Origin of the sequence: Paraburkholderia sp. SIMBA_030, assembly GCF_046535245.1 — a bacterium.
GTDB lineage: Bacteria > Pseudomonadota > Gammaproteobacteria > Burkholderiales > Burkholderiaceae > Paraburkholderia.
Genome location: NZ_JAWRXB010000002.1, coordinates 399,435 through 456,596, shown reverse-complemented (window position 1 = coordinate 456,596; position 57,162 = coordinate 399,435). Strand labels below are relative to the sequence as shown.

The 57,162-nt window shown below is 63.1% G+C and carries 52 protein-coding genes (2 of these 52 running past the window's edge); 21 read left to right on the top strand and 31 right to left on the bottom strand.

Annotated features, from left to right (window positions below; genetic code table 11):
- The 5 genes from SB772_RS05260 to SB772_RS05240 all read right to left on the bottom strand — a co-directional run.
- Positions 1–417, bottom strand: partial view of an ABC transporter permease gene (locus SB772_RS05260; RefSeq protein WP_410832215.1) — the start only. The gene continues 1,188 nt to the left of window position 1, outside the view; only the first 417 of its 1,605 coding nucleotides appear in the window; its start codon is at positions 415–417; its stop codon lies beyond the left edge, outside the window.
- A complete protein-coding gene (locus tag SB772_RS05255; protein ID WP_410832214.1) occupies positions 418–1,449 on the bottom strand; it encodes an iron ABC transporter substrate-binding protein in 1,032 nt (343 codons plus the stop codon).
- A gap of 72 nt (positions 1,450–1,521) precedes the next feature.
- Complete coding sequence (gene efeB / locus SB772_RS05250; protein ID WP_410832213.1) at positions 1,522–2,826, bottom strand: iron uptake transporter deferrochelatase/peroxidase subunit; 1,305 nt, start codon at positions 2,824–2,826, stop codon at positions 1,522–1,524.
- Positions 2,827–2,888: 62 nt separating this feature from the next.
- Positions 2,889–4,040 (bottom strand): hypothetical protein, encoded by a 1,152-nt coding sequence (locus SB772_RS05245; protein WP_410832212.1) that lies wholly within the window; start codon positions 4,038–4,040, stop codon positions 2,889–2,891.
- A 93-nt stretch (positions 4,041–4,133) separates the two neighbouring features.
- Positions 4,134–5,657 carry a carbohydrate porin gene (locus SB772_RS05240; RefSeq protein ID WP_410832211.1) on the bottom strand — a complete coding sequence of 508 codons (1,524 nt, stop codon included), beginning with the start codon at positions 5,655–5,657 and terminating at the stop codon, positions 4,134–4,136.
- Between the two features lie 343 nt (positions 5,658–6,000).
- Here SB772_RS05240 and SB772_RS05235 point away from each other — a divergent pair, with 343 nt between their 5' ends.
- From SB772_RS05235 to hutC (SB772_RS05195), 9 genes are all read left to right on the top strand, one after another.
- The gene (locus SB772_RS05235; protein WP_410832210.1) at positions 6,001–6,681 is read left to right on the top strand and encodes a hypothetical protein; all 681 of its coding nucleotides are present in this window, start codon (positions 6,001–6,003) and stop codon (positions 6,679–6,681) included.
- Positions 6,682–6,830: 149 nt separating this feature from the next.
- A complete protein-coding gene (locus tag SB772_RS05230) occupies positions 6,831–7,688 on the top strand; it encodes an arylamine N-acetyltransferase family protein (RefSeq protein ID WP_410832209.1) in 858 nt (285 codons plus the stop codon).
- 28 nt (positions 7,689–7,716) lie between these two features.
- Positions 7,717–8,397: a methyltransferase family protein gene (locus SB772_RS05225; protein ID WP_410832208.1), complete on the top strand. Its 681-nt coding sequence runs from the start codon at positions 7,717–7,719 to the stop codon at positions 8,395–8,397.
- A gap of 325 nt (positions 8,398–8,722) precedes the next feature.
- Entirely contained in the window at positions 8,723–9,547 is an 825-nt protein-coding gene (locus SB772_RS05220) for a transporter substrate-binding domain-containing protein (RefSeq protein WP_410832258.1), read from the top strand.
- A gap of 100 nt (positions 9,548–9,647) precedes the next feature.
- Entirely contained in the window at positions 9,648–10,370 is a 723-nt protein-coding gene (locus SB772_RS05215; RefSeq protein ID WP_410832207.1) for an ABC transporter permease, read from the top strand.
- A gap of 15 nt (positions 10,371–10,385) precedes the next feature.
- Entirely contained in the window at positions 10,386–11,141 is a 756-nt protein-coding gene (locus SB772_RS05210; RefSeq protein WP_410832206.1) for an ABC transporter permease, read from the top strand.
- 27 nt (positions 11,142–11,168) lie between these two features.
- Entirely contained in the window at positions 11,169–11,960 is a 792-nt protein-coding gene (locus tag SB772_RS05205) for an ABC transporter ATP-binding protein (protein WP_410832205.1), read from the top strand.
- A gap of 23 nt (positions 11,961–11,983) precedes the next feature.
- The gene (gene hutH, locus SB772_RS05200; RefSeq protein ID WP_410832204.1) at positions 11,984–13,624 is read left to right on the top strand and encodes an HAL/PAL/TAL family ammonia-lyase; all 1,641 of its coding nucleotides are present in this window, start codon (positions 11,984–11,986) and stop codon (positions 13,622–13,624) included.
- Positions 13,625–13,773: 149 nt separating this feature from the next.
- Complete coding sequence (gene hutC / locus SB772_RS05195; RefSeq protein WP_410832257.1) at positions 13,774–14,457, top strand: histidine utilization repressor; 684 nt, start codon at positions 13,774–13,776, stop codon at positions 14,455–14,457.
- Positions 14,458–14,481: 24 nt separating this feature from the next.
- Here hutC (SB772_RS05195) and hutC (SB772_RS05190) read toward each other — a convergent pair whose 3' ends face one another.
- The 5 genes from hutC (SB772_RS05190) to SB772_RS05170 all read right to left on the bottom strand — a co-directional run bounded on the left by hutC (SB772_RS05190) (position 14,482) and on the right by SB772_RS05170 (position 18,364).
- Positions 14,482–15,216 (bottom strand): histidine utilization repressor, encoded by a 735-nt coding sequence (hutC, locus tag SB772_RS05190; RefSeq protein WP_410832203.1) that lies wholly within the window; start codon positions 15,214–15,216, stop codon positions 14,482–14,484.
- On the bottom strand, positions 15,213–16,082 hold the full coding sequence (locus SB772_RS05185; RefSeq protein WP_410832202.1) for an amino acid ABC transporter ATP-binding protein: 870 nt from the start codon (positions 16,080–16,082) through the stop codon (positions 15,213–15,215). Before SB772_RS05185 ends, hutC (SB772_RS05190) begins: the two co-directional genes overlap by 4 nt.
- Positions 16,083–16,101: 19 nt before the next feature.
- On the bottom strand, positions 16,102–16,764 hold the full coding sequence (locus SB772_RS05180) for an amino acid ABC transporter permease (RefSeq protein ID WP_410832201.1): 663 nt from the start codon (positions 16,762–16,764) through the stop codon (positions 16,102–16,104).
- Positions 16,765–16,791: 27 nt separating this feature from the next.
- On the bottom strand, positions 16,792–17,442 hold the full coding sequence (locus SB772_RS05175; RefSeq protein ID WP_410832200.1) for an amino acid ABC transporter permease: 651 nt from the start codon (positions 17,440–17,442) through the stop codon (positions 16,792–16,794).
- 94 nt (positions 17,443–17,536) lie between these two features.
- Positions 17,537–18,364: a transporter substrate-binding domain-containing protein gene (locus SB772_RS05170; RefSeq protein WP_410832199.1), complete on the bottom strand. Its 828-nt coding sequence runs from the start codon at positions 18,362–18,364 to the stop codon at positions 17,537–17,539.
- 296 nt (positions 18,365–18,660) lie between these two features.
- Here SB772_RS05170 and SB772_RS05165 point away from each other — a divergent pair, with 296 nt between their 5' ends.
- Together SB772_RS05165 and SB772_RS05160 are read left to right on the top strand one after the other, a co-directional pair.
- Positions 18,661–19,638: an isopenicillin N synthase family dioxygenase gene (locus SB772_RS05165; RefSeq protein WP_410832198.1), complete on the top strand. Its 978-nt coding sequence runs from the start codon at positions 18,661–18,663 to the stop codon at positions 19,636–19,638.
- Positions 19,635–21,035 carry an FAD-binding oxidoreductase gene (locus tag SB772_RS05160; RefSeq protein WP_410832197.1) on the top strand — a complete coding sequence of 467 codons (1,401 nt, stop codon included), beginning with the start codon at positions 19,635–19,637 and terminating at the stop codon, positions 21,033–21,035. The genes SB772_RS05165 and SB772_RS05160 overlap by 4 nt, the downstream gene beginning before the upstream one ends.
- 21 nt (positions 21,036–21,056) lie before the next feature.
- Here SB772_RS05160 and SB772_RS05155 read toward each other — a convergent pair whose 3' ends face one another.
- The 3 genes from SB772_RS05155 to SB772_RS05145 form a co-directional block, all read right to left on the bottom strand.
- On the bottom strand, positions 21,057–21,854 hold the full coding sequence (locus SB772_RS05155; protein WP_410832196.1) for a hypothetical protein: 798 nt from the start codon (positions 21,852–21,854) through the stop codon (positions 21,057–21,059).
- Between the two features lie 143 nt (positions 21,855–21,997).
- On the bottom strand, positions 21,998–25,411 hold the full coding sequence (locus SB772_RS05150) for an alpha/beta fold hydrolase (RefSeq protein ID WP_410832195.1): 3,414 nt from the start codon (positions 25,409–25,411) through the stop codon (positions 21,998–22,000).
- Between the two features lie 203 nt (positions 25,412–25,614).
- A complete protein-coding gene (locus SB772_RS05145; RefSeq protein ID WP_410832194.1) occupies positions 25,615–26,406 on the bottom strand; it encodes a hypothetical protein in 792 nt (263 codons plus the stop codon).
- A gap of 312 nt (positions 26,407–26,718) precedes the next feature.
- Here SB772_RS05145 and SB772_RS05140 point away from each other — a divergent pair, with 312 nt between their 5' ends.
- Complete coding sequence (locus tag SB772_RS05140) at positions 26,719–28,605, top strand: hybrid sensor histidine kinase/response regulator (RefSeq protein WP_410832193.1); 1,887 nt, start codon at positions 26,719–26,721, stop codon at positions 28,603–28,605.
- A gap of 34 nt (positions 28,606–28,639) precedes the next feature.
- Here the strand turns inward: SB772_RS05140 and SB772_RS05135 are convergent, their stop codons facing one another.
- From SB772_RS05135 to SB772_RS05110, 6 genes are all read right to left on the bottom strand, one after another.
- A complete protein-coding gene (locus tag SB772_RS05135) occupies positions 28,640–29,386 on the bottom strand; it encodes a response regulator transcription factor (RefSeq protein WP_410832192.1) in 747 nt (248 codons plus the stop codon).
- A 403-nt stretch (positions 29,387–29,789) separates the two neighbouring features.
- A complete protein-coding gene (locus SB772_RS05130) occupies positions 29,790–29,969 on the bottom strand; it encodes a hypothetical protein (RefSeq protein WP_410832191.1) in 180 nt (59 codons plus the stop codon).
- Positions 29,944–30,948, bottom strand: coding sequence for a cytochrome d ubiquinol oxidase subunit II (gene cydB / locus SB772_RS05125; protein WP_410832190.1), 1,005 nt, complete (start codon positions 30,946–30,948; stop codon positions 29,944–29,946). The genes SB772_RS05130 and cydB overlap by 26 nt, the downstream gene beginning before the upstream one ends.
- Before the next feature lie 48 nt (positions 30,949–30,996).
- Entirely contained in the window at positions 30,997–32,409 is a 1,413-nt protein-coding gene (locus SB772_RS05120) for a cytochrome ubiquinol oxidase subunit I (protein ID WP_410832189.1), read from the bottom strand.
- A 351-nt stretch (positions 32,410–32,760) separates the two neighbouring features.
- Complete coding sequence (locus SB772_RS05115) at positions 32,761–33,048, bottom strand: helix-turn-helix domain-containing protein (protein WP_410832188.1); 288 nt, start codon at positions 33,046–33,048, stop codon at positions 32,761–32,763.
- Positions 33,035–33,367, bottom strand: coding sequence for a type II toxin-antitoxin system RelE/ParE family toxin (locus tag SB772_RS05110; RefSeq protein ID WP_410832187.1), 333 nt, complete (start codon positions 33,365–33,367; stop codon positions 33,035–33,037). Before SB772_RS05110 ends, SB772_RS05115 begins: the two co-directional genes overlap by 14 nt.
- A 404-nt stretch (positions 33,368–33,771) precedes the next feature.
- Here SB772_RS05110 and SB772_RS05105 point away from each other — a divergent pair, with 404 nt between their 5' ends.
- A complete protein-coding gene (locus tag SB772_RS05105) occupies positions 33,772–34,593 on the top strand; it encodes an alpha/beta fold hydrolase (RefSeq protein ID WP_410832186.1) in 822 nt (273 codons plus the stop codon).
- Positions 34,594–34,649: 56 nt separating this feature from the next.
- Here the strand turns inward: SB772_RS05105 and SB772_RS05100 are convergent, their stop codons facing one another.
- Genes SB772_RS05100 through SB772_RS05085 form a run of 4 tightly spaced genes read right to left on the bottom strand, consistent with a single transcriptional unit; the run spans position 34,650 to position 38,616 of the window.
- On the bottom strand, positions 34,650–34,994 hold the full coding sequence (locus tag SB772_RS05100) for a cupin domain-containing protein (protein WP_410832185.1): 345 nt from the start codon (positions 34,992–34,994) through the stop codon (positions 34,650–34,652).
- Positions 34,995–35,028: 34 nt separating this feature from the next.
- On the bottom strand, positions 35,029–36,006 hold the full coding sequence (locus tag SB772_RS05095; protein WP_410832184.1) for a succinylglutamate desuccinylase/aspartoacylase family protein: 978 nt from the start codon (positions 36,004–36,006) through the stop codon (positions 35,029–35,031).
- An 8-nt stretch (positions 36,007–36,014) separates the two neighbouring features.
- A complete protein-coding gene (locus tag SB772_RS05090; protein WP_410832183.1) occupies positions 36,015–37,487 on the bottom strand; it encodes an NAD-dependent succinate-semialdehyde dehydrogenase in 1,473 nt (490 codons plus the stop codon).
- 46 nt (positions 37,488–37,533) lie between these two features.
- Entirely contained in the window at positions 37,534–38,616 is a 1,083-nt protein-coding gene (locus SB772_RS05085; protein WP_410832182.1) for a tartrate dehydrogenase, read from the bottom strand.
- 136 nt (positions 38,617–38,752) lie between these two features.
- Here SB772_RS05085 and SB772_RS05080 point away from each other — a divergent pair, with 136 nt between their 5' ends.
- On the top strand, positions 38,753–39,697 hold the full coding sequence (locus SB772_RS05080) for a LysR substrate-binding domain-containing protein (RefSeq protein WP_410832181.1): 945 nt from the start codon (positions 38,753–38,755) through the stop codon (positions 39,695–39,697).
- A gap of 56 nt (positions 39,698–39,753) precedes the next feature.
- Here the strand turns inward: SB772_RS05080 and SB772_RS05075 are convergent, their stop codons facing one another.
- Both SB772_RS05075 and SB772_RS05070 read right to left on the bottom strand, forming a co-directional pair.
- Positions 39,754–40,452 (bottom strand): response regulator, encoded by a 699-nt coding sequence (locus SB772_RS05075; protein ID WP_410832180.1) that lies wholly within the window; start codon positions 40,450–40,452, stop codon positions 39,754–39,756.
- Between the two features lie 4 nt (positions 40,453–40,456).
- On the bottom strand, positions 40,457–42,100 hold the full coding sequence (locus SB772_RS05070) for an ATP-binding protein (protein WP_410832179.1): 1,644 nt from the start codon (positions 42,098–42,100) through the stop codon (positions 40,457–40,459).
- Between the two features lie 250 nt (positions 42,101–42,350).
- On the opposite strand from SB772_RS05070, the gene SB772_RS05065 reads away from it, so the two are divergent.
- Entirely contained in the window at positions 42,351–42,713 is a 363-nt protein-coding gene (locus SB772_RS05065; RefSeq protein WP_410832178.1) for a DUF2866 domain-containing protein, read from the top strand.
- A gap of 97 nt (positions 42,714–42,810) precedes the next feature.
- Here the strand turns inward: SB772_RS05065 and SB772_RS05060 are convergent, their stop codons facing one another.
- Positions 42,811–43,620 carry a winged helix-turn-helix domain-containing protein gene (locus SB772_RS05060; protein ID WP_410832177.1) on the bottom strand — a complete coding sequence of 270 codons (810 nt, stop codon included), beginning with the start codon at positions 43,618–43,620 and terminating at the stop codon, positions 42,811–42,813.
- 348 nt (positions 43,621–43,968) lie between these two features.
- Positions 43,969–46,278 carry an outer membrane protein assembly factor BamA gene (gene bamA, locus SB772_RS05055; protein ID WP_410832176.1) on the bottom strand — a complete coding sequence of 770 codons (2,310 nt, stop codon included), beginning with the start codon at positions 46,276–46,278 and terminating at the stop codon, positions 43,969–43,971.
- Between the two features lie 337 nt (positions 46,279–46,615).
- Between bamA and SB772_RS05050 the strand changes: the two genes are divergently transcribed.
- The 3 genes from SB772_RS05050 to SB772_RS05040 all read left to right on the top strand — a co-directional run bounded on the left by SB772_RS05050 (position 46,616) and on the right by SB772_RS05040 (position 49,630).
- On the top strand, positions 46,616–46,807 hold the full coding sequence (locus tag SB772_RS05050) for a hypothetical protein (protein ID WP_410832175.1): 192 nt from the start codon (positions 46,616–46,618) through the stop codon (positions 46,805–46,807).
- Positions 46,800–47,198 carry a hypothetical protein gene (locus SB772_RS05045; protein ID WP_410832174.1) on the top strand — a complete coding sequence of 133 codons (399 nt, stop codon included), beginning with the start codon at positions 46,800–46,802 and terminating at the stop codon, positions 47,196–47,198. The genes SB772_RS05050 and SB772_RS05045 overlap by 8 nt, the downstream gene beginning before the upstream one ends.
- Before the next feature lie 146 nt (positions 47,199–47,344).
- Positions 47,345–49,630 carry an LPS-assembly protein LptD gene (locus SB772_RS05040; protein WP_410832173.1) on the top strand — a complete coding sequence of 762 codons (2,286 nt, stop codon included), beginning with the start codon at positions 47,345–47,347 and terminating at the stop codon, positions 49,628–49,630.
- Positions 49,631–49,662: 32 nt separating this feature from the next.
- On the opposite strand, the gene SB772_RS05035 is transcribed toward SB772_RS05040, so the two are convergent.
- The 4 genes from SB772_RS05035 to SB772_RS05020 form a co-directional block, all read right to left on the bottom strand.
- Complete coding sequence (locus SB772_RS05035) at positions 49,663–50,160, bottom strand: Lrp/AsnC family transcriptional regulator (protein WP_410832172.1); 498 nt, start codon at positions 50,158–50,160, stop codon at positions 49,663–49,665.
- 53 nt (positions 50,161–50,213) lie between these two features.
- On the bottom strand, positions 50,214–51,611 hold the full coding sequence (locus tag SB772_RS05030) for an aspartate aminotransferase family protein (protein ID WP_410832171.1): 1,398 nt from the start codon (positions 51,609–51,611) through the stop codon (positions 50,214–50,216).
- Between the two features lie 184 nt (positions 51,612–51,795).
- Entirely contained in the window at positions 51,796–52,722 is a 927-nt protein-coding gene (locus SB772_RS05025; protein WP_410832170.1) for a 2-hydroxyacid dehydrogenase, read from the bottom strand.
- 6 nt (positions 52,723–52,728) lie between these two features.
- Positions 52,729–53,634 (bottom strand): GNAT family N-acetyltransferase, encoded by a 906-nt coding sequence (locus tag SB772_RS05020; RefSeq protein WP_410832169.1) that lies wholly within the window; start codon positions 53,632–53,634, stop codon positions 52,729–52,731.
- Between the two features lie 279 nt (positions 53,635–53,913).
- Between SB772_RS05020 and SB772_RS05015 the strand changes: the two genes are divergently transcribed.
- The 3 genes from SB772_RS05015 to SB772_RS05005 all read left to right on the top strand — a co-directional run.
- Positions 53,914–55,434, top strand: coding sequence for an aldehyde dehydrogenase family protein (locus tag SB772_RS05015; RefSeq protein ID WP_410832168.1), 1,521 nt, complete (start codon positions 53,914–53,916; stop codon positions 55,432–55,434).
- Between the two features lie 227 nt (positions 55,435–55,661).
- Positions 55,662–56,330 (top strand): haloacid dehalogenase type II, encoded by a 669-nt coding sequence (locus SB772_RS05010; RefSeq protein ID WP_410832167.1) that lies wholly within the window; start codon positions 55,662–55,664, stop codon positions 56,328–56,330.
- Positions 56,331–56,383: 53 nt separating this feature from the next.
- Positions 56,384–57,162, top strand: partial view of an NAD(P)/FAD-dependent oxidoreductase gene (locus SB772_RS05005; RefSeq protein WP_410832166.1) — the 5' portion only. The gene runs 508 nt beyond the window's last position; only the first 779 of its 1,287 coding nucleotides appear in the window; the start codon lies at positions 56,384–56,386; its stop codon lies beyond the right edge, outside the window.

The following is a 57,162-nucleotide window of genomic DNA, read 5'->3' as shown; positions in this document are numbered from 1 at the left end:
CAACGCCCCCGCGAAGTCCTGCAAATCGAGGCTCAACGACACCCACGCATAGCTCGAGATGAAGGCCGGCATCGCCAGCGGCGCGGCAGTGAGCACGGCCCACGCGCGGCGTCCCGGCAGATGCGTGCGTTCGACGAACCATGCGGCCGCCGTGCCGATGACAGCGCAGACAAGCGTGGTCGATACGGCGATCAGCAGCGTGTTGACCAGCAGTTCACCCACCAATGGCCGGACGATCAGGTCGACCGCCTCGGCGATCCCGAAGCTCGCCGCCCGCCAGAAGGTAAACGCAATCGGCAGCAACACCAGCAAAGCGCTGAGTGTTGCTGCCGCAAACAAACCACGCGGCGCGCGCGAGTGGGCGCGCGCCGGGGGTGGGGTTACAACCGGTGGTCCGGCTGACACGGCATCGCTCATTTACAGCAAGCCTGCCTGACGCAGCAGCTTGCCGGCCTGGCTGTCGTCGCCGAGTTGCTGGATCGTCAGCGACGGCGGGCTCAGTTCGGCGAACGGCTTGAGGATCGGGTCTGGCGCGACGCCCGCATGCAGCGGATATTCGAACATGACGTGACTGTTCGCCATCAACTTTTGCGCGCGTTCGCTGACCAGATAGGCGAGAAACTTCTGCGCGCCGTCCGTGTTGTGCGCGGACTTCAGCACTGCCGCGCCCGACACGTTCACCAGCGCGCCGACATCGCCGTTGCCGAAGTGATGAACCGCGCTGCGGGTTTTCGCGTCGCCGAGTTCGGCGTGCAAACGGTCCCAGTAGTAGTTGTTGATCACACCGGTCGCTACGCCGCCGCGATTGACCGCGGCGACCACACCTTCTTCGTCGTCGAAAATCTGCGCGTTGGCTTTCAGGCCTTTCAGCCATTGGACGGTTTGCGCTTCACCCTTCAGCGCGAGCACTGCGCTCACGAGCGGCAGGAAGTCGGCGTCGCTCGGTGCAATGCCGACCTTGCCTTTCCATTCGGGCTTGGCCAGATCGAACAGCGATTGCGGCAGTTGCGATGCTTGCAGCCTGGTCGTGTTGTAGGCCAGCACGCTTTCACGCGCGGTCACGCCGACCCATGCGCCGGTCGGCGAGTTGAAGCGCGCCGGCACGGTGGCGAGGGTCGATCCGTCGACCTTGTTCAAGAGGCCTTTCTCTTCGAGCAGCGTCAGCTCGGGCGAGTTTTCCGTGAAGTACACGTCGGCGGGCGTGGCGGCGCCTTCCGCGACGAGTTGCGCGGCCATCGCCGGGCCTTCGCCGTTGCGGATCTTTACCGAAATGCCCGACTGCTTTTCGAAGTCTTTGGCGAGCAGATTGACGACCTGTTCGTGCTGCGCGTTGTACAGCGTGATCGACGCAGCGTGAGCCGCCGTCGGCGCGGTGCCGAGCGCGGCCAGCGTGAGCGCGACCGCGCTGCTGACGAGGCGCAGGCGGGTGACAAACCAGGAATGAGCCATGATCCTAAAGTCCGTTGATGATGTAATAGTTGATCTTCTCTGCTTGTTTTGCTGATCGTCTGGCGGCTGCCATTATGTCTCGAACAGCCCTGCGCCGATATACGAACCCGGCTTCGCGCCCGGCGGCACAGCGAACACCGCGCTGCCGACGTGCGTCGTGAACTGGTTCATCATGTCGAACTTCGCGAGCTTGTCGTTGATCGGAATGAAGCCGGTGCGCGGGTCGCTCTGGTGGGCGACAAAAATCAGCCCCGCGTCGTATTCGGTTTCCTGGCGCCATGGCGGCCAGCGCTCGATGTAGAAGTTCGTGCCCTCGTTGTACGAGTATGAGCGGCGCAGAATCTGCGCACCGTTGTTGCTCGCCCGATTCGACAGGCGCACGTGCGAGTTCTCCGGAATGACCGGATTGCCGTCCTTGTCCTCTTCCTTGAGATCCACCGGGTCGAACTCGTTGTTCTTGCCGATCGGCGCGCCGCTGTACTTGTGACGGCCGAACACCTGCTCCTGGAAACCCAGTTCGGTGTTGTCCCAGTGTTCGAGCGTGATGCGAATGCGGCGCACGACGGTGTAGGTGCCGCCTTCCATCCACGGCGCGTCGGCGGTGGCGCCGGCCCACACGAACTCGTTCATCGACTGCGGCTTGGCGGTCGACGGATTGTTGGTGCCGTCCTTGAAACCCATCAGATTGCGCGGCGTCTGCCCGCGCGGACCCGACAGGAAACCGGACTGTCCCCAACGCATGGCCGCGACGCCGTAGCCGAGACGCGCCAGTTGCCGCACCGCGTGGAAAGCGACTTGCTGATCGTTCGCGCATGCCTGGATGAACAGGTCGCCGCCGGTCTTCCCGGCGATCAGCTGGTCGCCGTTAAAGCGCGGCAGATCGACCAGCGCGGCGGGGCGGCGCGCGGCGAGGCCGTAGCGGTCCTTGCCTTCATGCGTGAAGAGGCCCGGGCCGAAGCCGAATGTGATGGTCAAACCGGCTGGGCCGAGACCGAGCACATCGCCGGAATCGGGCGCGGCCTTATCTGCGCCCGCGTCGCCCGGGGGCAACGGCGCGGCTGTGGCGCCTTGCGTCAGGCGCGCGGCGGCGTCGGTCCAGGCACGCAGCAGCGCGATGACGTCGTCGCGCTTGTCGGTGGTCAGATCGAGCGCGGCCACGTACGTGTGACTCTGCTGCGGCGTGACGATGCCGCCTTGATGCGCGCTGTAGAACGGCTCGACCGCCATGTGCGGCTCGGCATTGTGCGCCGGTGTCTTGCCGAGCGCGGCCTGGGGCGTACCCAGACCCGCGCCGAGGCTCGCGCCAGCCGCTACCGCAGCGCCGCCCGCCTTGAGAAAGCCGCGCCTTGCGGGCCGCGACGGATGATTGTTTGCCATGGTTACTTAGTCTTGATTTGGCCTTGGGGTTTGCCTGGTTTGCGTCGCTTACTCGCGTTCACTTACTTCGCCAGCACCAGCGTGTTTACGTCGTCCTGCACGTAGTAGAAACCGTCGCCTTGCGGTGTCATCGCGATGCCGAACAGGTCGCCGTTGCCCGGCGGCGCCTGCGCCTTGTCGGTGTCGATCCAGCGGGCGTAGAGTTGCTTGCCGCTGGCCGGATCGATTTCCACGACCTGGCCGTTCAACGCATTCGTGATCAGCAGGTGGCCGTTGGGCGCGGTGACCATCGCCAGCGGCCGGTGCAGCAGGCCGTCGGCGGTCAATTGGCGGCCGACGCCGGCGCTGGTGTCGCGCGTCATCGGATCGTCGATTTCAGTGACGCGGTTGCCGATCGCATCGGACACGTACAGCAGTTTCCGATCGGCCGACAGCGCGAGACCGGTCGGACCGACGAGGAACACGCCCTTGTCGGCCTGCGCGCCGAAGCCGCTGCCCACGACCGTTTCCTTCTTCACGACCGGCGGCTTGCCGGCCGGCACGTCGAGGTCCAGACGCAGCACGGTGGCCTGCTTGAACACCGGCGGATTGCCGTTCGCGCCGCCCACGCCGAAGCCGGCGTTGCTGACGAACAGCGTCGCGCTGCTGCCGTTGTCGACGACCGCCATGTTGCCCCACGGATCGTTGAGGTTCGGGCTGACGATCGTCGAGGCGACCTTGCCGTTCGGATCGATCACGATCAGACAGCCGGCGCCCTTGGTGCCGGTGGTGCCGTCGTTGCTCGGCGTGCTGCCGACGATCACGTAGCCCGACTTGAGCATCGTCATCGCGGTTGACAGGCCGATGCCGCCCGGGCATTCCTTCAGATCGCGCGGCACCGTGGCGAACACCGTCATCTGCTTCGTGTCCGGGCGATAGTCGACGATCGTGCTGCCGGTGCCTTGCAGATTGGTCGAGTTGTTGAAGTTGCCGACCAGCACGTCGTCTTGCTTGACGGTGCCCGCCGTGACCGGCGCGACCACGACCGCGTACGGATTCTGGTCGCCGTTTACCGGCACGGTGTTGATCAGCGTGGTGTGGTGCTTGACGGTTTCAAGGAAACCCTGCGGCTCGGCGTGCGCGCTGCCGGCCGTCGCGAACGCGGCGGCGCTGACAGTGACGGCGACCAGGGCCCGCGCGGCGCGCGGCGAAAATTTGCGCGTGCGGTTGTTCATGAATGAGCCTCCGTGCCTGCGCACAAAGCGGTGAATGCGGTCATGTTCGAAAGCATGATTGATCGGGAGCGTGTGTAAATGGCGCTAACGGCGTCAGAACGTGATGTTGGTCCGCACGCCGATGACGAACGTGTTGCGCAGCGGCTGCGTCGGATCGCTCGGGTTCTGGCCGGCGCCGGCGTTGAACGTGTATTGCGCGTCGGCTTGCAGCGTCCACCACGGGTTGACCTGATACTGGTAGGTCGCTTCAAGCGCGGTTTCGCTGGTGCGTACGCCGTATGGGCCGCCGCTGAATGCCAGGTTATCCTGATCGAGTCCGTGCGCGTGGCTGCCGACCTTGATGTAGGTCAGCGCGAGGCCGGCGCTGTCGTTGTCGCGGCCTGCGAACGGCGCTTTCAGCACGATGCCGAGGTTGGCCGCGACGCTCACCAGGTTGCGGTCGCCCGGCGCGCCCATCACACGGGCGAACACGCCGAGGCTGCGCGCTTCGTCCGGATTCGGACGCCAGATCATCTGGTCGGCCACCGCGTAGAAGCTGTAGTCGCCACGATGATTCGCGGCGATACCGGTGCTTGCCGGATTCGCCAGCGACAAACCGGTGTTGTCGTAGCGCTGATCCGCGAAGCTGCCGTTGTGGTACCAGACACCGATCTTGTAGGTGCCCGGCAAACCGCCGCCGCTCGCGCCGACCATTTCGCCGTCGGCCGGCTGGTTGATGGCGTACTGCAATTCGCCGATGAACAACGTGCCGTTATGCAGGTTGAAGTTGGTGCCGCTCCTGTTGTTCGGATTGTTGCCGAGCGGATCGCCGTCGAACACGCCCGCGAGCGCCGTCAACGAAGGCGTGATCTGGCCGCGCACGCGCACGCCGAGGGCCGACAGCGGATAAGCCGGGCCGCCATTGGGCATGTCGTACGACGGCAGGGCTGGCCAGCCGAACATCGTATTGACGAACAGCGCCGAATACGTGCTGGTGATGAATTCCTGGTCGATGCTTTGCTGGCCGATCCTGACGTCGACCCGTTTGTTCAGGAACGACTGCTGATACCAGAGCTCCCACAGACGGGTTGTATTCTGCGCTTCGATACCGCTCGCCGTATTCAGCGTGCCGAGCTTGTCGGAACTCAGATTGCGACCGTGAATTTGCAGTGCGCTGACGTTGAACTGGCCGCCCGGCAAGCCGAACGCTTTTTGCGTATCGACCTGTACCGCGGCGGTCGTCAGACCGTCGTAGGCGACGCCGCGATCGAGGCCGCCGCGCACGTTGCCGAGAAGTTCGCTGGTTTCGGTCAGCGCGAACGTGATGCCGTATTTGCCGAGCCAGGGGCGCAGACCGCCCATGTCGCCGAGCATGGTCTGGCGATTCCAGAACCCGGTCCACTGGCTCGTTTGGGTCGCCTTGATATTCAGGTCGGCTTCCGGCGCTTCCGGCGCGGCATCGGGATTGGCTTCGGCCATGGCCGCGCCGGCTGTCAGCGAGGCCCATGCGAAAGCGGTGCAGAGGGCGGCGCGACGCATCGAAGGCGCGCGCGAGCGGCGCGCGGCGCGGCCGTATGGAGCGGCATCCCGGCGTGAGCGTGCGTGAGCGGCGGATCCGTTGGACTGGGCGAACTTCATCGAAATCCTTATTGTGTTGTGTTGTATCGACTGATCTAACCATCGCGGCGTTATATGACTGCGTGCCTGCGACTTACCGCATCGGTTCGCGACGCCTGATGCAGCGGATGGCGAGATCGTACGCATGCGGCATGGATACGTCAACACAAATGAGAATGATTCGCATCAATATTTCCGAGACGTAATGCCGATATTTATGCACTGCTGCGAAACAGCATTTGAGCGTAATAAAAATCGAATCTATGTGTAATTTATCGGTATGGTTTAAGCCATATCGAACGTGTGGCGTGAGGGGGTGTCGAAGCGCACGAGTACCTCGAAACGCCAATGTCAGGAGATAGAGATGAAGAAACGCATCCTTTTGCTTTCGCTGCTTGCTAGCGGTGGTTTGCTGGTGAGCGGCGTATCGAACGCGCAGTTGAATCTGAAGCAGTTCGGCATAGGCGGCGACAGTTCGGCGGATGCTGGGGCGACGGCGTCATCGGGTGGTGTGTCGCAGTTGCTGCAGACGTATGTCGGCGCGAACCAGCAGGTGCTGAGTGGGCAATCGAGTCTTGCCTCGGCGATGGGATTGAGCAGCGCGGCGGGCCAGGCGCAACAGGCGGCGGGATTGCTGAGTGGCGGAACGCCGTCGGTCAGTCAATTGACGCAAATGGGCAGTACGCAGCAATCGTTATCGCAGACGCTGACCCAGGCATTCGCGAACCGTGCGAGCAGCGCGGCGTCGGCGACACCGCTGAACAAGCAGGCGTTCACGGACGGCTTGTCGTCGTTAGGCAAGGGCGTGAGCCAGTATTCGAGCTTGCAGTCCGGGCTGGGCGGTATTGGCCAGATGAACCCTTCGTCGCTATTGCAGGCGGGGATGAACCCGCAGACGGCGCAGGCCGCATCATATATCGCGCAATCGGCGCCGGGCCAACTGCAATCGTTGATGTCGACGCTTAGTTCGGCGGTGCAGTTCGCATCGAGTCGCGGCATCAGCGTACCGTCGATAGCGACGGCGGCGCTGAAGGGCGGGCAGTAAAACAGGTTGAACGGCGGGGTTTCGCGCTGAAGGGCGAGACCCCGCGAGCGGTGTTCTGAAGTATCGATCCAATAAAGCTATGATCATCACCCTGGACTGCACCGAAGGGCAAAACCCATAAGCGCCCGGTGCTCAAAAGGACGACACCGATGCCACACACAGTGAATCTGGACCACTACTTCACCCGCATAGGCTACAAAGGCCCGCGCGCGGCAACGCTGGAAGTCCTGCAAGAGCTGCACGGGCTCCACCCTCGATCGATTCCATTTGAGAACTTCAATCCTTTATCGCGCCGACCGGTCAAACTGGATCTCGAATCGGTAGAGACAAAGCTAATCACCCAAAACCGCGGTGGCTACTGCTTCGAACAAAACGCACTTTTCGCGAGCGTGCTGAAGCAATTAGGCTTCAAAATAACGCCGCTGATAGGCCGAGTCCTGTGGGGCCGCGAACCAGAAGCAATCCCACCCCGCACGCACATGATCCTCCGCGTCGACATCGACAAAAGCAACGACAACAACGAAACACAATGGATCGCCGATGTCGGCTTCGGCAGCGTGACGCTAACAGCGCCCTTGCGCCTGACCCCAGGCATCGCGCAGCAGACCCAGCTAGGCACCTTCCGTCTCGCCGACGCGTCGCACGACGCGCTCTACCTCGAAGTGCAGGCGAGAGACAATACCTGGTCCCGCGTCTACTGCTTCGATCTGCACCCAGTCGAGTGGATCGACTACGAAACCTCCAACTGGTACACCTCGACCTCGCCGGATTCAATCTTCGCGAGCAACCTGATCGTCTGCCGCGTACTGGAGCAATCGCGCCTGACGCTGCTCAACGACCAACTCAACGAACGCGCTGCGGACGGCGAAATAATCAGCGCACGGCAACTCAAAACCGCAGACGAACTCGCAGCCTGCCTGCGCGATCGATTCGGCCTGAACACCGGCGACATCGATATCGCCGGCATATTCGACCGCGTGCGCGCACCAGCGGCGAGCGTCACCTAAAAACCAGCGGCGAGCGCCACCTAAAACAATGATCAAACGCCTCGTCTTCCAAACGTTGATCTCGCTGGCCGTCATGGGCGTGCTGCTGTTCGGCGCGGCGGGCACGCTCGCATGGCCGGCCGCCTGGTGGTATCTGCTCGAGATAGGCGTGCTAAGCCTATGGATCGGCTTCTGGCTCGCGCGCCACGATCCCGGCTTGCTCGCCGAGCGTCTTGCGCCGTTCCTGCAGGCGCAACAAAGCCGCTGGGACCGCTTTTTCATGATGGTCGTCGCGCTGGTGTGGTGCGGCTGGCTGATCGTGATGGGGCTCGACGCCGTGCGCTTCCATTGGTCGGCGCCGTTGCCGGTGCCGCTGGTGAGTTTCGGTTCGCTTTGCGTGTTCCTCTGCATCTTCATGTGCCGCTTCGTGTTCCAGGCGAACAGCTACGCCGCCCCGGTCGTGAAAGTCCAGACGAGCCGCGGTCACAAGGTTGTCGACAGCGGCCTTTACGCGTATGTCCGTCACCCGATGTACGCTGCCGCGCTGCTGTTCTTCGTCGGCACGCCTTTGCTGCTCGGTTCGTGGTGGGGTTTCACTTGCGTGCCGCTCATGGTGATCGCTCTCGGCTGGCGTGCAGTGCGTGAGGAGCGCTTGCTGGCATCGCAACTCGACGGCTACGCCGACTACATGACCCGCGTGCACTACCGCTTCATACCGTTCGTCTGGTAGTCGCGCGGATGCGCCATCGCGAAGCGCATTCGATCGCTTTGCACCAACCTGTCTAGACAAAATGCACAACGCTGGCGCATGAAGCCGCGATCAGCGCACGGCCTTCATCCCTTCAACACTTCCTTAAGAGCCTTGTAAGACGGGGAGGCTAGGGGCTTACCCGATGATTCGGGCAATTTCCCGCAAATCCTCTTGCGATGATTTTTTGATTCATGCAGACTTGTCTATACAAATTAAGCGCAGTTAAAAAATCCGCCTCAACGGTTTCCTCAATCAAAGGAGTTTCGACGTGAAGTTCAAGCGCACGACGTTAGCAAAAGCATTGATGGGCGCCGTTCTCGGCGCCGCGACCATTTTCGCGGCACCGGTGCAGGCGAAAGAATGGAAGACGGTGACGATCGCGCTGGAAGGCGGGTACGCGCCGTGGAACCTGACCTTGCCGGGCGGCAAGCTGGGCGGCTTCGAGCCTGAGCTGGTCGCCAACCTGTGTGCCCGCATCAAGTTGCAGTGCAACCTCGTTGCCCAGGACTGGGACGGCATGATCCCCGGTCTGCAAGCAGGCAAGTTCGACGTCCTGATGGATGCGATCTCGATCACGCCCGAGCGCGAAAAGATCATCGCGTTCTCGAAGCCGTACGCCGCCACGCCCGCGACCTTCGCCGTGACTGACGCGAAAGTGTTGCCGAAGGCCGCGCCGACCGCCGCGGTCGTCAAGCTGTCGGGCGATCCGAAAACCGATCAACCGACCGTCGACGCGTTGCGCAAGCAGCTGAAGGGCAAGACCATCGGCATCCAGTCGGGCACGGTCTACACCAAGTTCATCAACGACGGCTTCAAGGACGTCGCCACGATCCGCGTCTACAAGACTTCGCCCGAGCGCGATCTGGATCTGGCCAACGGCCGCATCGACGCCTCGTTCGACGACGTGACCTACTATGCCGCGGCCATCGACAAGAAAGAAACCGCATCGATCGCGATGGCGGGCCCGAAGATCGGCGGCCCGATCTGGGGTCCGGGCGAAGGTCTCGCGTTCCGCAAGCAGGACGCCGATCTGAAAGCGAAGTTCGACACGGCGATCAGCGCCGCGCTCGCCGATGGCACGGTCAAGAAACTCTCCGAAAAGTGGTTCAAGACCGACGTCACGCCTTGATGCGTCGTCGCGTATAGCTGTAGCGGCAGGCGCGGCGTCACGCTGCGCCTGCCGGCCGGTGCGATCCGTCGTATCCGTCGTAATGGATGAGGGGTAGGGAATGGCTCTGATAGAGATGCTCGGCTTCGGCCCGGAAGGCTGGGGCGGCGTGTTGTTGCTGGCAGCATTGATGACGGTCGCGCTGACGCTCGCGGCGCTTGCTGTCGGCGCCGTATTCGGCGCGTTCGTCGCGGCGGCCAAGCTGTCGCGCTTTCGTACGCTGCGCGTCATCGGCGATGTGTACACCACGGTGTTTCGTGGCGTGCCTGAACTGCTCGTCATCTATCTGTTCTATTTCGGCGGCTCGACGCTCGTGACCACCGTCGGCCAATGGTTCGGCGCGGAGGGTTTCGTCGGCGTGCCGCCGTTCGTGATCGGCGCGCTCGCGGTCGGCATGATTTCCGGTGCGTATCAGGCCGAGGTGTATCGCGCCGCCGTGTTGGCCGTTTCGCGCGGCGAACTCGAGGCGGCCCGTTCGATCGGCATGCCCACCATGACGATGGCGCGCCGCATCCTGATTCCGCAGGTGCTGCGCTTCGCGTTGCCCGGCATCGGCAATGTGTGGCAATTGAGCCTGAAAGACTCGGCGCTGATCTCCGTCACCGGTCTGGCCGAACTGCTGCGTGCAAGCCAGGTCGCGGCGGGTTCCACGCACCAATACTTTACGTTCTTCGTGGTGGGCGGCGCGCTGTATCTGCTGATGACCAGCATCTCGAACCGGGTCTTCAACCGCGCTGAAGCACACGTGGGCCGGTCCTTCAAGCGCAACTTCGCGCGCAACTGACGAGGAGCGGACATCATGAATTTCGACTTCGATTTCCTGCTCGACACGCTGCGGCAACTGATTGCGGCCGTGCCGACCACACTTGGGCTGTTCTTCTGTTCGTTGATTCTCGGCGGCTTGCTCTCGCTTGTGATCGTCACGATGCGCGTGTCGCCGCATTGGCTGCCGAATCGTTTTGCGCGCGCTTACATCCTCGTGTTCCGTGGCTCACCGCTCCTGATCCAGATGTTCCTCGTGTACTACGGGATGGGCCAGTTCGGCGTGATTCGCGAGAGCTTCCTGTGGCCGGTATTGCGCGAGCCGTACATGTGTGCGGTTTTATCTTTGGCGCTGTGTACCGCGGGATATACCGCCGAGATTATCCGCGGTGGTTTGATGGCCGTGCCGGTCGGTCAGATTGAGGCGGGCTATTCGATCGGCCTGTCGGGTTTCGCCCTGCTGCGTCGCGTGATCGGTCCGATTGCGTTGCGCCAGTGTTTGCCCGCGTATTCGACCGAGGCCGTGCTGCTCGTCAAATCGACCGCGCTCGCGAGTCTGGTCACCGTGTGGGAAGTGACCGGCGTCGCGCAGCAGATCATTCAGCAAACGTATCGCACGACTGAAGTGTTCATCTGCGCCGCGCTGATCTATCTGTTCCTGAATTTCGTCATCGTGCGCCTGCTCGGCATGCTCGAAACGCGTCTGTCCCGCCATCTGCGCGCGGCGCCCGCGCAAGCCGCGTCGAGCCGCCCGGTTTCCACCACCACCGAAGCACGCCGCGCCGCGCCCTGAACGGCCGCTAATCCTGTGGAGATTCCCATGAACGCTACGGCACCCGTCGCACTGTCGGTCAAGAACATTCATAAGTCGTTCGGCGACCATCACGTGCTCAAAGGCATTTCGCTCGACGCTCATCAAGGCGACGTGATCTCGATTCTCGGCGCGAGCGGCTCGGGCAAGAGCACTTTTCTGCGCTGCCTGAATCTGCTCGAAACGCCCGACGACGGCTCGGTCGCGCTGGCCGGCGAAGAACTGAAAATGAAGCGCCGCGGCGACGGCAAGCTGCAACCGAGCGACCGCCGCCAGGTGGACCGGGTGCGCTCGCAACTCGGCATGGTGTTTCAGAACTTCAACCTGTGGTCGCATATGACCGTGCTGGAGAACCTGATCGAAGGACCGATGCGCGTGCAAAAGCGCAGCCGCGCCGAATCGGTCGAAGAGGCCGAAACGCTGCTCGCGAAAGTCGGCCTCGCGGAAAAGCGCGGCCACTATCCGGCGCATCTGTCGGGCGGCCAGCAGCAGCGTGTGGCGATCGCGCGCGCACTGGCGATGCACCCGAAGGTCATGCTGTTCGACGAGCCAACTTCAGCACTCGATCCGGAACTGGTCGGCGAAGTATTGCGCGTGATGCGCTCGCTCGCCGAAGAAGGCCGCACGATGCTGGTCGTCACGCACGAAATGGGCTTCGCGCGCCACGTGTCGAATCGCGTGTTGTTCCTGCATCAAGGCCAGGTGGAAGCCGACGGTACGCCGGACGAAGTGTTTGTCGAATGCAAGTCCGAGCGCTTCAGGCAATTCGTGTCGAGCCACCACGACCGCACTACTAACTAATTCTCCACGTGACGGGCAATCTCATGGCCGTAATCCGTTCCGATCTTCCCCTCGACTGGCGCCAGGTTGCGGCCGTTGCCGCCGGCGAGCCGCTCGAGCTTTCCGCCGACGCCCGCGCGCGCATCGCGGCGGCGCGTGTGCTTGTCGAACAGATCGTCGTGCGCGGGATTCGCGCGTATGGCGTGAATACCGGCGTCGGCGCGTTGTGCGACGTGATCGTGTCGCCGGCCGAACAGCGCACGCTGTCGCGTAACATTCTGATGAGCCACGCGGTGGGCGTAGGCGCGCCGCTCGGCGTTGCCGAGACGCGCGCGATCATGGCGGCGGCCGTCAACAATTATGCACACGGACATTCGGGCATTCGCCTCGAAGTCGCCGACCGGCTCGTCGCGCTGCTCAACGCCGATTGCCTGCCCGAAGTGCCGGCGTTCGGCTCGGTCGGTTATCTGAGCCATATGGCGCATATTGCGCTGGTATGCATCGGCGAGGGTTATGTGCGCTATCGCGGCGAACGGCTCAAAGGGCGCGACGCATTGCAGATGCTCGGCCTCGAACCGCTGGTGCTCGAAGCGAAGGAAGGCCTGAGCCTCGTCAACGGCACGCCGTGCGTGACAGGTCTCGCGGCGTTGGCCTTGGCGCGCGCCGAGCGTCTGCTCGACTGGAGCGACGTGGTCGCCGCGATGAGCTTCGAAAATCTGCGAGGCCAGCTCGCCGCGTTCGATGCCGATTCGCTGGCATTGCGCATCTCGCCCGGCCTGAACCTGGTCGGCGAACGGATGCGCATGGCGCTCGCCGACAGCGGCATTCTCGCCGCAGTGGCCGGCCAGCGCACGCAAGACCCGTTGAGCTTGCGGACCATTCCGCACGTGCACGGCGCCGCGCGCGACGTGCTGACCGCGACCGCCGAGGTGCTCAACCGCGAACTCGCATCGATTACCGATAACCCGATCGTCGCCGGCACGCCGGATGAGCCGCGCGTCTATTCGCAGGCGCATGCGGTGGGCGCGTCGATTGCACTCGCGATGGACAGCCTTGCCACCGCGATCGCACAGGTCGCCGCGATGGCCGAGCGGCGTCTGGATCGTCTGGTCAATCCACTGGTCAGCGGCTTGCCGGCGTTTCTCGCCGAGCCGGGCGGCACCTGCTCCGGCTTCATGATCGCGCAGTACACGGCGGCTTCGCTGGTCGCGCAGAACCGGCGTCTGGCGATGCCCGCGAGCCTCGACGGCGGCATCACGTCCGCCTTGCAGGAAGACCACTTGTGCCACGCGACGCCCGCCGCGCTCAAAGCGCTGGAGATCGTCGACAACGCCGGGCGCATCGTCGCAATCGAATTGCTGGCCACGGCGCGGGCCTACGACCTGCAAACCATCGACGCGCCGCGCGCGCCATACACCGACTCGCTCTGGCAATGCGTGCGCCGCGTCGTGCCGACCTATCGCGACGACCGGCCGCTCGCCGACGATATGGCCATCGCGTTTCGCATGATCGCCGACGGTGCGCCGCCACCGCTGCCGAACCCGGGTAAGATGCGGCCTGCGCCTGCCACCGTCACGGCCGCAACGGGCGGCCCGGGCCTTGCCGGATTAGCAAGCGTGGCCGGCACCCCATCTGGCTCAGCCATGGCGGCCAACGACGGCCAACCGGCGGCTCACACAGCCTGATGGAGACCGTGCCGGTGAGCGGGCTGACCAGCCGGTGAACCGGCGTGTTGCGTACCACCCACGAGGTAGACGTGAACAACAGTACAAACGCGCAAACCGCAGACATTCAAGACCACCCGGGCCGCAGCCAGGCGGCCCCAGCCAGGGCCATGCCCGCCTATGAGCAGATCAAGCGCTACGTGCTCAAGCGCATCAGCGAAGGGGACTGGAAGCCGGGCGGGCTGATCCCGTCCGAAACGGAACTGGTCAAGGAATTCGGCGTTGCGCGCATGACAGTGTCGCGCGCGTTGCGCGAGCTCACCACCGAACGTGTGCTGACGCGCGTGCAGGGATCCGGCACCTTCGTCGCGCCGCAACACTACGAATCGACGGTGCTGGAAATCCGCAACATCGCCGACGAAATCGCCGCGCGCGGCCATCGCCACTCGGCGCGCGTGCTGACGCTCGAAACCAGCGACGATCCGCAGGCGCTCGACTCGCTCGGTCTCGCCGAGGGCCCGGCGTTTCACTCGTGCATCGTGCACAGTGAAGAGGGCGAGCCGATCCAGTACGAGGATCGCTATGTGAATCCAAAGGTCTTCCCAGACTATCTGCACCAGGACTTCACCGTCGAGACGCCGAATCACTACATGGTGCGGCTCGCGCCGATCCAGCGCGCGGAGTTTCGCATCTATGCGCAGAAGCCCGACGCGTATGTGCGCCGGCATCTGATGATGGAGATCGGCGAGCCGTGCTTGCAGCTATGGCGCCGTACGTGGGTGGGTGACGCGGTCGCGACCTCGGTGCAGTTGTGGCATCCGGCGTCGCGTTTTCATCTGGCGGGGAACGTTTAACCGACGCGCGCGGCGTTCGCGCCGCTAGCCTTGCCGCTGCGACATATCCGGCGAGAAACGGCAACCCAGCCGATACCGCGAGCCCGGATGCACGAAACGTGCGAACGTCACCGCGACGCCGCTTGTCCAGGTGCGGCGCATGAGCGTAAGGCACGGCTCCTCGGCGCGAATTTCCAGCAACTCGGCTTCGGCGCGTGTCGGCAATCCCGCATCGACGACATGCTCGACGTCATGCGCCGGCACGATATCGTACAGATACTCCGACGGCCGGATCGCCGCGAAATCCTGCTGCAGAAAATCCGGCGCGATCGCCGGATTGACGTAGCGGTCTTCCAGCTGCACCGGCAAGCCGTTCTCGCGATGCACGCAGATCACATGAAATACGGAAGCACCCGGCGCGAGGCCTAACGCGTTCGACACCGTCACCGGCGCGGTTTCGCGTTGCGCCAGCACGGTGTCGTAGCTGTATTCGTGGCCGCGCGAGCGGATCTCGTCGCCGATATGGGCGATCATCAGCAGCGTCGATTGCGGCTTGGTTTGGGCGACGAACGTGCCGACGCCGGATACGCGTGTGACGAGGCCTTCGTCGGCGAGCTCGCGCAGCGCACGGTTGACCGTCATGCGCGACACGCCTAGCGTCGCGACCAGGGCGAGCTCGGAAGGCAGACGGTCGCCCGCTTGCCGCGCGCCCGATTCGATGATCCGGCGGATATGGCTTTTGACCTGCTCGTAGCGTGCGGCCGGCACGCGCGCGCTCATACCGGCTCCGCCTCGTCGGGACCGCGTGCCCAGAAGGCGTTGCGGTCGAAGTAGTTTTGCAGGAACTGCCGCAAACGCGGCTGCCCGGCATCGTGAAAGACTTCGCGCGGCTTGCCCTGGACGGCGATGCGTCCCTGGTCGATGAACATGACCTTGTCGGCGACTTGCGCGGCAAAACCCATTTCGTGCGTGACCACCGCCATCGTCATGCCGTCGCGCGCGAGTTGCTTCATCACTTGCAGCACTTCGCCGACCAGCTCGGGGTCGAGCGCCGAGGTCGGCTCGTCGAACAGCATGATGTGCGGCTCCATCGCCAGCGCGCGGGCAATCGCGACGCGCTGCTGCTGGCCACCCGAGAGTTTCGAAGGATACGCATCGCCCTTGTGCGCGAGGCCGACCGTTTCCAGCATCGCGTTGGCGCGGCGGCGCGCTTCGTCGCGCGATAGATGACGCACGCGCAGCAGCGCTTCCATCACGTTGCCGAGCGCCGTCATGTGCGGCCATAGATTGAACTGCTGAAACACCATGCCGACGTTGCGCCGCACGCGATTGATTTCGCCTTGCGACGCCCGCATGCGTTTGCCGTTGCGCTCGCTATAGCCGAGCAGTTCGCCTTCGATGCGCACGTCGCCCTGGTCATAGGTTTCGAGCGCGGCGAGGCAGCGCAGCAGCGTACTCTTGCCCGAACCCGACGGTCCGATAATGCAGACCACTTCGGAACGGGCGATCTCGAGATCCACGCCGCGCAGCACTTCGACTTCGCCAAAGCGTTTGCGCAAGTCGCGCACTTCGATCAGCGGCGCGCCGGAGGGCGTATCGACGGCAGCGGTGGATGCGGAGGAGGGCATGTCGGCGATGACGTTCATAGGGTGGTCCAGATTCCGTTCATGCCATGAAGCGCGCGATGCGGGCTTCGGCCCACATGCCGGCGCGCGACGTAAGCTCGACCAGCGCCAGATAGCACACGCACAGCGCCAGCAGCGTTTCGACGAAAGCGAAGGTCGCCGAGCCGATGCCGGTCAGCACGAACGTGAGCTCGGGCACGGTGACGATCGACAGCACCGCGGTTTCCTTGCTCAGCACGATGATCAGATTGGTCAGCGCCGGCACGATCAGCACCAGCATTTGCGGCATCTGAATACGCAGCACGGCTTGCCAGCGCGTGAGTCCGAGGCAGGACGCCGCTTCCAGATGTCCCGGCGGCACCGATTGGAAACCCGAGCGGAATGCTTCGGCGAAATATGCGCTGCCGTACAGGCCGAGGCCAAGCACGCCGGCCGTCATCGGTTCGAGCGTGAGACCGATAGAAGGGCCGCCGTAGTACAGCAAAAACAGTTGCACCAGAAACGGCGTGCCGCGAAATACTTCGATGTAAAAGCGTAGCGCGCCGCGCACCCAGCGTCCGCAAAAGAGTTGCAGCACGGCGATCAGAAAGCCGATCAGAATGCCGATCGCGACGCCCGCGGTCCACGTGCCGAGCGTCGTCGCGAGACCGGCGGCGATCGGTTGAAGATTGTGCGTGATGACGGTGGGGTCGAGCTTTTGCATGGCTGGGTGTCAACGTCCGGCTTAGGCTCAGGCGTGCTGCAAACGATATTCGGCGGCATGCGCAATGAGCGCGAGCGCACCGCAGATCACGAAGTAAATCAGCCCCGCAGCAAGGTACGCTTCGAGCGGTCGATACGTACTGGCCGCGATGTTCTGCGCGGTGCGCGTCAATTCGGCCACGCCCACCACCGAGATCAACGACGAAGCCTTGATCAGCAGCACCATTTCATTGACGAGCGACGGCAGCGTCAAACGAAATGCTTGCGGCACCAGAATCCGCCGCAGCATATCGAACGACGAAAGCCCGAGCATGCGAGCGGCTTCGAGATGACCCGGCGGGATGCTGAGAAAACCACCGCGCAGAATCTCGGCGATGTATGAAGCGGAACATAGCGACACGGCGCTGATCGCCGCGACCACCGGCGACACATTGATCCCGGCGAACGGCAGCAGGTAATACACCAGCAGCAGTTGCACCAGCATCGGCACGCCGCGAAAGAAGAACACATAGGCGCCGCCGAACATGCGCGCCGCGCGGTTCACGGAAAGCCGCGCCGCGCACACGCCGACCGCGACGAAGAAGCCGATCACGAGGCCCGTCAGCGAAATGCCGATGGTGGCGAGCGCCGCGTGCAACAGCAGCGGCAAGCCCTGGGCGAAGACGGTTGTGCTGAACATAAGCGTCGCACTCGCTAGAACGGGGAGGGCGATGCGGCTCGTCAAAACACCCGCATCGCGTGCATCAAATCGCGTGCATCAGGACATCAGGCTGTCAATAGTTCGGCGTGGGCATCGTGGTCGGTGCATCCATCGCCACGCCGAACCATTTCTTCTGCAAGGTCGCGAGACGCCCGTCGTTGTGCATTTTCACGAGCGCGGCGTTGAAGGCATCGGCAAGCGGCTTGCTGTCCGCGTCTTTACGCAGGCAGTAGGCGAAGTACACCTTCGCGCCGAACGGCGGCTGCACGACCGCGAAAGTTTCCGGGCGCTGCTTGGCGACATAGGCGATGTTGGTCATCGAGTTCGCGACTGCCGCAATGCGGCCGGCGGCCAGATCGGCATAGGCCTGATTGTTGTCGACGTATTCGCGGATTTCAGGCGGCTTCGGCAAGGTGGCGACGTAGCTCTTCAACTGGTCGAGTTGCGCCGAGCCTTTGCCCGCGCCGACCGTCTTGCCGGCGATGTCCGACGATTGCTTGACCGACGTATCGTTCGCGCGCTTGAGCAGTGCGTCGGTGGCGTCCGCGATCGGCAGCGTGTACGTGTAGCGCTCCATGCGCGCCTTGGTCACCGTCAGCGGGCCGCCGACCATATCGAACTTGCCCGCTTCCAGACCCGGCAGCACGCTCGGCCACGGCAAGTCGATGAAGCGCACCTTGACGCCCATCTCCTTGCCGACCTCGGCGAACAGATCCTTGTTGAAGCCCGCTTGCTGGCCGTTTTCGAGGAAGTCGAAGGGCGCGAATTGCATCTCGGTGCCGACCACCAGTTCGCCTGCTTTCTTCACTTTGGCGAGCTGGTCTTCAGCGTGGGCACCGACGCTTGCCGCGCACAACGCCAGCATGACCAAACGACACTTCCAGCCTGCAAGGATGCTCATGGGATTCTCCGGTTGGCAAAGCGGTGTCGCACGCGAGCGGCTCGTAAGATGGACTCGGCGCGAGTCATGCGATGCAGTATATACCGCAGTTTTCCTGCGAAATAAATAAACAAGCGAGTAGAGAAAAGCCCTTACGTGAAGCGTTGTGACGTCACTTGCGGGCGTGCTTTTGGCGGTATATACAACTGGGATGCGAGATGCGTGCGCTGCTATGACGAGTTTATCCAGCATGACCGGCGGGCCTCTTTCATCAGTTGATTAGGCTGGCCCTTCAGGGACTTTCAGGGAGCTAAGCGATGCCCGTGACCCGTATTCCGATCATCGATCTCGCCCGCGTTCGCGCCGGCGATCCGCAAGCTTTGCTGCGCGTGGCCCGTGAAATCCGCGAAGCGTGCACGACGATCGGTTTTTTCTACATCGTCAATCACGGCGTGCCGCAAGCTTCGATCGATGCGGCCGAGCAGGCGGCGCGCAGGTTCTTCGCCTTTCCGGTGGAGACCAAGCGGCGTGCGGCGGTGAATCAAAGGCATCGCGGTTTCAACGCGCTCGGCGACGCGACCATGTATCAGGCGAAACGTCCCGACTACAAGGAGTTCTTCAGCATCGGGCTGGAGTTGCCGGAGGACGATCCCGACGTGCTCGCCGGCGAGGCGCTGCGGGGGCCGAACAACTGGCCGGACTTTATGCCTGAATTGCGTCCCGTGCTCTATGGTTATTACGAAGCGGTGGCGGCATGCGGTGCCGATCTGCTGCGGGCGGTGGCGGTGAGCCTTGGTGTCGACGAGCATTTCTTCGCGCCGCGCTACACCAAGCGGATGCAGCGCACGCAGATGGTCTACTATCCGCCGCAGCCGCCCCAATCGGACGCCGATCAGTTCGGCGTCGCGCCGCATACCGACTACGGCTGCATCACGTTGTTGTGGCAGGATCAGGTGGGCGGCTTGCAAGTGCGCGAAATCGCCAACGATACGTGGGTCGAGGCGCCGCCGATCGAAGGCAGCTTCGTGGTGAACGTCGGCGATCTGCTGGCGCGCTGGACCAACGACCGGTTCCGCTCGACGCTGCATCGCGTGATCAATGCATCGGGGCGCGAGCGCTATTCGATCGCGACGTTCTATGATCCGACTTACGGCGCGACGGTCGATCCGCGCGAACTCGGTACGAGCGACGCCGACCTCAAGTATCAACCGGTCGCCGCGGGCGACTACATCCTCGGGCGCATCAACGATTCGATGGGCTACCGGAAGAAGGCAGCACAGGGAACCACTGCATGACAGATCAAAACCCGGCACCGCTTGGCGCGACGCTCGACGCATTGCGCGCCGCGCTAGGTGAGAACGCGGTGCGCGTCGGCGAGCAGATCGGCGAACGCGCGATGACCGACTGGACGCGCCACGATCCGGCACGCCCCGCGGCGCTGCTCCTGCCGCGCAGCACGGAAGAAGTCTCGCGTGCGCTGGCCATCTGCCACGCAGCGCATCAACCCGTAGTGCCGCAGGGCGGCATGACCGGCCTGGCCGGTGGCGCGATCGCACGCGCCACCGATATCGCGCTGTCGCTCGAACGTTTATGCGGTATCGAAGAAATCGATGCCGCGTCGGCCACGCTGACGGTGCGCGCCGGCACGACCTTGCAAACCGCGCAGGAAGCCGCCGCCGAGGCGGGCTTCGAACTCGCGCTCGATCTGGGCGCGCGCGGCTCGTGTCAGATCGGCGGCAATCTGGCCACCAACGCGGGCGGCAATCGCGTGATCCAGTCGGGTACCGCGCGCGATCAGGTGCTCGGGCTCGAAGTCGTGCTGGCGAACGGCGACGTGCTGACGTCGCTGGGCAAGATGGTCAAGAACAACACCGGCTACGACCTGAAACACTGGTTCATCGGTTCGGAAGGCACGCTTGGCGTGATCACGCGCGCGGTGTTGCGGCTGCATCCGCCCCGCGCGGCGCGGCACACGGCGCTGGTCGCGCTCGACAGTTACGATGCCGCGGTGAACCTGCTGCGCCGTTTGTCGACGCGCTTTGGCAACGACATCGGCGCGTTCGAGATCATGTGGCCGGATTTCTACGATTTCGGCGTGAAGCTGACGGGCACGCGCTCGCCTTTCGTGGACGCACACCCGCTTTATGCACTGATCGAACACGCGAGCTTCGACGCCGCCGACGACGGCGAACGCTTTTCCGCCGCGCTGACCGAAGCGCTCGATGCGCAGACGATCCGCGACGCCGTGATCGCACAATCGGTCGCCGATGCACGGGCGTTATGGGCGATTCGCGAATGCACCGCGGAGTTTCCGGTGCGGCTGGAGGCGATCAACTTCGATGTGAGCTTGCCGATCGGTGAGATCGGCGCCTTCGTCGACCGTTGCCGCGCGGCGCTCGATCAGCGCTGGCCGGGCAACGAATCGTATTTCTTCGGCCATATCGGCGATTCGAATCTGCATGTCACTGTCGACGGCCATTCGATACCCGGCGTCGATCATCACGCGGTCTATGCGTTCGTCTACGAGATGCTCGGGCCGCTCAACGGTTCGGTGTCGGCGGAACACGGGATCGGTTTGCTCAAGCGTGAGTTCTTGCCGATCTCGCGTTCGCCTGCCGAGCTGGCCGCCATGGCCGCGATCAAACATGCGCTGGACCCGCACGGCATCCTGAATCCGGGCAAGCTGTTCTGAGCGGGGCGTGCGCGGCCTGGCTCAGCGCGCCGGTTCAAACGTGGGCTGCGCGGCGACGAGGGTTGGCAGTTCGCGAGCGAAACGAACATAGAGCCAGGATAGCGCTGCGGCACTGAGTATCGAAAACAGCGTGCTGAGGAGCGACTGGCCTGCTGCTATCACCATGAGTTGCTGTACCGGATGTCGTCCCTCCAGCAGCGGTTTCAAGGCCAGCGCGGCAGCGATCCCGACTACCATCAGCGGCGCTGTCACGACGAACAGCATGCCGGCGATTTGCCAGAAATGCGTGCGACTATCGCGCCAGGCAGCCTTGAGCGCGAAGCGACTGCCGAGCGCCAGGGCCGGAAACAAAAGACTGAGTCGCGTCATCACGAACATGCCGGCAGCGAACGCAAGCAGGATTGCAATCGGCAGCTCGAACACGGCCTTGCCTGCAAGCATGACGATGATGGCGAGTACCAGCGTCGCAATGCCGATCAACGCATAGAGTCCAACATAACGCGGTACCACCCGGAATTGCGCGGGAAACAACGGCGCAACGCCCTCGCCGAGCAGCACCATGCGATGAATCTTCACGGACAGCAACGCCGTGATGAAGACGCGTGCGAGGTTCATCAGGCTCGATCCTGGGGCGGCGTGCATGGCCGCGGCGGACGGCGCTTCAGGCGGCGTCGCCACGGCGGCGAGCATGTCGGGAAAGGCAAAAGTGCAGGCGAGGGCTGCCATGAAACTCAGCAAGACAAAGGGCATTTTTGCCACGACTTGCCACGTACTCAGCCAGGATTTGCCGGCGCATTCGCCGAAGGTCATCTTCCGCATGTTCATCATTTGTGTCGTTGGTCCCATGTCGTCAATCGGTCAGGCGGATTTTATGCGGACATACGAACTCAATGTAAAAGAGTGTCGTTCTACAGGCGGTGCGACTTTAAAGCAACCCTCGGCAATCCTCATGTGCGCCTCGCTCAATGCGCATCCAGATACCTCCCAATCACCGGATAAACATCCACTGCCGCGTTCTTGCCGAATATGCAGTCGATGTGCCCATAGCCGGGAATCACATGCCGCTCATACGGCTGCTCGGGGAAACGCTCGACCAGCATGTCATAGGTCATCTGGGTGCTTTTCGGCAAATAGGTTTCGTTTTTATCGCCATGGATGAAACCGATCGGCAGGCGCATGCCCTCGAGCCCCTTCATGCCGTTCATTCCCGCCAGGTAGACGTCGTTCCCGGCGGCGTCGACAACCTTGCCCGCTCGCACCATGGCGGCCAGATGCTTGAACACCTCGACGTCATGCACGCCGAGCAGTTCCTGCAGATTCGAATGAAGCGTCTCGCTCAACTGTTCGTGTTCGTAGAGCAAGCCGTAAAGGAAGGTCGCACGGTGACAGATGGGGTTGCCGCAGCCCTGTTTATGATTGAGCGGGTAGAACTTCAACGCTTCATCGAGCAGGTTGTGGGGCCACTTCTCGTGCTGCGTGTACGCGGTCAGATCGAGTATGCCGAGATGCTCCATGATGCCCGGTATATGCAGGCCGCACTTGATGCGTTCCAGCGTGCCCGGCACCGGATGCGCCGATACTTGCGAGATGACCGCCGAGCGCACGCCCTCGAGGCCGTACAGCAACGACATGCTCAATGCCAGCCCACCCATGCAGTGGCCCAGCACCTGAATTTTCGGCGCGCCGGTCAACTCGCGTATTTTCGCGACGGCGGCCGGAATATCCTCGCGAGCGACCTTGTCCACGTTGGTCGGCACCAGCACGCTCGGCATTTCGATGCTGACGCGCAGATCGACGAGCCACACGTCGTAGCCGGCCGCGCAGAGATATTCCACCAGGTTGGTCGCGATCAGATCGGTGGAATAGATCCGGCTCGAGACACCCGAGCCGTGGATCAGCAGCAACGGACGCGCCGCTTTGTTGGCGCTGTCGACGTAGCGTGTGAGCCGCAGTTGCGTCTTGTCGGGAGTGTCGAAAAAGAAGACTTGCGGCGCCGGCGCACGCAATGCCCGCTTCGAACGCGGCGACATCTTCGGGTCGAAAAACTGCAGGGGCGCGGCCACGCCGCCGTATTCGGTGAACAGCACGCCGGCGAAAAACTTGCCGAACTTCAAGGTCCATTCGAGGCGCGTCTTCAGGTCAGGTGCGTTGGTGACTTCCAGGGTGCGCTGCTGTTTGAGGAAGTTCTCCGGCGTGATGATCAGCGTCGCTTTGCCGAGCAATGGCGTATCGGCTTGCGCCGACTCGCGAATCTCGGCGTATAACGTGTTGGTCTGTTCCCACAGATTGATCGGCGACGTGCGCGTGATGATCTTTCGCCCGCTCAGGTAGTACGTCTTGCCTTCGGTGGAATTGAGCGTCATGCGATAGTTCATGTCACGCTGATCCACGTCCGGTTGATCGACGACAAAAAGGTTGAATGCGCCGTCGGCGATCGTCATGGGTTGCGCGGAAAGCGCGGGGCAGGTCAGCGTGCCGGCCGTGCGCGCCTCGTGTTGCGGATTGTTCAGCATGTCGGCCAGATCGTCCGATTCGACGGTCAACGTGAACTGGATCGGGCTCGTGGCAACGGCGCCGCCCGCGACCGTCGGCGTATACGTGCCGACCATCGTTTCGGTGAAACGCAAGCCGATTTTGCTGGGCGGCGGCGGGGCGGCGTCCCCCTTGGACTCATAGTCGATGTGCCAGTCGTGCGACGCCGCGAGCAACGCGCAATTGCGCTCGGCAAGCGCGGAGATCGTCAGCAGCGGATTGACGCCGAGCGACATCGGCATCACCGCGCCGTCCATCACATAGAGGCCTTCGTGCACCGCGTCGCCTGCGTCGCCGCTGAACACGCGGCCCGCGTGGTCGACCACGCCGTGCTCCGCGTCTTCGCCCATCCCGCAACCGCCGAGCGGATGCACGGTGACGACGCGGTTGCCGGCCATATCGGCGGAAATCGGATTACGCAGGAATTCGCCGCCGAGCGGTGCTGTCGAGTCGATGAGGGTCTTTTCGACCGTTTCGAAGATCGGCTGCTTGCCGGCGTTCGGCCAATGGATGCGCGGACTGCCTTTTTCATCCACGCGAATCTGGCCGCTCTCGTCGTCATGCGCCATCACCAGGTAAGTTTGCGTGTGGTTGAGCGCGCCGTGGTACGGCCCGCGCAGCAAACTCTCGATCGCGCGCGCGGGCGCGCCGAGCGGTTCGTCCGCCGGCCGCGGCGCGGGAATGTCCACGCCTTCGAGCGGCGCGGCGCCGCCGAGCACGCCGATCATCGCCACGCCGATCGGTCCGGCGAGCGAGCCTTCTTCGATCACGAAGCCGTCCTTTACGTCTTGCGTGTTGCGATGGTCGATGATGCCGGTGATGGTCGGCCCGACTGGCGGAATCTCGCCCGCGGTGTGCGCGCCCCAGCCGACGCCGTTGATCACCTGGTCGGTGTTGTACGCGAAGGCGAGTACGTCGCCATTGCCGGTGAAGTGTTCGCCGAGTTGCTTCGACACCGGCAGCCCGGCCTTGCTGGAGCGCAACAGGAGCGCGGTGGAGCCAATGGTGCCGGCCGCCACGATCACGATATCGGCGCTGACGAACAGGTCGGGCGCGCCATAGCTTTCGCGGCCGAGGCTGACCAATTGATAGTTCACGAGCCATTTCTGCGTGTCTTTGTCGCGCACCACCGAATGCACCGCGGCGCCCGTGAAAATCTGCGCGCCGTGCGCGACGGCATCGGGCAGATAGTTCATGTGGGTCGAATTCTTCGCGTCGTAGTTGCAGCCGGAATTGCAATCGCCGCAGCCGACGCAGCGATTCTGATCGACGCCCGCCGCGTTCTTGCCGGTCTTGAATGTAACGGTGATCGGCGGCCGGTAGAAGCGGTCCTGCATACCGAGCGCTTGCGCCGATTGTTCGAGCGCCCGCAGTTTCGGCAGCGGCGGATAGTCGTCGGGCACCGGCGACGGTTGCAGCATCTCGCGGGCAAGCTTGTAGCCGGTGTCGCGCCCCGCCTTGTCGTCACGCAGCGCGGCCGGCCAGCGCGGATCGTCCCAGAGGCGCGGATCGGCTTCGAGCGCGACATTCGCGTTGATCAGCGAGGTGCCGCCCAGCCCGCAGCCAACCACCGCATTCACCTCCGAATTCACGTGCACTTCGAGCAGCGCGAGCGGCGAGCCGATCTGCGCGAGGCTGGTGTTGTATTGCACCTGCGTGGCGCCTTCGAGCGGCGTGCGCGGAAATTCGCCGGCCATGAATTCCCGCCCGCGCTCCAGCACGCACACCTGACGCCCGGCGCGCGCCATGCGGCTGGCGGCAATCGCGCCGCCATATCCCGAACCCACGACCACGACTTCGTAATGCGGCTGCAGCGCCGTCATGGCGCTCGATAAGCGGTTCATCACGACCACCTCGTCAGGAGTTGGAGCCGGGTAGGGGAGCCCGGCGTTCGGAAGGAAGACGGTGCGCGGCCGTTGGTTTTTTATCGTAGGCGGTGCGCAACGACAAAAAAAGGCGCATCGTACGTGGCGCGCAGGCCAGATGGGCTGCGTCTGCTGTGCTTCGGAGAGCCGGCGGCCAGACGGAGCCGTTTGTTCAGGTGTAGTTAGGCGGCCACTTCATTCAATTCGCTGTCGCTCGATTCGGCTGCGAGCAGGTTCAACACGAGCAGAATCGCCGCGCGATTGTCGAGGTCGATCTCGATGCCGAGCACGTCGGTGAGCCAGCGGCCGATCTTGGTGTTGGAAAAATCGGCCGCGTTGGCCGTCTTTTTCATGGTGACGCCGAGTTTGACGGCCCGATAGTGATAGGAAGGCACACGATGCTGAGCCGCGACTGCCGACAGACCGCCTTTACCCTCCGAGCACCAGCCGAGGCTGCCGGCCAGCACGATGCGCTCCGGTTCGTCGAGGCTTTCGATAAAGGCGCGCGCCGCGCACCGTACGCGCTGTTCGTCGAGGCCATACTGCAACAACACGCTTTCGACCGGGTCTTCCAGCGCATGCGCGTGCAGATCGATTTCCTGCACCATGCCTTCGTTTTCCATCGATATGTTGCGCTGGTGGCCCGCGCTGCGCAGGCAATCGATCAGATAGCGGCGAAAGTACGCGCACAGTGCGTAGCCGTTGGACGGCGCACTGTCGGCGCAGGCATGGGTTTCCGTGTGGCCGGGCGCGAGACGCAGCACCTTCGAGTAGATGAACTGCGCAACCAGCTCTTCCTTGTCTTCGCCGAGCGCCTGCAATTCGAGCGGGTGATAGGTCCGCAGCGCCTGCTTGACCAGCTCGACCATCGACACCATTTCATCGGCGGACAGCCGGGTACGCCGGCGCCACAGGTCGGGAAGGATCGCGTCGTCGAATTGGCGGACGAACTCGTGGCTGGCAACTGCGCCCATGAAAACCTCCGTAAGGGGTAAGGCAAGGAGCGCGGTGAGCCTGAACTGCAGGCGGGGATGGGATCGTTGAAGATTTGAAACCGCGCTGGAATGTGAAACCAGTATGGTTTGCGGCGACGGCTTCGCCTATATGGATTAAGTGGTAGCTGATGGGTAAACTGCCGGGTAAACCATCTCGATTGCCGTGCCCGACAGCAACCATCTTGCATGGGACCGGAGTAAGCGCTAAAGCGCCAACTCCGGTCGACCGCTTTGCATGGGACCGGAGTAAGCGCTAAAGCGCTAACTCCGGTCGACAAAGGAGACCACACGATGCGGGCCGACCCTATGCAGCATGCGATCGACGAAGACCTGGTGCGGGTGCTGTACGCCCAGGACCCGATCGCATTCTTTTCGCACTGGTTTTCGATCGCCGTGCTGGTGGCGATCTACTGGCCGAACATACCGTCGCCACAGCTGTTCGTCGCGTGCTTCGGGTTCTACGCCGCAGCCAATTGTGCCGGCCTCGGGCTGTGGATCTGCAATCGCCGCTACCCGAATCTGGTGACGCCGCGCACATGGATCTACCTGCACGCGTTGCGCGGCATGCTGCTGTACAGCGCGCCGGGCCTCGCGATCTGGTTCGCGTTCCAGAGCCCGCAAACCGATTTGCCGCTGCTGCATACCGTGATGCTGGTCACGTTGGCGGCGGGCGTGTTCATGTCGAACGGCTTCGATCTGCTGAATTTTTCGACCGCGATTGCGTTCCTGCTGCTGCCGTCGATCGTGCTGCATTTCGGCTCGCATACGTTCGACCGCACGATCCTCGCGATCGTCCTCGCGTTTTTCTTCTGTGCGATCAACGTCTATGCGTTGAGTTATCGCAAGCTGTTCCAGCGCGTCGTGCACGCACGGGTGGATCAGCAATATCTGGCGGAGTCGCTGGCCGCGCAAAAGCGTGTCGCCGAAGAAGCCAGTCTCGCCAAAACGCGCTTTTTTGCCGCCGCGAGCCACGATCTGCGCCAGCCGCTGCACGCGATCGGCCTGCTGGCGGCGTCGCTCAACGATGCGGCGGCGACGCCCGCGCAGCATGCGAAGACCGCCGAGCACATCGTCTACAACGTCGAGGCGCTGAACCAGTTGTTCAATCAGGTGCTCGATCTGGCCCGGCTCGAAAGCGGCGTGACTCAGGTAATCCGTTTGCATTTCCGGCTCTCCGAACTGTTCGAGCGGGTCGGCAGCCAGTATCGGCCACAGGCGGCGGCCAAAGGGCTGGCGCTGCGGATCGCGCCGACCACGATGGTGGTGCACGACGATCCGGTGCTGCTCGAACGCGTGCTGAGCAATCTGCTCTCGAATGCGGTGCGCTATACCGAGGAAGGCGCGATCTGGATGGGCCTTCGCCGGGCAGGACAGTCTTCGGGCGGCTATATCGAGGTGCGCGATTCTGGTGTCGGCATCCCGCCCGAAGAACATCAGCGCATTTTCGAGGAGTTCTATCAGGTCGCCAATCCGCAGCGCGACGCGCGCCAGGGGCACGGCCTGGGATTGCCGACGGTGAAGCGGCTGATCGGTTTGCTCGGCGGCGAATTGCAGGTGCGCTCGGCGCCGGGCCGTGGCTCGGTGTTCCGCTTTCCGGTGCGGGAGGGCGAGGCCGGCGGGATTGTCGCGAGCCTGAACGAAGCGGTGGCGGGCGGTCCATCGGCGCAAGGGCGGCGCGTGCTGTGCATCGACGACGACCCGTCGATTCTCGAAGGCCTCGCCAGTTTGCTGGCGCGCTGGGGTTGCAGCGTGCGCGGCGCACGCGACGAAGCCGACGCGCTCAGGGCGCTTGGCGACGGCTTCGTGCCGGATGCCGTGTTATGCGATTACCAGTTGGCGAACCATCGGACCGGCGCGCAGGCGCTGACTGCCGTGCGCAACGTGCTTGCGCGGGGTGGTCACGAGGGCGTGGTGACGCTGCTGATTACCGGCGATATGGCGTCGGCGGAACTCGCGGCGCTGGCCTTGCAGGGAATTCCGGTGCTGCACAAGCCGGTCACGCCGGCGCGCTTGCGGCGCACGCTGGAAATGCTGTGGCAACAGGCCGAACTGGATAAAGGGCGGGCGGCGGCCACCGTCGAGCGGCGCGCCGGCGAACCGCAGAGATCGCAGAGCGAAACGAGGAGCGAAGCGGAAAGCCAGACGCAGAGCCAGTCCCAGAGCGAGTCGCAACAGTAGGCGGCGCGTACGCCGCCTACTGCGACAGGTGCCGCTACAGGGTTTTCCCGGCTTCCAGCCAGCCGTTGATCACGGCGATCGCCGTCGAGCGGTTGTGCACGCCCAGCGCCCGGAAGATCACCGACAAATGCACCTTGACCGTGCCTTCGGCGACCCCCAGCTCACGCGCAATCATCTTGTTGGTCCAGCCGCGATGGACGAGCCGCATGATGTCCTGCTGCCGCGGCGACAGGTTCTCCAGCAAATGCTGCTGGTGCGGCTGCAACGCCTGGATTTGCACGATGGGTTCGGTCAGTGAGGCGCCGGCCTGGCCGGACGCCGGAGCGGACACCTCAGCAGGCACTTCGGCAAGCGGAAGCGCGGCTTGTGCCTCGCGCGAGCCCAGCAGGCTGAGCGCTTCCATCGGCACATACGCACCGCCTGACAGCACCAGCTCGATCGCCTTGAGCATGACGCTGGCGGGCTGCCGCTTCGGCACGAAGCCGAGCGCGCCGGCGGCGAGCACCGCGCGCATTTCGTCAGGCGATTCTTCGGCGGAGAGCACGACCACCGGCAACGCGGGGTTCGCCTTCAGCAGTACTTCCAGCGATGAAGCACCGCTCATCCCCGGCATATGCAGATCGACGATCGCGAGATCGTGATCGGCGTCGGGCCGCGCGGCGGCAGCAAGCGTTTCCCAGCTGTCGGCTTCGTCGAATTGGGCGTCGGGATCGAGTCCGCGCAGCAGCCCCTTGACGCCTTGCCGGATCAGTTCATGGTCGTCGGCCACTAGAAACTTCATGATGTCTCCGCGAGTCGGGCCTGCGCGTTGTGGACTACCGCCTTTGTGCTGCTCGTTGTACTTCTATTGAGCCGCTCAGCTTGTGGCTAGGTTCGTGCCGATGCCGGAGCGGATGGTGCGACCCCGTCGCACCTCCGTCCGTCAGTCCGCCGCGGGTTGCATCATGCCGCGACGTGTGGCGCTTTCTTTACTGCGAGCCCCCTTGACGGCGGAGGCTACTCCCTGTGAACCCCATCATCGCTAGCTACCCCGCGATCATAAGCCGATCGTTTCAGCTCAGGCAGGTCTCCCGCGCATAGGTTCCGGCTTGTTACGTAGACGAGCCGCATGCCCCGTTTTTTAAGCCGTCCATGCAGGATTCCGAAGGTTATGCGCGGCGGATGAAATCACGCCGGGCAAGTCTCTATTTGACCGCAAAAAGCGTCGCATTCATCAGAAGCTTGAACGCGAAACCGAGCGACATCGCCGAGGCCACGCCGAAGCACCACAGCGCGATGAACCACAACCAGCCCGGCAGCTTGCGGGCGGACTGGCGAGCGGCACGGCCGCCCGCATGCTTAGTGATAATGATGTTGGTCGCCATGACGCACCTTGCCGCGAAATACCCAATAACCCATCGTCGTATAGCCGATGATGATCGGCAGAATCACCGCTGCGCCGACCAGCGTGAACATCTGGCTAGAGCGCGGCGCGGCCGCTTGCCAGAGCGTCATGCTCGACGGAATCGCATACGGCCACAGGCTCACCAGCAGCCCGAGGTAGCCGAGCAGCACCAGCACCAATGCCAGCACGAACGGCGTGTTGTGATGCCGCTCGCGCACCGCACGATGCATGAAGAAAGCGCAGATCGCCACGAGGAACGGCACCGGCAGCAGGCGGTAGAACAGCCCGTCGCCGAACCAGCGTTGCGCGATGTTCGGATCTTGCAACGGCGTCCACAGGCTGACTATCGCGATGAACCCGAGCAGCACGATCGTCAGCGGCCACACCACCCGATGCAGGCGGCGTTGCAGATCGCCTTCGGTCTTCGCGACCAGCCAGCAGCAGCCGAGCAGCGCATAGGTGACGATCAGACCCAGCCCCGTCAGCAGACTGAACGGCGTGAGCCAGCCGAAGGCGTCGCCGGCATAGGCGCCGTCGACCACCGGAATGCCTTGCAGGAATGCGCCCAGCACGATGCCCTGAAAGAACGTCGCACCCGCCGAGCCGCCGATGAACGCCAGATCCCACATATGCTTCGTGCGATTGGCCTTGGCGCGAAGCTCGAACGACACGCCGCGAAAGATCAGGCACGCGAGCATGAAGATCAGCGGCAGATAGAGCGCGGACAGCACGGTCGAATACACGACCGGAAACACCGCGAACAGGCCCGCGCCGCCGAGCACCAGCCAGGTTTCGTTGCCGTCCCACACCGGCGCGACGGTGTTCATCATCAGGTCGCGTTCCTTTTCGTCAGGGAAGAACGGAAACACGATGCCGATGCCCAGATCGAAGCCGTCGAGCACCACATACATGAACAGGCCCAGTGCGATGATCGCGGCCCACACTACGGTTACATCCATTTTCTATCTCGTCAGCAGGTAGTGAAGCAAGTGGGGAAGCCGTTACGCTCAGGCGGCATCGATCAGCTGATCGGCGGCGGACAGCGGGCGGCGCGCGGTGTGATCCGGCGAGTGTTGCGGCACGCCGTGCGGCGTTTGCCCCGGCAGCGCCGGACCCGAGCGCATCAGCTTGAGCATGTAGTAGATGCCGGTGCCGAACACCAGGAAGTAGACGATCACGAACGCCATCAACGAAATGCCGACCTGTTGCGTGGTGAGCGGCGACACGGCCTGCGAGGTGCGCATCACGCCGTACACTACCCACGGCTGACGGCCGGCCTCCGTGGTGACCCATCCGGCCAGCAGCGTGATGAAACCGGTCGGGCCCATCATCACGGCGAGCCGCTGGAACCACTTCGCCTCGAAGAGACGGTCGCCACGGCGCAGCGCCCACGCGGTGACCGACATCAGAATCATCAGCACGCCGAGCCCGGCCATGATGCGGAAGCTCCAGAACACCACGGTCGAGTTCGGCCGGTCTTGCGGCGGGAATTCCTTCAGGCCGCGAATCTCGCCGTCCCAGCTATGCGTGAGGATCAGGCTGCCGAGGTGCGGGATCGACACCGCATAGCGCGTCGTTTCCGCCTGCATGTCCGGAATGCCGAACAGGTTCAGCGCGGTGCCGCCTTTCTCGGTTTCCCACAGACCTTCGATCGCGGCGATCTTGGCGGGCTGATACTTGCGCGTGTTCAAACCGTGCTGATCGCCGACGAACGCCTGGACCGGCGTGAGGATCAGCAGCAGCCAGAGCGCCATCGAGAACATCTTCCTGACTGCCGGATCGCGCCGTCCGCGCAACAGATGCCAGGCGCCCACCGCCGACACCACCAACCCCGCGACGATAAACGCCGCCAGCGCCATATGCGCCAGCCGGTACGGGAACGACGGATTGAAGACGATCTTGAACCAGTCGAGCGGCACGACCTGGCCGTTCACGACTTCGAAGCCTTGCGGCGTCTGCATCCAGCTATTCGAGGCGAGGATCCAGAAGGTCGAGATCAGCGTGCCGATCGCCACCATCAGCGTTGCGCCGAAGTGAGCGCGCGGACTCACGCGCTGCCAGCCGAACAGCATGATGCCGAGGAAACCCGCCTCCAGAAAGAACGCGGTCATCACCTCGTACATCAGAAGCGGCCCCGTGACAGGACCGGCAAAACTGGAGAAGCCCGACCAGTTGGTGCCGAACTGATAGCTCATCACGACGCCGGAGACGACGCCCATGCCGAAGGCGACTGCGAAGATCTTCGACCAGAACAGGCAAAGATCTTTGTAGTACGCCTTGCCGGTTTTGAGCCAGCGCCATTCGAGCACGGCGATGAAGCTGGCGAGGCCGATGCTCAGCGCCGGAAAAACGATATGAAACGAGACGGTGAACGCAAACTGAATGCGGGCGAGATCGAATGCCGTGAGTGCGGAGTTCATAAGCGTGAAGTGCGTGGCGCCGGTGGGCGGACTACGCGCGTCGACCGTTGTCGATGCGCACTGCGCTGGGCAGATGACGCAAGGGTAGGGGATGGCGAAACTTTTTGCTGCGGCGCGACGTGCGTCAAAAAACCGCGTTGTTTTGTGCCGAATCTGAATTGTGAGACGCTAAAGCCTTGATGGATATCAAGTTTCCCTGATTACGCGCTTGCGCTCATTCTCGCTGTTTGAAGTGCCCACTGCGTCAATCGACCGCGCTGCAACAACGCGGTTCGCGCCCGTCAGCCCACGGATCATCAGGTGTTTCACCCTGCCGCTCTGGATGTCGAACCCTGTAGCCGCGTGCTCCGGCTACGCGATCGAAATGAACAGTTGCTTGCCGCACGCCGCGGCGTACCTGCGCAACGTGTCGACAGAAGGTGAGTGTTGCCCCGACGCGAGCGCCCGTTCGAGGCGCGTGATGGCCGGCGCCTTCGTGCCCATGCGTTCAGCGACCTGCGCCTGAGTCAGGCCGGCGTCGCGGCGCGCAGCCAGCATCTGGTCGAGCAGCGCGAATTCTTCGCGGTTCAACCGGTCATATTCGGCGCGTACCTCCGGATCTGCCAGCGCCCGTTCACGCATTGCCTTATAGGTTGCCATTTTTAATCTCCACCAGTCTTTTGCGCGCCACAGCCAATTCATCGCGCGGTGTTTTTGGTGTCTTCTTCACGAAACAGTGAAGCATGACAATCTTGCGTTCCACGATTGCACAGTAGAACACCCTGGCGATGCCCTCGGCGCCTTTCAGACGCATCTCGAACAACCCGCCGCCCATCGAAGCGGTATGCGGCTCGCCGAGATTCGGACCGTATTGCTCCATGCGATCGGCCAGCGCGAGAAAGCGCGCCAGTAGCGTTTTCGGCAATGAGGCAACGTTCACTTTGACTTTTTCGTTGTAGAAGTCGATCTGAAATGCCATTGGTATCCATAGTAACAAATATGTTATTAACGGGCAAGCAGATGCCTCGCAGGTTCAGGGAACCGTTACCGGGTTTTGCTGAAAATCAGCAAAACCCGGAGGCATGAGAGGCATAGCCAGGCCGGGGATCGAACGACGGGAAGGGGGCGGGAGCGGGACCGCGATGAACGGTTACGACGGCATCGGCACCACTGTGTGTTCGCTTGAACAATAACGCCGCCGCCGGCGATTTTCTACTAGCCTGTTAGCTAGCCGACCGGATCGTTTTCTTCTACCATGCGACGGACATTGCAACGTGTGCGATCCCTGCCGGGCAGCCTGCCTGGGTCGCGCGAATGGTTTGAAAGGGCACGCTTCATCCACCTGCCGGTGACGGCAGATTTCACCCCAACAGGAGTCGAAAGATGAGCATGATCGCCACGAAGGACGGTACGCAGATTTTCTACAAGGATTGGGGCAGCGGCCGTCCGGTTGTCTTCTCGCATGGCTGGCCATTGTCCGCGGACGCCTGGGATGCCCAGATGCTGTTCCTCGGCAGCAAGGGTTTTCGCGTGATCGCGCACGACCGGCGCGGCCATGGCCGTTCGAGCCAGCCGTGGGACGGCAACGACATGAATACTTACGCTGACGATCTGGCTGCGCTGATCGAGCATCTTGACCTGAAGGAAGCAACGCTGGTCGGCCATTCGACCGGCGGCGGCGAAGTCGCCCATTACATCGGCCGTCACGGCACGAAGCGCGTTGCGAAAGCCGTGCTGATCGGCGCCGTGCCGCCGCTCATGCTCAAGACCGAGGCGAATCCCGGTGGCTTGCCGATCGAGGTGTTCGACGGCATCCGCAAGGGCGTCGTCGACGACCGCTCACAGTTTTTCAAGGACCTGGCGCTGCCGTTCTACGGCTACAACCGCCCGAATGCGAAAGTGTCGCAAGGCGTGATCGATTCGTTCTGGGCACAGGGCATGGCCGGCTCGATCAAAGGGCTATACGACTGCATCAAGCAGTTCTCCGAAGTCGACTACACGGAAGATCTGAAGAAGATCGACGTGCCGACGCTGGTGTTGCACGGCGACGACGACCAGATCGTGCCGATCGACGCGGCGGGCCGCAAGACCGCAACGATCGTGAAGAACGCGACACTGAAGGTCTATCCGGGTGGCCAGCACGGTATGTGCACGGTCGAGGCGGATAAGGTGAATGCCGATCTGCTGGCGTTTTTAGGCGCTTAAGCCATGTGGGCAGGCGCGGCGCGTGCGGGCTCACGCACACCGCGTCTGCCCCGGTTTCAGAAAATCACGTAGACCTTGCGCATGGTCTCTTCGACTTCCCAAAGGCCTTCCGTGTTGGCTTCGAAGAACAACGTGTCGCCATTTTCAAAGTGCACGGTTTCTTCGTTATCAGGTGTGAACCGTCCACGGCCCGCGAGGAAATGCATCACTTCGGCCTGTTTCACCGAACGGCGGTAGGTGCCCGCCGTGCACTCGAAAATACCGGTGTCGATGGATTCGCTGCCCTTGATCACTCTCTGCACGCCCGACACCTGAATCGGCACCGTGCCGGGCAGTCCTGCTGTGCCCCAATCCTCCAGGTTCTGCAGATTCACGCTTTGTTTGATGTGTTGAACCTTCATGCTCACGTTACCTTTTGAATGTGCGGGCATCAGCTCACCGGCTGTTTGCGATGGTTTGCTCGATCTTGCCCAGCCGCACGACGGTGACGCCCGGGCGCAGTTGCCGCAGCGAGGGCATCACGAGCATGCAGTTGTCGTAAGGCGTGACCACGGGTGCGCCGTTCGACCAGCCGATCACGGTGCCGGCTTGCGGAAAAATTTCCAGCCCGGTGTAGGGCGCCGCAAAACGAAAATCCATGCTCTCGGCCACCACCGGTTGCGTCACCCGCACGACGTGTTGAGCCGGCGGCAGCGGCGCAATCCAGCCGGCCGGCAGATCCGCCTCGTCGACCACGTCCGCCAGCAGCAGAAAGCGCGCGGCCGTATCGCGCGCTACCGCAACCGCGCTCTGTTCCCAATGCTGGCCGCACTCGATCAGCAGTGCGTTTTTCGGGCTGTCCGGCTCACCGAACCCTGCGTAGTCGCGCATCCGCCGGCCTTCCGGATGACCCTCGTCGCAGATCACCGTGGCCGGTGTGCCGAGCCTTACCGCAAGATCGATCCCTTTCCGTAACGGTCCTGAGACGATTAGCGGCGCGCTTTTCTCGTGCATCGAATGAAGATCGAGCAGGGCGTCGACGCTGTCGACTACCGGCCGCATTTCCCGCGCGCGGGCCAGTTCGCTGGAGGTGCGCGTCGTATCGTCGAGCACTGCGGCGGTCCACACGCGATTAAAGTCCTGGTCGACGAAACGGGCCGCGTCGGGTTTCGCCGGATCGAAGCTGCGATACGCGGCGACGTTCGCAAAGGCAAGCGTCAGGCGTCCGCGCCGCGGCCTCAAACCACGGCGCAGCAATTCGTCCACGACGATCGCGCCGCACACTTCGTTGCCGTGCGTCAGCGCGTTGATCATCACGTGCGGTCCCGGCGCGCCCGAGTCGAACGTATGGACGTAGGCAATGCCGGACGGCGAGTGTTCATGCACCGAAATGTCGGGGAATTCGACTTCGATGGGATAGGCCTCGGTACTCATTTCGGTGCTCATTCGAGATTACCCTGGCAGAGATATTTGATCGACAGATAGTCGTCCAGACCGTACTTCGAGCCTTCGCGTCCGTAGCCCGATTCCTTCACGCCGCCGAACGGCGCGGCCTCGCTCGCGACCGCGCCTTCATTGATACCGACGATGCCGGCTTCCAGTGCGTGCGACACGCGCTCGATGCGCTTCACGCTTTCGCTGTAGAAATACGCGGCGAGGCCGAACGGGGTGTCGTTGGCGGCCCGGACGGCTTCGGCTTCGTCGTCGAAACGGAACAGCGGCACGATCGGGCCGAAGGTCTCTTCGCGATTCAACTGCATGTCCGCGGTGGCGTCGGCGAGCACGGTCGGCGCGTAATAGTGCGCGCCCAGTTCGGGCAGGCGCTTGCCGCCGGTCAGCACGCGCGCGCCGTGCGACACGGCGTCGTCGACGTGGCGGGCGATCTTGTCGAGCGCACGGGTGTTGATCATCGGGCCGATCTGCGCGGCGGGATCGGTGGCGGGCGCGACCTTCAGCGCACCGACGCGCTCGGCCAGCATGCCGGCAAAACGCTCGTACACAGCCGCCTGCACATACACGCGATTCGGACACACGCAGGTCTGGCCGCCATTGCGGAACTTGGCGGCAAGCAGGCCGGTGACGGCGGCGTCGAGGTCCGCATCGTCGAACACGATGAAGGGCGCATTGCCACCCAGTTCCAGCGACAGTTTCTTGAGCGTTTCCGCCGATTCGCGTGCGAGGTATTTGCCGACCGGCGTCGAGCCGGTGAAGGTGATCTTGCGCACGCGCGCGTCGTGCAGCCAGTCCGCGACGCTCGCAACCGCGTGATCGCGCGACGCCGTGATCAGGTTCAATACGCCCGCCGGCACGCCGGCTTCGTGCGCGAGCAGGACCAGCGCCGAGGCGGTGAGCGGTGTGTCTTCAGCGGGTTTGGCGATCACCGTGCAACCGGCGGCGAGCGCCGGGGCGATCTTGCGCGCGATCATCGCAAGCGGGAAGTTCCACGGCGTGATCGCAGCGACGATGCCGATCGGCTCCTTCACGGCCGTCATGCGCTTGCCGCGCTGCTGCTGCGGAATCAGATCGCCGTAAATGCGGGTCGCCTCGTCGGCGAACCAGGCGACGTACGATGCGCCGTACGCCACTTCGCCTTTGCCTTCGGCAAGCGGCTTGCCCTGTTCGAGCGAGATCAGCGCGCCGAGCGCGTCCTGATTCGCGACGATCAGCGCATGCCAGCGGTGCAGCACCGCCGCGCGTTCTTTCGGCAGCCATGCGCGCCACGCCGGCAGCGCGCGGGCGGCGGCGTCGGTGGCGGCGCGTGCGTCGGCCGGGCTGCTGTCGGCGACCTGGGCGATCGTCTTGCCGGTGGCCGGATCGGTGACGGCAAAGCGAGCGCCTTCTTGCGCCGGCGTCCAGTGTCCGTCGATGAAATTGTCGGAGCGAATCAGCTCGCTCAGTTCAAAAGTACGTGCCATACGGTTTCCCCTTGATTGTCCTATGCTCAACTTCGGTCAACTTCGCTTAAGCCAGTTTCGCCGCGATCGCCTGACCGACCTCGGTCGTGCTCGCCTTGCCGCCGAGATCGCCAGTATGCGGACCTTCGATCAGCGTCGCTTCGATCGCCGCCAGAATCGCGTCGTGCGCCTCGCGTTCGCGGCCTTCGTGATTGCCGAGGAAGTCGAGCATCATCGCGGCCGACCAGATCATCGCAATCGGATTGGCGATGTTCTTGCCGGCGATGTCGGGCGCCGAACCGTGCACCGGTTCGAACAGCGAAGGAAACTTGCGATCGGGATTCAGGTTGCCCGAGGGCGCGAGGCCGATCGTGCCGGTGCAGGCCGGACCGAGATCGGACAGGATGTCGCCGAACAGGTTGGTCGCCACGACCACATCGAAGCGGTCCGGGTTCAGCACGAAGCGCGCACAGAGAATGTCGATGTGCTGCTTGTCCCACGTTACATCCGGGTACTGCGCCGCGACGCCGGCCGCGCATTTATCCCACCACGGCATGCTGATCGCAATGCCGTTGCTCTTCGTCGCGACAGTGATCTTCTTGCGCTCGCGCCGTTGCGCGAGATCGAACGCGAACTTCAGCACACGCTCGCTGCCGTGCCGCGTGAACACGGACTCCTGCAACACGAATTCGCGCTCCGTGCCTTCGAACATCACACCGCCCACCGACGAATACTCGCCCTCGGTGTTCTCGCGCACGATCCAGAAATCGATGTCGCCGGCCTTGCGCCCCGCGAGCGGCGAAGGCACGCCGGCAAACAGACGCGCAGGGCGCAGGTTGATGTACTGATCGAATTCGCGCCGGAACTTCAGGAGCGAACCCCACAGCGAGATGTGATCGGGTACCGTGTCAGGCCAGCCGACCGCGCCGAACAGAATCGCGTCGGCGGATTGCAGTTGGGTTTTCCAGTCGTCCGGCATCATCTTGCCGTGCTTCGCGTAGTACGCGCAGCTCGCCCATTCGATGTGCCGGTATTCCAGTTCGATGCCAAAGCGCTTGCCGACGATGTCCAGCACGCGGACGGCTTCCGGCATCACTTCGACACCGATGCCGTCGCCGGGGATGACTGCGATCCGATATTTTTTCGACATGTTCCTGCTCCTCCAAGGGGGCTTTCGACGTTTCGACAGCAGTTATTTTATTCCTGACAATTGAGCTTAAAATGGCCGCTTTAGTTAAGCCACTGTGCACGATTCGTGTACAAACTCAGGTGCGAATAAACGGCCTATGAACACCGTTCCATCACCCGATCTCGGCGATTTGCGCGTGTTTTGCGAAGTGGCGCGCAAATCGAGTTTCAGCGCGGCGGCCGAGGCCTTGTCGGTCTCGGCGGCGTACGTCAGCAAAAGAATCAATGTGCTCGAGACTACGCTCGGCACGAAACTGTTGCACCGTTCCACGCGGCGAGTCGCGATCACGGAAGCGGGGGAGCGGGTCTACACATGGGCCGAAAAAATTCTCGATGACGTCGAGCAGCTCGTGGAGGACGTCTCCACCACCCGCCGCATTCCGGGCGGCAAGTTGCGCATCTCCAGCAGCTTCGGCTTTGGCCGCCGCTACGTGGCGCCCGCGCTCGCCCGTTTCTCGGACCGGTTTCCGCAGCTGAGCGTGCGGCTCGATCTGTTCGACCGCCTCGTCGACGTGGGCGCCGAGGGCTTCGACCTCGATATCCGGATCGGCGACGACATTGCCTCGCATCTGATCGCGAAGCGGCTCGCATCGAATCATCGGGTATTGTGCGCGTCGCCCGCATACCTCGCTCGGCACGGCACGCCGCGGCAACTCGCCGATCTGTCGTCGCATGCGTGTCTGGCGATCAAGGAGCGCGATCATCCATTCGGTCTCTGGCGTTTAACAGTGCGTGGCGAAACGGTGTCGATCAAGGTCACTGGGCCGTTGTCCACCAATCACGGCGAAGTGGCCGTGCAATGGGCGCTGGCCGGCCGCGGAATCGTGCTGCGCTCGATGTGGGACGTGCGGCCGCTACTCGAAAGCGGCCAGTTGCAGCAGATACTTCCTGAGGTCACCCAACCCGCGAACCTGTGGGCGGTGTATCCGGCACGGCTCGCGCAATCGGCAAAGGTGCGGGTGTGCGTCGATTTTCTGAGCGAAGAATTCGCGCAATGGAGCCCGCCGCCCGAGCCAACAGCGGCGGCGGGCCTGGCGAGCTGAATTCGGACACGGCTCGCGCCGGATGAGGACGGCATCGAGTCATCCGCTCGTATCGATCAGATTTCCAGACGGTAACCTACGCCGTACACGGACGCGATCGGTTCGCTGTCCGGCCGTGCTCCCTGCAGCTTGCGGCGCAGGTTCTTGATATGGCTGTCGATGGTGCGGTCGGTTACCACCCGGTGATCCGCGTAGAGGTGGCTCAGCAGGTAGTCGCGAGAAAAAATGCGTCCAGGCGATTTCATCAGTAGCGCGAGGAGCCGCAATTCAAGAGGCGTGAGTTTGAGTTCCTTGCCGTCGAGTAAAGCAAGATGAAACTGCTCGTCGACTTCGAGACCGCGTGGCGCCTGAGGCAAACCGTCCGCAGCGGCGGCGGCAGGCATTGCACGGCGCAGGATCGCCTTGACGCGCGCAACCACCTCGCGTGGGCTGAAGGGTTTGCAGACGTAATCGTCGGCACCGATCTCAAGACCCAGCAGACGGTCGATTTCGTCGATGCGCGCGGTCAGGATAATGACGGGCAATGCCGAAAATTGCCGTAGCTCGCGGCAGATGTCCATGCCGCTGCGCCCGGGCAGCATGAGGTCGAGCAGCATCAGCGCCGGCGGCGTCGAGCGAATGAACGGCATCACGTGATGGCCGTCGTCGAGGGTCGTGGTGACGAAACCATCGAGGTGCAAATAATCTTCGAGCACGGCGGCGAGCTTGGGTTCATCCTCGACGATCAGGATGTGCGAAGGGCGCCCATCGGTCATGATGTCAGTCTCCTTCCGGCGGAAAGCGGGCAGTGATCCAGACGCCGCCTAGCGGCGAAGCCTTGGCGTCGATCGTGCCGCCATGCGCCGTCACGATAGCGTGGCACAGCGAAAGGCCCAGGCCCGCGCCACCGTTCTGACGGCTGCGTGATTCGTCCACGCGATAGAAGCGGTCGAACAGATGCCCGAGCGCGGCCTCGGGCACACCGGGCAGCGAGTCCTGCACGTCGAGTTGCCAGCCGCTGGCGCTCTGCGAAAGCGACACGCGCACCTGGCCGTCCGGATCGGTATAACGCAACGAATTTTGCAGCAGGTTTTTCAGCAGTTGTACGAAACGCGCGGGATCGACCGCGAACGTGGTGTTGGCGATTGCCGGCATGCAGGTCAGGTCGAGCTCGATTCGTTTCGCCTTGAACGACTCCCGCATGGCCTCGATCGAAGCCCGCGCCAGTTGCCCGACATAGGTTGGCGTTTTTCGATAGCTGAGTGCGCCGACATCGCTCAGAGACAGCTCGTATAAATCCTCTATGAGCTTGTTGAGCATGTTCACTTCGGTCTGCAGTGAAGTGAGCGAATCGTGGTCGAACACGTGCACACCGTCTTCGATGGCTTCCAGCTCGCCGCGGAGCACGGCGAGCGGCGTGCGCAACTCGTGTGAAATATCCGCAATGAAATCGCGCCGGGAGCGCTCGGCTTTATGCAGCGAATCGGCCAATACGTTGAAGTCGCACGCAAGCCGGCCAAGCTCGTCGCGTCTGCCGGCCGGCACCCGCGCGGTGTAGTCGCCACCAGCAAGGCGATGGGTCGCATTCATCAAACGCCTGACCGGGGCGAGAACGATGCGCGCAAGCACCAGCGCGACCAGCGCCGCGAGCACGACAGCCACACCCGCGATCTCCAGGGTCGCGCGCTGCTGCTGCGCCTGGAAGGCGATGTCGGCAGCGTCCGAAAGGGTGTCGGGCCCGTTCGCGGCGAGCCAGCCCACGACCTTGCCGTTGTAGACAACGGGTCTCATCGTGCTGCCGGACGGCGGCGGCTGGCCGTTGCTCGCCACGAGTTCGTGGCTGGCGTCGTAGAGTGTGACGGGCGGCCCCTCGGGTGATGTGCTACGGAGCATGCCGTCATGCGATGGGGACGAAGGGGCTGAAGGGAGAGGCCGATCGTAGCTGCTGTCGCCGCCCACGACACCGCTTGCCGACACACGGTCACGCTCTATCGTGATGCCGGGATTGGATGGCGGCGCCGGCGGCAGACGCATGCCCCAGTGCGGTCCTTCAGACGGGCCGGAGAGCGGTCCGAGCAGTTGCTGAACGCTGCCGCTCCCCGGAAAGGTTCGCCAGGCCGGCGGCTTGCCCAGTTGCGCTGAGGCAAGCTCTTCGCGCAGGGCGTCGTGTGCGGCGCTGTCCAGCAGCGCGAGCCATGCGTCGGGATGCTCGCGCAGGAAATTCCAGTTGCCGCGAGCGGCGTATTCGCTCGTCACCTTCGCCATGACGGCTTTGATGCGCCCGGCGTTGCGCTCCCGAACGTAGTGCAGGAAACCGTTTTCGAAGCTCACGCGAACGGCGTAGCCCATCGTTAAAGAAATCGCCAGGCAAGCGACTAATACCGCGAGGAACATTTTCCAGGTAATGCCAAAGCGCATCTTCATTCGCCGCTGCCGCGCGTGGGAGAGAAAGACCCCGAAAGGGCGGCTCGGACGAATGCGGATCGTTTTACTTTGCATGGCTGAATTCTAGATGAATGCTACGTCAATCCGCAGTTGCCGACGAATCTCCACAACTTCTCCATCCTTTCTTCGTTGTGTCTGCGTGTTGTCCGGATAAGATGGCGTGGCACTTTTACGGTGGCCCGATTAAGAGGCCATATCCGGTGGCCAGTTCCGTCAGTGGAGCAATCTCATGCAAGTTTCCTCACCTGCGAACCGTGCCGTGTCGCGCGGTTTCCGGCCCAGCCGAAAGACAGTTACCACTGCCGGATCCCGCGGCAAGGCTGAAAGCGGTGTTAGCGCAGCACGGGTGACGGACGTCGTGAAGATACGCGGCTGCCGCGTTTCCGCGCCGCTCATGCAACCGTGGGGCGAGGGCTGCCGGATCGTCGAGTGGATCGACCGCAACGGCGAGTACGCTTGCATTGCCGTGCGAGGCGCCGCGACCGAGGCCGAGATCAGGGAGCGTGTGCGTATGCATCGCAACGTTCTGCGCCATACCCTGAGGGACGACCCCACTACGCCTGCGGGCGGCGTGCGTCTGCGGCGCGCCTGAGCGCTTTTGAATCTCGCTGGCGCAGATCTTTCAGTATCTTCCATCGTGCAGCGTGAGCGTCACGCCGTTTCCACGACTCCACGACGCGAGGGGCAAATCAATCGCTCTTCACATCGACCCGGCCGTCATCCGGCGCCGGTGCGCCTCGTTCGCCACACGCCCTGTGCCCGGCAAAACTCGCACTTTCGCGCGCGCCATGTGAGGGTGGCGACTCCGGCGATGGCACGAACATATAGCCTCGTCCGCGCAAGGTCTGAATGAACCTGGGGGCGGACGGATCTGCCTCTATCACGCCGCGCAAGCGGCAGACTGCAACATCCAGGCTGGCTTTCTGGCTCTCGGCCCTTCCAAGCTGGCTGTTGACCATCGAGCGCGTCAATATTCGCATCGGGTTGCTGGCGAACAGCTTGAGCAAGGCAAACTCGCCGGATCGCAGCGAGATTTCGCAGCCGTTCCTGAGCAGCCGTCGCGTCGCGAAGTCTATCTGGTAACTGCCGAACGAAACCTTCTCACGAATTTCCGGCGCGTCGCAAAGCGTCCGGTTGCAGCGTTGCACGGCGCGCTTGATCCGGGCGGTCAATTCGTGCGGATCGACGGGGTCGACGATATAGTCGTCCGCACCCAATTCGAATGCGACGATTTTGTCGACGATCTCGTCGGAGCTGCTTTGCACGAATATGGGCATGTCGTAGCCCGCCAACCGCAGTTGCCGGAGCGCGTCGCGCGCCTCGACCATCGGCTGCTCGGCGCGCAATAGAATCGCTGACGGACACTCCCGTTCCACCCGGCTGACAAGCTGAGCCGCGCTATACAGGACCGAGAGCGCGATCTGGTTCTTATGAAGGTGAAGGCGCAACTGATCGCGGGCCGATTGATCCGGTTCGACTACAAGAAGGCTGATAGTCATCAAATTGCGTGACCTCCCAACCGGAATCGACGGTTGCAGTCTGTGCGATGTTCACGTTCAGCCATTTCAACCATCCGCTACATTGGAACGACTTATCGAACTCAGAACGCGGACCGTACGCAGTCGCTCTGATGATGAGCGAATGATAGGGATGAATGTCGGAGCAACAATGGCGAAATTGAGGAGACTTTGTGAAATCGGAGCAGGAGGGCGAAGCCGCGGAGCCTTGAACGGGCCACGGACCGAATCAGGCCCTGTGGGCGCCTGACAACGCGACCGGATGGCGCGTCGGTGCATTTGCGCGTGCGGTGCCCGCGGTCTTCATGCAATGACCGCGGGCGTTCACGATCAGAACGATGTGCCGATCTGAAACTGGAATTTCTGGTACTTGTCGGTGGCGTGTTTGATCAGCGGGAAGCCGAGAGACAGCTTGAGCGGGCCGATCGGCGAGATCCATTCGAGACCTGCGCCGTAGCTGTACCGCAAGCCGTTGGCACCCGTGCTGTTGCCTTCGTCGCCCCAGACGTTGCCCGCATCCATGAAGGTGAAGACGCGCAGCGTCCGGTCCCAGCCGGTACCCGGCAGCGGGAACGTCATCTCGACATTGGCCACGACCATCCGCGAGCCGCCGATAGGGTCGCCGGTCGTCTTGTCGGTGGGACCGAGTGAACCCGAATCGTAGCCGCGTACCGAGCCGATACCGCCCGCATAGTAGTTCTTGAAGATCGGGTACGCCTTTCCCGCGAAGCCGTTGCCGTAGCCGCCTTGAAGATTCAGGCCGAGAATGAAGCCGCGCGCGAATGAATAGTAATACTGCGCCTGGACGTCCGCCTTGTAGTACTCGGTGCCGCCGGCCGGGGTGCCGACTTCGCCGTTGCCTTGCAGGAAATAGCCCCGGCTCGGCACCAATGCGCTGTCGCGATCGTCCCGGGCCCAGCCCGTCGTAATGGGCACGTTGTTCACCACATGGCCGAATTCCGCCACGTAGTCCTGGTAGCTCTGAGGTGTCAAGGAATCCGTCGTCAGGCGGTTCTGTTCGATACCCAGGCCGAAGTAGACGGTGTCGGCTTCGGAAAACGGAATGCCGAATTTCAGGTCGGCGCCGATGGTTAGGATCCTGAAACTCGTATCGGTGTAGTTATAGAGCGGGTAGGTCGTGCGGTAATAGACGTCGGTGATCCGCTTGATGCCGTCCACCGTGAAGTACGGGTCGGTTTGCGTAACGGTAAGCGTGCGGTAGGTCTTCGCGGTGTTCACGTTCAAGGCGAGGCTGGTGCCCGAGCCGAATACGTTGTCCTGCGAGATGCCGGCCGACAACACCACCTTGTCCGTCGACGAGTAGCCCGCGCCCAAAGTAATCGCGCCGGTCGGCTTTTCGCTCAACTTGACGTCCACATCGACCTGGTCGGGCGAACCTTCCACCGGCACTGTGGTGACGTCGACGTCGGTGAAGTAGCCGAGACGGTTGACCCGGTCTTTCGACAGCGCGAGGCGGTTCGAATCGAACCACGAGCTTTCGAGCTGACGCATTTCGCGGCGCACCACTTCATCGCGCGTGCGCGTGTTGCCGACCACGTTGATGTGACGCACGTAGACACGGCGGCTCGGGTCCACTTGCAGCGTCAGGTCGACCTTATGATGTTCCTGATCGATCTGCGGCTGCGCATTGACGGTGGCGAACGCATAGCCGTACTCGCCGAGCTTGTCGACGACGGCCTTGGTGGCAGCCTGAAGTTTTTCGGCGGAGAAGCGCTCGCCCGGTTTGATTTTGATCAGCTGCGTGAGTTCGGATTCGCGATCGAGCAGGTTGCCCGCAAGCCTGATCGACGAAATCGTGTACGGCTCGCCTTCATGCAGCGTCACCGTCAGGTACATCTCCTTCCTGTCCGGCGTCAGCGATACCTGGGTCGACTCGAAGTTGAACTCCAGATAGCCGCGGTTCAGGTAGTACGAGCGAATGTGCTCCAGGTCCCCGGTCAGCTTGTCTTTCGCGTACAGGTCGTTCTTCGTGTACCACGAGAACCAGTTCGGCGTGGACATCTGCATTTCGTCGCGTAAGGTGTCCGTGCTGAATGCGCTGTTGCCGATGAAGTTGATCTGGCGGATCTTCGCGCTCGGGCCTTCTGCGACCGAGAACAGCACCGCCACGCGGTTGCGGTCGATCGGCGTGATCGTGGTGGTGACTTCGGCGGCGTAGTAGCCGCGCGTCAGGTACTGGCGCTTCAGTTCCTGCTCGGCTTTGTCGACCAGCGCCTTGTCATAGTAACGGCCTCGCGACAGCCCGACCGAACTAAGCGCCTTGGTCAGGTTTTCCTTGTCGAATTCGTGAATGCCGGCAAAATCGATCGTGCCGACCGCCGGACGTTCCTGAACCTGAACGATGACGGTATTGCCTTCAGTCGAGATTCGCACTTCGTTGAAGAAGCCGGTGGCATACAGCGCGCGAATGGCTTCCGAAGCCTTGTCGTCACTAAACATGCTGCCTTGCTTGATAGGAAGATAGGCGAACAGGGTGCCGGGTTCGATGCGTTTGAGTCCTTCGATCCGGATGTCTTGCACGACGAACGGCTGTGCCGCGTGCGCGGACCCGGCCGTCAGCGAGATGCCGGCGAGCGGGAGCGCGGCCGCGATACGGCTCGTTAAAGCTTGAAGATTCATCTTGGGGTTCTGTCCTGATGCAGCGCGCGAAGCGCAAACGAGAACGCTCGAGCGCGAGCGGTGCATTCGAAGCGACATTCCATGGCTCCGGAAAGCGCGAAGTATAGGATCGTGCTTTCACGCTGATCGTTACTGAAAACTTTCCGCCCATTAGGGTTGCTAACGTGTGCATCGCGCCGGCTGCTCGGGCCGGTGCGGATTACAGGGCGAGCGTCGAAATAATGCGTTACAGATCCGAAGGAAGCGTAGGGCACGCGTAACCTGAAGCCGTGCTTGCGCTGGTATCGTCAAATGGTCGGCTTTCGCTACCTGCGTAGCACCATTTGGAGCATCGATCATGATCGAATTTCTTTCACCGGCGATTCTTGCGGCTGTCTTACGCGTCAGCTCATCGCCGATCTTTTCAGCACGTCTGGCGATGGCGTCGATGCGCACGTTGCGCGACGTATCCGGCAGCACGGTGAGTGCAGCGCAAGGCCAGACGGTGGACCGTTCCGCGAGCACACAGGAGGGCGCACGCCGTGCCTGATCCGTCGACCTTCATGCTGAATTCGATCACCGATATGCAGTTGACGGCGGATGGTCAATATCTGCTGATACACGGCAATCAACCCACGGCGGCACTCCATCGTTCGGTGCTCAATGACCTGCTGGTGGCGCTCCCCAACGCAATCGAGCACGCCGACCGCGTGATTCATAACAATCAGGAAATGGGCTTCGCGCTGCATTGTCAGGGTTGGGAAGTCGGCAGACTGAACGGCATGGAAATGGTGGTGATCCGCTTCCGTCTATCCGCTAGCGCGGGACTATCGTTTTCTTTGCCCGTAGACCAGATTCCGTATCTGCTGCAGGCGCTTGGTGGCGCAGCGAGCGTGGCAGGGGTGGCGGATTCCCGCTCTAACGACGTCACGCTCCAATAGCGCCGCGCGCACTCGCTGCTGTTCATCCTGACGCACGTCAGGGCTTCCGTTCGCCTTGATGCGTCTGCCATCCTTTCCGAAACTTATCTGTTTTGATACTACGCGGTGTATTTCGACGCCTACGCTTGAGGCCTGTCGTTTCGTTCATGCTGGGTACGGCTGGATGCGTGCCGCTTGCCGGATATGCGCAACTGGTCGGCGCGTCTGCGATCCCGGAACCGCTCGACGGCGTCTGGAGCCTGCGGCTTGCGCCGCAACTGACCGAGCAGCTCATACGGGCAGGCGACAAGCCCGCTACTTCGGTCATGGCCGATTCGGTGACCACCACGACCGGCACGGACGTTTCGCTGAAGGGCCACGCGCAACTGCGGCGGTACGCGTCGATCGTCATGGGCGATGCGCTGCATTACGACGTCGATAGCGATAAGGCCGACGCTTACGGGCAGGTGCGGCTGGTCGACAATGGCAATGTGTTCGATGGACCCGACGCGCATTTTTACGTCGACGCGAACGAAGGCTACATCAGCGTGCCCAAGTACCGGTTTCATCTGACTGGCGGGTGGGGTAGCGCTCAACGCGTTGATCTGATCGATAACGAGCGCACTGCCGTTCGTCACGGTACATATAGCACCTGCCAATGCGAGTCGGATCCCTCGTGGTATCTGAAGGCATCCGAATTCGACATCGATAGCGGCAACGACGAGGGGATCGCGCACAATAGCGTGCTGTTTTTCCAGGGTGTGCCGTTGCTGGCGAGTCCGTGGCTGTCGTTTCCATTGTCCGGCGCGCGGCGCAGCGGCTTCCTGCCGCCGACGTTTTCGATCAGTTCGACCAACGGCGTCGACGTCGCGTTGCCGTACTACTTCAACCTCGCGCCGAACTACGATCTCACCCTGACGCCTCGCATCATGTCGCGCAGAGGGGAGATGTTGACGGCGGACTACCGCTATCTGCAGCCGAACGATTCGGGGTCGATTTCGGTTGCGTGGCTGCCGCACGATGCGATCACCAAAACCGACCGCTACTCGATTGCGCTGAATCAGAACTGGAATCTCGGCGCGGGCTTTGCCGCCTACGTCAACTACAACCGGGTCTCGGACTCGACGGTAGTGACCGATCTGGCGTCGGGGGTCGCGTTTCCGACGGGTTCCACCACGCTGTATCAGCAGGAAGCGGGTCTGACTTACACGAACGGGCCGTGGAGCGTGTTGGCTCGCGAGCAGCGCTGGCAGGCTTTCTCGAGCGACTCGACCTATAACCGCGAACCGCAGGTCAATGTCCGTTATGCACGCTACAACGTTGGGGGCTTCGACTTTGGCGCCGAAGCGGATGCGACGCGCTTCACGATCTCGTCGGCCGATGCGACGCAAGGCAGCCGTTTCGTTTTCAACCCTTACGTCAGCTATCCGATCGAGCGTCCCGGCTGGTTCGTCACGCCGAAGCTCGCCTGGCATTTCGCTGCGTATGACCTGACGTCGATCGGCTCGGATGCGCCCGCCGGACAGCCGAAGACGTTCGACGTCAACGTGCCGACATTCAGCCTCGATTCGGGCATGCGTTTCGAACGAAGCGTGCGGCTCTTCGGGCAGTCATATATCCAGACGCTCGAACCGCGGCTGTTCTATGTGTACACCCCTTATCGCAACCAGTCGTTCGCGCCGTTGTTCGATACGGCGACGGCCGATTTCGGGCTGGCGGAACTGTTCATGCCCAACAGTTTCGTTGGCAATGACCGGGTATCCGATGCCAATCGCCTCACGGCTGCATTGACTTCGCGTTTCATCGATCCATCGAGCGGCGACGAGCGGGCCCGTTTCGTCCTTGCGGAGCAGTACGACTTTCGTACGCCGCGCGTGACCCTCAATACCGACGACGCAATTGGCACCGTTGCGCGCACGAGTGTGATCGGCGGCGCGTCGTACAAGCTGGGCCAAGGTTTTTCAGCGGAACAGGCCGTGGAGTATAGCCAGGCCAACCACTACCTCACGCATGCGGAAGCCGGCTTTGGCTGGTCGCCGGCCGCACGGCAGGTGTTGAATGTCGCGTATCGCTACACGCGCGCCAACAGCACGCTCGACTATCAACCGGTCAATCAGTTCATCGTGTCCGGGCAATGGCCGCTATCGCACAACGTGGCCAGTGTCGCGCGTGTCAATTACGACATGAGCGCCCATCGGCTGATCGCAGGTTTGCTGGGACTTCAATACGACGCGGATTGCTGGTCGCTCGGCGTCGCGTTCGAGAAGTACACCAACGCCACCAGCTCGACCACGTCGCCCAGCACCGGCACGCGTGTGCTGATGCAACTCCAGCTCAAAGGCTTTTCGCAGGTCGATAACGGGCTGCTCAATCAGTTTCGCGCGAACGTGCCGGGTTATACGCCGGCGACCACGGAAAGCGCACCGGCATCCCGGTTCAGCGATTATCCGTAACGGGCGCCGGCTATGGCGTGGCGGTGCGGGTATTAGTTGTGGTTCTGCGAGAACAGCGTTTCGAGCGGGTAGTGGCTCTTCACGAACGGCGATTTGATGATCACGTAGCTGAAGTACTTCTCGATGCCGATATCGCGCTCCAGCAAGCCTTCAACGATGCTCTGGTAGTGGCTCACGCTGCGCGTGATGAACTTCAGCAGATAGTCATAGCCGCCGCTCGCCAGATGGCACTCGACGATCTCGTCGACGTCGCGGATCGCGTTGACGAACTTGATGAAGTCTTCCCGCCGATGATCGGCGAGCGTGACTTCGGTAAACACGATCTGCACGTCGCCGAGCTTTTCGAGCTGGATCTGCGCACCGTAGCCGATGATGTAGCCGGCTTTCTCCAGACGCTTGACCCGGATCAGGCAAGGACTGGGCGAAAGGCCGACCGCGTCGGCAAGCTCGACGTTGGTTATGCGGCCTTTCTTCTGCAACTGTGAAAGTATGCGCAGGTCAATCCGGTCCAGCTTGCTGTCGCTGCTCATCGTAACGTTATCGCTCCGGCGATGAATGAATGGGGCTTTAAGAATCCTCTACTCTAGCACGCAGCGACATGGCTTTTGTCCCTGAGGGCAGCCCGGACGTCGGCTTGCGCGAGAACGTCGTCGAGGGTTTTTTCGAGTCTCTCGAACATCAGATCGAACTCCGCCTCGGTGTACGACAACGCCGGTGCAAAGCCGAGAATATTGTCGCCAAACGCGCGGAAGATCAGGCGGTTTTCATACGCGGCGGCGGCAATCCGATCGGACAGTTTCAACGACGGATCGAAGCCCGCCTTGCTTTCTTTATCCGCGACGAGTTCGAGCGCGCCGAGCAGGCCCCGGTGGCGCGAGTCGCCGACCAGCGGATGGGCGAGCAGTGCATCCAGGCCCCGGGCGAAACGCGGGGCGCGCGCCACGCCGTTGGCGAGCAGGCCCCCTTCGTGATACAGCCGCATCACTTCGAGGCCGATCGCCGCGCTGACCGGATGCGCCGAGTACGTGTGGCCATGACCGACGATCGCCTCGGCGTCGCCATCGGCGATGCCCTGGTAGAGTTCGTCGGACATCAGCACCGCGCCCATCGGCGCATAGCCGGCGGTCAATCCTTTCGCCACGGTCATCAGATCCGGTTCGACGTTTTCGGCCTGGCACGCAAACAGTGGACCCGTACGGCCGAAGCCGGTGATGACCTCGTCGGCGACGAACAGAATGCCGAGCTTGCGGCAGGCGTCGCGCATCGCTTTCAACCAGCCGACCGGCGGCACGATCACGCCACCCGAGCCCTGAATCGGTTCGCAGAAGAAGGCCGCGACGTTATCGGCGCCGAGTTCCGCCACCTTCGCTTCGAGGGCGGCGACCGAGGCGGCGATCAGCGCGGCGTCGTCGGCGAAATCGTTGCGGTACGCGTACGGCGACGGCAGATGATGCTGGGTCGGCAACGGCAGATCGAAGTTCCGGTGGAACGCCGGCAATGCGGTAAGCCCCGCGCCCATCGACGACGAACCGTGGTAGCCGCGCTGCAACGCGATGATGTGTTTCTTCGACGGCCGGCCCGTCGCGTTGAAGTAATGCGTGATGAAACGGATCGCGGAGTCGACTGCGTCCGAGCCGCCGAGCGTGAAGTAAACGTGCTGCAGCGAAGTGGGCGACGCCTCGACCAGCTTCTCCGCCAGTTCGATCGCCGGCGCCGAGCCGAAGTGAAAATAGCCGGTCGCGTAGGGCAGTTTCTTCATCTGCTCGGTGGCGGCCTCGACGATGCTCTGCTGGCCGTAGCCCACGTTCACGCACCACAGGCCGGAGAATGCGTCGAGCAGTTCGTTGCCTGCCGCGTCGCGCAGAAACGCGCCGCTGGCGGATTCGAGGACAGTGACGCCACGGGCTTCGTGCGCGCGGTAGTTGATGACCGGGTGAATCAGATGCTTGCGGTCGGCTTCGATAAGCGAATGAATCGGCATGGTGGTTTCTCGTCGCGGAAGAGGGCTGTTGACCGTTCCATACTACTGATCCGCGACGATTGCCCGCTCAGCTAAACAATTGCCTGAAAAGCGCGCGCGACGCGTTTTGCTGTACGTGCTTAGCATTTTCTGCTGCGGACGCTGAAAAGCCGACGCGGCCGGCCATGCCACGCTCGATGCGGCTTCAATATCCCTGGGTCCGGTCGATTTGACCGACCATCGGCAGGCCTTCGCGATGCCGGCGCAGATTGTCGAGCACGACTTCGACGGCGGATTCGGGCCGCGTCGCGCTGGCGATATGCGGCGTGATCCGCACGCGCGGATGCGTCCACAGCGGATGACCGGCGGGCAAGGGCTCGGGGTCGGTAACGTCGAGAATCGCGTTGTGCAACTGGCCGCTGTCCAGCGCCGCGAGCAGGTCCTGCTGATTCAGATGCGGACCGCGTCCCGTCTGGATCAGCGACGCACCGCGCGGCAGCTTCGCGAATAACTCGGCGTCGAGCAGGCCGCGTGTGGCGGGCGTCAGCGGCAGCAGGCAGATCAGAATATCGGTGCGGGCGAGAAAATCGCCGAGTGCGCTTTCGCCCGCATAGCAATCGACACTGTCGATCTCGCGCGGCGAGCGGCTCCATCCCGCGCACGCGAAGCCGAACAGACGCAGCCGTTCCAGCACCGCCGTGCCGAGCACACCCAGTCCCAGCACGCCGATCCGGCGTTCGCTCGCCGGCTTCAGCGGCTGTTCCCGCCAGACCTGCTGCTGTTGCTGAAGACCGTAGTCGAACAGATCGCGATGAATCGTCAGCACGGCCTGCGTGACGTATTCCACCATCCCTTCGACAATCCCCGGTTCGATCATCCTCACGACCGGCACGTGCGCCGGCACGCCCGACAGGTCGAACTGATCGATGCCGGCTCCGACCGAAAACACGACTTCGAGATTCGGGAAGGTGCGGGTGGGATCGTCAGGCGGCTGCCAGGCGGCGAGGTAGCGGATCGCGGCCGGGTCGCCGAGATCGGGCCAGATATGAAACGGCAAGTCCGGCGCTCTTTGCGCGAACAGTTTGGCCCATTGCGCGCCGCGTGCCGGGTCGGCTTTATAAAGGAAGGCCATGATGGATCAGCAGATCGCCTGGTTGATGATGCCGAACTGCAGATAAGCGGCGTCCTTGCCTGCGGCGGTGCCTGCGTTGGCTGCGTTGGTGGCTGTGGTGGCCGCGCCGTCCGGCGCGCCATGGCGGACCATTTTCACGACCGTATCCACGCGCGGCAGCCCCAGTTGTTCCAGCCATTCGGTCAGCCCGCTCTCGCCCGGCGTATCGATCCGCACGAACACGCCTTCGTTGAGCGCCAGCCAGTGGCTGATCAGCGCCTTGGCGCGGCTCGAATCCGCCGACGCGGGCGTGACCACCGGTCCGATCGCAAACCCCCGGCCGAAGCGGCGAAACAGCGCGAAGCCGACGAGTTCGCCGTCGCGGTCGAGCGCGATGCCGTCGGCGGCGCTCAACAACGCGGGCAGTACTTCGCTGCGGTCCAGCCCGCTCGCCTGCGACGCCAGTTCCACCAGCCGCGCCGTGTCGCTCGAACCGAGCGGGCGCAGACGCTCGCCCGGCGGCAGAGAAACGAGGGGCGGCTGGAACGCCGCGCCCTGATGCTGGTCGAGCGTGCCGACCGCGCGAAAGCCGAGTTTCTCGTACAACGGCTGGCCCGCAACGGTGGCATGCAGGAACGTGACCCGGCTGCCGAGTTGTTCCAGCACCAGCTCCATCAACCTCCTGCCGATGCCGCGCCCTTGCTGCGCCGGCGACACGATCACCATCCCCAGCGAGGCCCGGTCCGCGCCGAACTTCCAGCACAACGCCGTGCCGATCACGCCGCTCGCGTCTTGCGCGACGAAACCGACGCCGAGTTGCGCGACGAATCTCCAGTCGTCCGCGCGATGCGGCCATTTCAGTTCGAGCGTGAGCGCGTGTGCGGCGGCGATATCGTCGTTGGTGAAGCGTCTGTAGGTAATCGGTTCGGACACGCCGTACTCCCTGAATGGCTGAAGACTTACGCCGTCACTTTGTCATCCGGCGCCCAGTGTGACTAGGACGATCTTTTTATCACGGACGTTCGCAAGCCCCGCCGCGAAGTTCGATACAAAACGCTTGGTCCGGCCGTTCATAACAGGCGTGTTCTGCTGAACGGGGATTTTTGTCGGCGACATATGCCGCGCTCGCGGCCCTACGATTTCGTTATGCCGGCGGCGTCGCTCAGACGCGCTGCCCGAGCCCATCGGCAAGCCACTCAGGAAACCTTTCTTATGGACAGTTTCAATCCGGACGACGTCGCGATTCGCAGCGGGCATTTCATCGGCGGCCAATATGTCGACGAAGACGTGCATAGCGGCGATCGTCGTATCGAGGTGGCGCGACCCTCGGACGGCGTGATCTATGCATCCGTGCCGCTCGCCGGCGCCGAGATGGTGGATCGCGCGGTCGAGAATGCGTGGCAGGCGTTTCGAACCAGCGGCTGGGCGCGGATGGCGCCGCGCGAGCGCGCCAGAATCCTGCGCCGTTTTGCCGACCTGGTCGAAGCCGACGCGACGACGCTGGGCCGCCTGGAAGCGCTCGGCTCGACCCGCCCGATCAGCCAGGCGACCGGCTGGGACGTGCCGTTCACGGCCGAGGGCATCCGTTTCTACGCGGAGTTCGCCGACAAGCTGGGCGGCGACGTGGCCGCGACCGATCACGATCATCTCGGCATGACGATCGCCGAACCGTACGGCGTGATCGGCGCGATCGCGCCGTGGAATTTCCCGCTCGTGATGGCGTCGTGGAAGATCGCGCCCGCGCTGGCGGCGGGCAACGCGGTCGTGCTCAAGCCGTCCGAGATGACGCCGTTTTCGGTTCTGCGGCTCGCCGAACTGGCGGTGAAGGCCGGCGTGCCGGCCGGCATCTTCAACGTGGTGCAGGGCGACGGGCGCGTGACCGGCGACGAGCTGGTGCGTCATCCGAAGATCAGCAAGGTCACCTTCACCGGCTCCACGCGCACGGGCGCCGCGATCATGGCGGCCTGCGCCGGCAGCGGCACGAAGCCGGTCACGCTGGAGCTGGGCGGCAAGAGTCCGCAAATCGTTTTCGCCGACGCCGCGCGCCTCGACGACGTGGCGCGCCGCATTGCCGGCGCGATCACCGGCAATGCCGGACAGGTCTGCGTGGCGGGCTCGCGGCTGCTGGTGGAGCGAAGCCTGGCGGAACCGCTGGCCGAGCGCATCGGCAAGATCTTCGCCGAACTGAAGCCCGGTGCCACGTGGACGGCGGGCACCACGCTCTCGCCGATCATTTCCACGCCGCAGGCGGCGCGCATCGAAGGCATTGTCGGACGCACGCTGGAAGCGGGCGCGACGCTGCGTTATGGCGGCGTGCGGGCCGACTGCGGGGCCGCTGGTGCAGCTGGTGCAGCTGGTGCGTTAGCCGGCGCGTTCTACACGCCGACGCTGCTCACGGACGTCACGGCCCATTCCGAGGCCGTGCGCGAGGAAGTGTTCGGGCCGGTGCTGACGCTGCAAACCTTCGACGCCGAAGAAGAAGCGCTCGCGCTCGCCCAGCATCCCGAGTACGGCCTTGCCGCTGGCGTGCACACCGCCGATCTCGGCCGCGCGCTGCGCTTCGTGCGCGGCCTCGAGGCCGGCACGGTATGGGTCAACCGCTACGGCCGCACCACCGACTTCATGATCCCCACGGGCGGCTACAAGCGCTCCGGCATCGGCAAGGACCTTGGCCGCCAGGCCTATGAGGCGAATCTGCGCTTCAAGAGCGTGTTGATCGATCTGCGGCCCTGAGGGTTTCCACCGAGCGGGCCGCCAAGCCAGCACGGACGGGTCTTTCCGCCTGGCCGCCGCAGACTCTGCTGCGCGACGGCCTCAAAACGAATGTTTTGTGTCACGGGCGGCGTCCGAATCAGGAACATCTATGTTTTTGCGCTGATTAAATCTTTCACAGAAGTGAGCTTTTACTGTTTTCGCCACTGAACTCGCAGCGAGTTCATCTCAACGATAGGACTGACACCATGATCGAATTCGAACCGAAATACATCACCTTCGATTGCTACGGCACGCTCACGAAGTTCCGCATGGCCGACATGACCCGCGCGATGTTCGGCCACGTGCTGAACGCCGACGATCTGGAGAAACTCGTCGCGTTCTACGCGGGCTATCGCCGCGACGAAGTGCTCGGCGCATGGAAGCCGTATCGCGACGTGGTCGTCAACGCGTTGCGCCGTGCCTGCAAGCGTATGAATGTCGAGTTCGATGAAGTGGAAGCAGAGAAGATCTACACGGCCGTGCCGACCTGGGGTCCGCATCCGGACGTGCCGGAAGGCCTCTCGCGTCTGGCGAAGAAGTACAAGCTGGTGATCCTGTCGAACGCCTCGAACAACCAGATCCAGAGCAACGTCGACAAGCTCGGCGCACCGTTTCACGCGGTCTTCACGGCCGAGCAGGCGCAGTCGTACAAGCCGCGCATGCAGGGCTTCGAATACATGTTCGACCAGCTCGACTGCAATCCGGAAGACGTGCTGCACGTGTCGTCGAGCCTGCGCTACGACCTGATGACCGCACACGACCTGGGCATCAGGCACAAGGCCTTCGTCAACCGCGGCCACGAACCGTCGACGCCGTACTACCAATACTACGAAGTCAACGACCTTCCGCAGCTCGCTGCGGAACTCGGTCTGTAAGCGCTGTTCGCACGTTCACCGACTCGCTCATTGCCTGATCAAGGACAGACCGGATGAAGCTCGACTCCTATTGGCTCGACACCGCGCCGCCGCTGCTCTCGGCGTGTGAAGGCCCGGTCGACGGCCAGACCGATGTGGTCGTGATCGGCGGCGGCTTCACCGGACTGTCGGCGGCCCAGGCGCTCGGGCGGCGCGGCGCATCGGTGACGGTGCTCGACGCCGGGCGCATCGGCGGCGGCGCATCCGGCCGTAACGGCGGGCAGGTCAATACCGGCGTCGCGCAGGACTTCGTCGCGCTGGTCGCGCAACTCGGGGTGGAGCGGGCGAGCGCCTGTTATCGTGCGTATTCGGATGCGGTCGACACCGTCGAGCGTCTGATTCGCGAAGAAAACATCGATTGCAATTATGTGGCCACCGGCAAGCTGAAGCTGGCGTCGAAGCCGCATCACCTCGCGCATCTGGAGAAGACCGCGGAGCTGATCCGGCGCGAAGTCGATACGGATATCGAACTGATCGGCCGTGAGCGGATTCGCAGCGAAATCCAGTCGGACAGTTTCCACGGCGGACTGCTGCAACGGCACGGCGGCCAGATGCACATGGGCAAGTTCACGGTCGGTCTTGCCGATGCCGCGGTCCGCCGCGGCGCGAAGCTCTACGAGAGCGCCGCGGTCTCGGCGATCGCGAAAGAGGGCAGCGGCGCGGGTGGTGGTTACCGCGTCACCTCGGCGCGCGGCGAAGTGCGCGCGAAGCAGGTGCTGATCGCCACCGGACCGTCGCGGCATGGACCGTTCGGCTGGTACCGGCGGCGTCTTGCACCGGTCGGCTCGTTCAT

Excerpts from the sequence above, each read along its gene's own strand:
- SB772_RS05255 (WP_410832214.1), bottom strand. The coding sequence starts at position 1,449 with ATGGCTCATTCCTGGTTTGTCACCCGCCTGCGCCTCGTCAGCAGCGCG.
- efeB (WP_410832213.1), bottom strand. The coding sequence starts at position 2,826 with ATGGCAAACAATCATCCGTCGCGGCCCGCAAGGCGCGGCTTTCTCAAG.
- SB772_RS05245 (WP_410832212.1), bottom strand. The coding sequence starts at position 4,040 with ATGAACAACCGCACGCGCAAATTTTCGCCGCGCGCCGCGCGGGCCCTG.
- SB772_RS05240 (WP_410832211.1), bottom strand. The coding sequence starts at position 5,657 with ATGAAGTTCGCCCAGTCCAACGGATCCGCCGCTCACGCACGCTCACGC.
- SB772_RS05235 (WP_410832210.1), top strand. The coding sequence starts at position 6,001 with ATGAAGAAACGCATCCTTTTGCTTTCGCTGCTTGCTAGCGGTGGTTTG.
- SB772_RS05230 (WP_410832209.1), top strand. The coding sequence starts at position 6,831 with ATGCCACACACAGTGAATCTGGACCACTACTTCACCCGCATAGGCTAC.
- SB772_RS05225 (WP_410832208.1), top strand. The coding sequence starts at position 7,717 with ATGATCAAACGCCTCGTCTTCCAAACGTTGATCTCGCTGGCCGTCATG.
- SB772_RS05220 (WP_410832258.1), top strand. The coding sequence starts at position 8,723 with ATGGGCGCCGTTCTCGGCGCCGCGACCATTTTCGCGGCACCGGTGCAG.
- SB772_RS05215 (WP_410832207.1), top strand. The coding sequence starts at position 9,648 with ATGGCTCTGATAGAGATGCTCGGCTTCGGCCCGGAAGGCTGGGGCGGC.
- SB772_RS05210 (WP_410832206.1), top strand. The coding sequence starts at position 10,386 with ATGAATTTCGACTTCGATTTCCTGCTCGACACGCTGCGGCAACTGATT.
- SB772_RS05205 (WP_410832205.1), top strand. The coding sequence starts at position 11,169 with ATGAACGCTACGGCACCCGTCGCACTGTCGGTCAAGAACATTCATAAG.
- hutH (WP_410832204.1), top strand. The coding sequence starts at position 11,984 with ATGGCCGTAATCCGTTCCGATCTTCCCCTCGACTGGCGCCAGGTTGCG.
- hutC (WP_410832257.1), top strand. The coding sequence starts at position 13,774 with ATGCCCGCCTATGAGCAGATCAAGCGCTACGTGCTCAAGCGCATCAGC.
- hutC (WP_410832203.1), bottom strand. The coding sequence starts at position 15,216 with ATGAGCGCGCGCGTGCCGGCCGCACGCTACGAGCAGGTCAAAAGCCAT.
- SB772_RS05185 (WP_410832202.1), bottom strand. The coding sequence starts at position 16,082 with ATGAACGTCATCGCCGACATGCCCTCCTCCGCATCCACCGCTGCCGTC.
- SB772_RS05180 (WP_410832201.1), bottom strand. The coding sequence starts at position 16,764 with ATGCAAAAGCTCGACCCCACCGTCATCACGCACAATCTTCAACCGATC.
- SB772_RS05175 (WP_410832200.1), bottom strand. The coding sequence starts at position 17,442 with ATGTTCAGCACAACCGTCTTCGCCCAGGGCTTGCCGCTGCTGTTGCAC.
- SB772_RS05170 (WP_410832199.1), bottom strand. The coding sequence starts at position 18,364 with ATGAGCATCCTTGCAGGCTGGAAGTGTCGTTTGGTCATGCTGGCGTTG.
- SB772_RS05165 (WP_410832198.1), top strand. The coding sequence starts at position 18,661 with ATGCCCGTGACCCGTATTCCGATCATCGATCTCGCCCGCGTTCGCGCC.
- SB772_RS05160 (WP_410832197.1), top strand. The coding sequence starts at position 19,635 with ATGACAGATCAAAACCCGGCACCGCTTGGCGCGACGCTCGACGCATTG.
- SB772_RS05155 (WP_410832196.1), bottom strand. The coding sequence starts at position 21,854 with ATGCGGAAGATGACCTTCGGCGAATGCGCCGGCAAATCCTGGCTGAGT.
- SB772_RS05150 (WP_410832195.1), bottom strand. The coding sequence starts at position 25,411 with ATGAACCGCTTATCGAGCGCCATGACGGCGCTGCAGCCGCATTACGAA.
- SB772_RS05145 (WP_410832194.1), bottom strand. The coding sequence starts at position 26,406 with ATGGGCGCAGTTGCCAGCCACGAGTTCGTCCGCCAATTCGACGACGCG.
- SB772_RS05140 (WP_410832193.1), top strand. The coding sequence starts at position 26,719 with ATGCGGGCCGACCCTATGCAGCATGCGATCGACGAAGACCTGGTGCGG.
- SB772_RS05135 (WP_410832192.1), bottom strand. The coding sequence starts at position 29,386 with ATGAAGTTTCTAGTGGCCGACGACCATGAACTGATCCGGCAAGGCGTC.
- SB772_RS05130 (WP_410832191.1), bottom strand. The coding sequence starts at position 29,969 with ATGGCGACCAACATCATTATCACTAAGCATGCGGGCGGCCGTGCCGCT.
- cydB (WP_410832190.1), bottom strand. The coding sequence starts at position 30,948 with ATGGATGTAACCGTAGTGTGGGCCGCGATCATCGCACTGGGCCTGTTC.
- SB772_RS05120 (WP_410832189.1), bottom strand. The coding sequence starts at position 32,409 with ATGAACTCCGCACTCACGGCATTCGATCTCGCCCGCATTCAGTTTGCG.
- SB772_RS05115 (WP_410832188.1), bottom strand. The coding sequence starts at position 33,048 with ATGGCAACCTATAAGGCAATGCGTGAACGGGCGCTGGCAGATCCGGAG.
- SB772_RS05110 (WP_410832187.1), bottom strand. The coding sequence starts at position 33,367 with ATGGCATTTCAGATCGACTTCTACAACGAAAAAGTCAAAGTGAACGTT.
- SB772_RS05105 (WP_410832186.1), top strand. The coding sequence starts at position 33,772 with ATGAGCATGATCGCCACGAAGGACGGTACGCAGATTTTCTACAAGGAT.
- SB772_RS05100 (WP_410832185.1), bottom strand. The coding sequence starts at position 34,994 with ATGAAGGTTCAACACATCAAACAAAGCGTGAATCTGCAGAACCTGGAG.
- SB772_RS05095 (WP_410832184.1), bottom strand. The coding sequence starts at position 36,006 with ATGAGTACCGAGGCCTATCCCATCGAAGTCGAATTCCCCGACATTTCG.
- SB772_RS05090 (WP_410832183.1), bottom strand. The coding sequence starts at position 37,487 with ATGGCACGTACTTTTGAACTGAGCGAGCTGATTCGCTCCGACAATTTC.
- SB772_RS05085 (WP_410832182.1), bottom strand. The coding sequence starts at position 38,616 with ATGTCGAAAAAATATCGGATCGCAGTCATCCCCGGCGACGGCATCGGT.
- SB772_RS05080 (WP_410832181.1), top strand. The coding sequence starts at position 38,753 with ATGAACACCGTTCCATCACCCGATCTCGGCGATTTGCGCGTGTTTTGC.
- SB772_RS05075 (WP_410832180.1), bottom strand. The coding sequence starts at position 40,452 with ATGACCGATGGGCGCCCTTCGCACATCCTGATCGTCGAGGATGAACCC.
- SB772_RS05070 (WP_410832179.1), bottom strand. The coding sequence starts at position 42,100 with ATGAAGATGCGCTTTGGCATTACCTGGAAAATGTTCCTCGCGGTATTA.
- SB772_RS05065 (WP_410832178.1), top strand. The coding sequence starts at position 42,351 with ATGCAAGTTTCCTCACCTGCGAACCGTGCCGTGTCGCGCGGTTTCCGG.
- SB772_RS05060 (WP_410832177.1), bottom strand. The coding sequence starts at position 43,620 with ATGACTATCAGCCTTCTTGTAGTCGAACCGGATCAATCGGCCCGCGAT.
- bamA (WP_410832176.1), bottom strand. The coding sequence starts at position 46,278 with ATGAATCTTCAAGCTTTAACGAGCCGTATCGCGGCCGCGCTCCCGCTC.
- SB772_RS05050 (WP_410832175.1), top strand. The coding sequence starts at position 46,616 with ATGATCGAATTTCTTTCACCGGCGATTCTTGCGGCTGTCTTACGCGTC.
- SB772_RS05040 (WP_410832173.1), top strand. The coding sequence starts at position 47,345 with ATGCTGGGTACGGCTGGATGCGTGCCGCTTGCCGGATATGCGCAACTG.
- SB772_RS05035 (WP_410832172.1), bottom strand. The coding sequence starts at position 50,160 with ATGAGCAGCGACAGCAAGCTGGACCGGATTGACCTGCGCATACTTTCA.
- SB772_RS05030 (WP_410832171.1), bottom strand. The coding sequence starts at position 51,611 with ATGCCGATTCATTCGCTTATCGAAGCCGACCGCAAGCATCTGATTCAC.
- SB772_RS05025 (WP_410832170.1), bottom strand. The coding sequence starts at position 52,722 with ATGGCCTTCCTTTATAAAGCCGACCCGGCACGCGGCGCGCAATGGGCC.
- SB772_RS05015 (WP_410832168.1), top strand. The coding sequence starts at position 53,914 with ATGGACAGTTTCAATCCGGACGACGTCGCGATTCGCAGCGGGCATTTC.
- SB772_RS05010 (WP_410832167.1), top strand. The coding sequence starts at position 55,662 with ATGATCGAATTCGAACCGAAATACATCACCTTCGATTGCTACGGCACG.